The 55204-nt window shown below is 69.5% G+C and carries 59 protein-coding genes (1 of these 59 only partly in view); 36 read left to right on the top strand and 23 right to left on the bottom strand.

Translation table 11 applies throughout. The features are described 5' to 3' along the window. The first annotated feature begins 40 nt into the window (after positions 1–40). A complete protein-coding gene (locus AB0I43_RS13060) occupies positions 41–598 on the top strand; it encodes a carboxymuconolactone decarboxylase family protein (protein WP_357432036.1) in 558 nt (185 codons plus the stop codon). Here the strand turns inward: AB0I43_RS13060 and AB0I43_RS13055 are convergent. Beyond that, the gene (locus AB0I43_RS13055) at positions 581–1342 is read right to left on the bottom strand and encodes a TetR/AcrR family transcriptional regulator C-terminal domain-containing protein (RefSeq protein ID WP_357432034.1); all 762 of its coding nucleotides are present in this window, start codon (positions 1340–1342) and stop codon (positions 581–583) included. The genes AB0I43_RS13060 and AB0I43_RS13055 overlap by 18 nt on opposite strands. A gap of 115 nt (positions 1343–1457) precedes the next feature. On the opposite strand from AB0I43_RS13055, the gene AB0I43_RS13050 reads away from it, so the two are divergent. Further along, entirely contained in the window at positions 1458–1835 is a 378-nt protein-coding gene (locus AB0I43_RS13050) for a VOC family protein (protein ID WP_356980026.1), read from the top strand. A 51-nt stretch (positions 1836–1886) separates the two neighbouring features. On the opposite strand, the gene AB0I43_RS13045 is transcribed toward AB0I43_RS13050, so the two are convergent. Next, positions 1887–2738 carry an SDR family oxidoreductase gene (locus tag AB0I43_RS13045; RefSeq protein WP_357432032.1) on the bottom strand — a complete coding sequence of 284 codons (852 nt, stop codon included), beginning with the start codon at positions 2736–2738 and terminating at the stop codon, positions 1887–1889. 98 nt (positions 2739–2836) lie between these two features. On the opposite strand from AB0I43_RS13045, the gene AB0I43_RS13040 reads away from it, so the two are divergent. Beyond that, positions 2837–3235 (top strand): helix-turn-helix domain-containing protein, encoded by a 399-nt coding sequence (locus AB0I43_RS13040; protein ID WP_357432030.1) that lies wholly within the window; start codon positions 2837–2839, stop codon positions 3233–3235. Between the two features lie 39 nt (positions 3236–3274). Next, positions 3275–3691, top strand: a complete 417-nt coding sequence (locus AB0I43_RS13035; protein ID WP_357432028.1) for a PPOX class F420-dependent oxidoreductase — start codon at positions 3275–3277, stop codon at positions 3689–3691. Here AB0I43_RS13035 and AB0I43_RS13030 read toward each other — a convergent pair. Further along, a complete protein-coding gene (locus AB0I43_RS13030) occupies positions 3688–4392 on the bottom strand; it encodes a polysaccharide deacetylase family protein (protein ID WP_357432026.1) in 705 nt (234 codons plus the stop codon). The genes AB0I43_RS13035 and AB0I43_RS13030 overlap by 4 nt on opposite strands. Positions 4393–4430: 38 nt before the next feature. Here AB0I43_RS13030 and AB0I43_RS13025 point away from each other — a divergent pair, with 38 nt between their 5' ends. Together AB0I43_RS13025 and AB0I43_RS13020 are read left to right on the top strand one after the other, a co-directional pair. Next, positions 4431–5507 carry a helix-turn-helix transcriptional regulator gene (locus AB0I43_RS13025; RefSeq protein WP_357432023.1) on the top strand — a complete coding sequence of 359 codons (1077 nt, stop codon included), beginning with the start codon at positions 4431–4433 and terminating at the stop codon, positions 5505–5507. Next, on the top strand, positions 5504–5731 hold the full coding sequence (locus AB0I43_RS13020; protein WP_356980015.1) for a hypothetical protein: 228 nt from the start codon (positions 5504–5506) through the stop codon (positions 5729–5731). The genes AB0I43_RS13025 and AB0I43_RS13020 overlap by 4 nt, the downstream gene beginning before the upstream one ends. A gap of 150 nt (positions 5732–5881) precedes the next feature. Here the strand turns inward: AB0I43_RS13020 and lpdA are convergent, their stop codons facing one another. Beyond that, entirely contained in the window at positions 5882–7285 is a 1404-nt protein-coding gene (gene lpdA, locus AB0I43_RS13015) for a dihydrolipoyl dehydrogenase (RefSeq protein WP_357432021.1), read from the bottom strand. Between the two features lie 74 nt (positions 7286–7359). Here lpdA and AB0I43_RS13010 point away from each other — a divergent pair, with 74 nt between their 5' ends. Continuing rightward, the gene (locus tag AB0I43_RS13010; RefSeq protein WP_357432019.1) at positions 7360–8415 is read left to right on the top strand and encodes an AraC family transcriptional regulator ligand-binding domain-containing protein; all 1056 of its coding nucleotides are present in this window, start codon (positions 7360–7362) and stop codon (positions 8413–8415) included. 120 nt (positions 8416–8535) lie between these two features. Next, entirely contained in the window at positions 8536–9570 is a 1035-nt protein-coding gene (locus AB0I43_RS13005) for an NADP-dependent oxidoreductase (protein ID WP_357432017.1), read from the top strand. Here the strand turns inward: AB0I43_RS13005 and AB0I43_RS13000 are convergent. Next, a complete protein-coding gene (locus AB0I43_RS13000; protein WP_357432015.1) occupies positions 9567–10547 on the bottom strand; it encodes a membrane dipeptidase in 981 nt (326 codons plus the stop codon). The two genes, AB0I43_RS13005 and AB0I43_RS13000, sit on opposite strands and share 4 nt — an antisense overlap. A 172-nt stretch (positions 10548–10719) precedes the next feature. Here AB0I43_RS13000 and AB0I43_RS12995 point away from each other — a divergent pair, with 172 nt between their 5' ends. Beyond that, positions 10720–11274 (top strand): hypothetical protein, encoded by a 555-nt coding sequence (locus tag AB0I43_RS12995; protein ID WP_357432012.1) that lies wholly within the window; start codon positions 10720–10722, stop codon positions 11272–11274. 42 nt (positions 11275–11316) lie between these two features. After that, positions 11317–13359, top strand: a complete 2043-nt coding sequence (locus AB0I43_RS12990; RefSeq protein WP_357432010.1) for a prolyl oligopeptidase family serine peptidase — start codon at positions 11317–11319, stop codon at positions 13357–13359. 3 nt (positions 13360–13362) lie between these two features. Here AB0I43_RS12990 and AB0I43_RS12985 read toward each other — a convergent pair whose 3' ends face one another. Both AB0I43_RS12985 and AB0I43_RS12980 read right to left on the bottom strand, forming a co-directional pair. After that, positions 13363–14223 carry an alpha/beta fold hydrolase gene (locus AB0I43_RS12985; RefSeq protein WP_357432008.1) on the bottom strand — a complete coding sequence of 287 codons (861 nt, stop codon included), beginning with the start codon at positions 14221–14223 and terminating at the stop codon, positions 13363–13365. Between the two features lie 29 nt (positions 14224–14252). Continuing rightward, on the bottom strand, positions 14253–14885 hold the full coding sequence (locus AB0I43_RS12980) for a TetR/AcrR family transcriptional regulator (protein WP_356980005.1): 633 nt from the start codon (positions 14883–14885) through the stop codon (positions 14253–14255). A 647-nt stretch (positions 14886–15532) separates the two neighbouring features. Between AB0I43_RS12980 and AB0I43_RS12975 the strand changes: the two genes are divergently transcribed. Then, complete coding sequence (locus tag AB0I43_RS12975; protein WP_356980004.1) at positions 15533–16339, top strand: DUF6585 family protein; 807 nt, start codon at positions 15533–15535, stop codon at positions 16337–16339. On the opposite strand, the gene AB0I43_RS12970 is transcribed toward AB0I43_RS12975, so the two are convergent. After that, positions 16336–16785 (bottom strand): MarR family transcriptional regulator, encoded by a 450-nt coding sequence (locus AB0I43_RS12970; RefSeq protein ID WP_356980003.1) that lies wholly within the window; start codon positions 16783–16785, stop codon positions 16336–16338. The genes AB0I43_RS12975 and AB0I43_RS12970 overlap by 4 nt on opposite strands. Before the next feature lie 109 nt (positions 16786–16894). On the opposite strand from AB0I43_RS12970, the gene AB0I43_RS12965 reads away from it, so the two are divergent. Both AB0I43_RS12965 and AB0I43_RS12960 read left to right on the top strand, forming a co-directional pair. Further along, complete coding sequence (locus AB0I43_RS12965; RefSeq protein WP_357432006.1) at positions 16895–17890, top strand: superoxide dismutase; 996 nt, start codon at positions 16895–16897, stop codon at positions 17888–17890. Between the two features lie 94 nt (positions 17891–17984). Beyond that, positions 17985–18674 carry a ZIP family metal transporter gene (locus AB0I43_RS12960; RefSeq protein ID WP_357432004.1) on the top strand — a complete coding sequence of 230 codons (690 nt, stop codon included), beginning with the start codon at positions 17985–17987 and terminating at the stop codon, positions 18672–18674. Between the two features lie 5 nt (positions 18675–18679). Here the strand turns inward: AB0I43_RS12960 and AB0I43_RS12955 are convergent, their stop codons facing one another. Both AB0I43_RS12955 and AB0I43_RS12950 read right to left on the bottom strand, forming a co-directional pair. Continuing rightward, entirely contained in the window at positions 18680–19165 is a 486-nt protein-coding gene (locus AB0I43_RS12955; RefSeq protein ID WP_357432002.1) for a hypothetical protein, read from the bottom strand. Between the two features lie 60 nt (positions 19166–19225). Further along, a complete protein-coding gene (locus AB0I43_RS12950; protein ID WP_356979998.1) occupies positions 19226–19657 on the bottom strand; it encodes a hypothetical protein in 432 nt (143 codons plus the stop codon). Between the two features lie 177 nt (positions 19658–19834). Between AB0I43_RS12950 and AB0I43_RS12945 the strand changes: the two genes are divergently transcribed. Both AB0I43_RS12945 and AB0I43_RS12940 read left to right on the top strand, forming a co-directional pair. Continuing rightward, positions 19835–20908 carry an Rpn family recombination-promoting nuclease/putative transposase gene (locus tag AB0I43_RS12945; protein ID WP_357432000.1) on the top strand — a complete coding sequence of 358 codons (1074 nt, stop codon included), beginning with the start codon at positions 19835–19837 and terminating at the stop codon, positions 20906–20908. Positions 20909–21041: 133 nt separating this feature from the next. Further along, a complete protein-coding gene (locus AB0I43_RS12940) occupies positions 21042–21278 on the top strand; it encodes a hypothetical protein (RefSeq protein WP_357431998.1) in 237 nt (78 codons plus the stop codon). 76 nt (positions 21279–21354) lie between these two features. Here AB0I43_RS12940 and groL read toward each other — a convergent pair whose 3' ends face one another. Together groL and AB0I43_RS12930 are read right to left on the bottom strand one after the other, a co-directional pair. Next, positions 21355–22980, bottom strand: coding sequence for a chaperonin GroEL (gene groL, locus AB0I43_RS12935; RefSeq protein ID WP_356979995.1), 1626 nt, complete (start codon positions 22978–22980; stop codon positions 21355–21357). Positions 22981–23189: 209 nt separating this feature from the next. After that, complete coding sequence (locus AB0I43_RS12930) at positions 23190–23492, bottom strand: hypothetical protein (RefSeq protein ID WP_356979994.1); 303 nt, start codon at positions 23490–23492, stop codon at positions 23190–23192. 65 nt (positions 23493–23557) lie between these two features. On the opposite strand from AB0I43_RS12930, the gene AB0I43_RS12925 reads away from it, so the two are divergent. Both AB0I43_RS12925 and AB0I43_RS12920 read left to right on the top strand, forming a co-directional pair. After that, positions 23558–24235, top strand: coding sequence for a suppressor of fused domain protein (locus AB0I43_RS12925; RefSeq protein WP_356979993.1), 678 nt, complete (start codon positions 23558–23560; stop codon positions 24233–24235). Between the two features lie 44 nt (positions 24236–24279). Continuing rightward, positions 24280–26343, top strand: coding sequence for an NAD(+) synthase (locus AB0I43_RS12920; RefSeq protein ID WP_357431996.1), 2064 nt, complete (start codon positions 24280–24282; stop codon positions 26341–26343). On the opposite strand, the gene AB0I43_RS12915 is transcribed toward AB0I43_RS12920, so the two are convergent. Beyond that, positions 26248–26721, bottom strand: coding sequence for a GtrA family protein (locus AB0I43_RS12915; protein WP_357431994.1), 474 nt, complete (start codon positions 26719–26721; stop codon positions 26248–26250). The genes AB0I43_RS12920 and AB0I43_RS12915 overlap by 96 nt on opposite strands. After that, the gene (locus AB0I43_RS12910; protein WP_356979990.1) at positions 26718–27683 is read right to left on the bottom strand and encodes an SDR family NAD(P)-dependent oxidoreductase; all 966 of its coding nucleotides are present in this window, start codon (positions 27681–27683) and stop codon (positions 26718–26720) included. The genes AB0I43_RS12915 and AB0I43_RS12910 overlap by 4 nt, the downstream gene beginning before the upstream one ends. Before the next feature lie 128 nt (positions 27684–27811). On the opposite strand from AB0I43_RS12910, the gene AB0I43_RS12905 reads away from it, so the two are divergent. Both AB0I43_RS12905 and AB0I43_RS12900 read left to right on the top strand, forming a co-directional pair. Next, complete coding sequence (locus AB0I43_RS12905) at positions 27812–29731, top strand: histidine kinase (RefSeq protein ID WP_357431991.1); 1920 nt, start codon at positions 27812–27814, stop codon at positions 29729–29731. Then, the gene (locus AB0I43_RS12900) at positions 29728–30384 is read left to right on the top strand and encodes a response regulator transcription factor (protein WP_356979987.1); all 657 of its coding nucleotides are present in this window, start codon (positions 29728–29730) and stop codon (positions 30382–30384) included. Before AB0I43_RS12905 ends, AB0I43_RS12900 begins: the two co-directional genes overlap by 4 nt. A gap of 4 nt (positions 30385–30388) precedes the next feature. Here the strand turns inward: AB0I43_RS12900 and AB0I43_RS12895 are convergent, their stop codons facing one another. The 6 genes from AB0I43_RS12895 to AB0I43_RS12870 form a co-directional block, all read right to left on the bottom strand. Continuing rightward, complete coding sequence (locus tag AB0I43_RS12895; protein WP_356979985.1) at positions 30389–31186, bottom strand: class I SAM-dependent methyltransferase; 798 nt, start codon at positions 31184–31186, stop codon at positions 30389–30391. Continuing rightward, complete coding sequence (locus AB0I43_RS12890) at positions 31183–31908, bottom strand: Clp protease N-terminal domain-containing protein (protein WP_356979983.1); 726 nt, start codon at positions 31906–31908, stop codon at positions 31183–31185. The genes AB0I43_RS12895 and AB0I43_RS12890 overlap by 4 nt, the downstream gene beginning before the upstream one ends. A 67-nt stretch (positions 31909–31975) precedes the next feature. Further along, positions 31976–32857 carry a sigma factor gene (locus AB0I43_RS12885; protein ID WP_356979982.1) on the bottom strand — a complete coding sequence of 294 codons (882 nt, stop codon included), beginning with the start codon at positions 32855–32857 and terminating at the stop codon, positions 31976–31978. Between the two features lie 97 nt (positions 32858–32954). Continuing rightward, entirely contained in the window at positions 32955–33872 is a 918-nt protein-coding gene (locus AB0I43_RS12880) for a phosphatidylcholine/phosphatidylserine synthase (RefSeq protein WP_356980046.1), read from the bottom strand. Then, positions 33872–34591 carry a phosphatidylserine decarboxylase gene (locus AB0I43_RS12875; RefSeq protein ID WP_356979980.1) on the bottom strand — a complete coding sequence of 240 codons (720 nt, stop codon included), beginning with the start codon at positions 34589–34591 and terminating at the stop codon, positions 33872–33874. Before AB0I43_RS12875 ends, AB0I43_RS12880 begins: the two co-directional genes overlap by 1 nt. A gap of 110 nt (positions 34592–34701) precedes the next feature. Next, positions 34702–34974, bottom strand: a complete 273-nt coding sequence (locus AB0I43_RS12870; RefSeq protein WP_356979978.1) for a GlsB/YeaQ/YmgE family stress response membrane protein — start codon at positions 34972–34974, stop codon at positions 34702–34704. 179 nt (positions 34975–35153) lie between these two features. Between AB0I43_RS12870 and AB0I43_RS12865 the strand changes: the two genes are divergently transcribed. Beyond that, positions 35154–36182 carry a beta-ketoacyl-ACP synthase III gene (locus tag AB0I43_RS12865; RefSeq protein ID WP_356979976.1) on the top strand — a complete coding sequence of 343 codons (1029 nt, stop codon included), beginning with the start codon at positions 35154–35156 and terminating at the stop codon, positions 36180–36182. On the opposite strand, the gene AB0I43_RS12860 is transcribed toward AB0I43_RS12865, so the two are convergent. Then, positions 36183–36638 carry an SRPBCC family protein gene (locus tag AB0I43_RS12860; RefSeq protein WP_356979974.1) on the bottom strand — a complete coding sequence of 152 codons (456 nt, stop codon included), beginning with the start codon at positions 36636–36638 and terminating at the stop codon, positions 36183–36185. Positions 36639–36824: 186 nt separating this feature from the next. Here AB0I43_RS12860 and AB0I43_RS12855 point away from each other — a divergent pair, with 186 nt between their 5' ends. From AB0I43_RS12855 to mnhG, 13 genes are all read left to right on the top strand, one after another. Next, positions 36825–36992, top strand: a complete 168-nt coding sequence (locus tag AB0I43_RS12855; RefSeq protein WP_356979972.1) for a hypothetical protein — start codon at positions 36825–36827, stop codon at positions 36990–36992. A gap of 57 nt (positions 36993–37049) precedes the next feature. Beyond that, positions 37050–38720 (top strand): FAD-dependent oxidoreductase, encoded by a 1671-nt coding sequence (locus AB0I43_RS12850; protein WP_356979970.1) that lies wholly within the window; start codon positions 37050–37052, stop codon positions 38718–38720. Positions 38721–38731: 11 nt separating this feature from the next. Then, positions 38732–40207 carry an ATP-binding protein gene (locus tag AB0I43_RS12845; protein ID WP_357431989.1) on the top strand — a complete coding sequence of 492 codons (1476 nt, stop codon included), beginning with the start codon at positions 38732–38734 and terminating at the stop codon, positions 40205–40207. Beyond that, the gene (locus AB0I43_RS12840; RefSeq protein WP_356979966.1) at positions 40200–40553 is read left to right on the top strand and encodes a UBP-type zinc finger domain-containing protein; all 354 of its coding nucleotides are present in this window, start codon (positions 40200–40202) and stop codon (positions 40551–40553) included. Before AB0I43_RS12845 ends, AB0I43_RS12840 begins: the two co-directional genes overlap by 8 nt. Before the next feature lie 114 nt (positions 40554–40667). Further along, complete coding sequence (locus AB0I43_RS12835; RefSeq protein WP_356979964.1) at positions 40668–41087, top strand: hypothetical protein; 420 nt, start codon at positions 40668–40670, stop codon at positions 41085–41087. Between the two features lie 46 nt (positions 41088–41133). After that, a complete protein-coding gene (locus AB0I43_RS12830) occupies positions 41134–43365 on the top strand; it encodes an AAA family ATPase (RefSeq protein WP_357431987.1) in 2232 nt (743 codons plus the stop codon). 49 nt (positions 43366–43414) lie between these two features. Next, complete coding sequence (locus AB0I43_RS12825) at positions 43415–44740, top strand: hypothetical protein (protein ID WP_356979960.1); 1326 nt, start codon at positions 43415–43417, stop codon at positions 44738–44740. Between the two features lie 36 nt (positions 44741–44776). After that, positions 44777–47731 (top strand): Na+/H+ antiporter subunit A, encoded by a 2955-nt coding sequence (locus AB0I43_RS12820; RefSeq protein WP_356979958.1) that lies wholly within the window; start codon positions 44777–44779, stop codon positions 47729–47731. Next, the gene (locus AB0I43_RS12815; RefSeq protein ID WP_356979956.1) at positions 47728–48111 is read left to right on the top strand and encodes a Na(+)/H(+) antiporter subunit C; all 384 of its coding nucleotides are present in this window, start codon (positions 47728–47730) and stop codon (positions 48109–48111) included. The genes AB0I43_RS12820 and AB0I43_RS12815 overlap by 4 nt, the downstream gene beginning before the upstream one ends. Next, positions 48111–49712, top strand: a complete 1602-nt coding sequence (locus AB0I43_RS12810) for a Na+/H+ antiporter subunit D (protein ID WP_356980044.1) — start codon at positions 48111–48113, stop codon at positions 49710–49712. Before AB0I43_RS12815 ends, AB0I43_RS12810 begins: the two co-directional genes overlap by 1 nt. Further along, the gene (locus AB0I43_RS12805; RefSeq protein WP_356979954.1) at positions 49709–50242 is read left to right on the top strand and encodes a Na+/H+ antiporter subunit E; all 534 of its coding nucleotides are present in this window, start codon (positions 49709–49711) and stop codon (positions 50240–50242) included. Before AB0I43_RS12810 ends, AB0I43_RS12805 begins: the two co-directional genes overlap by 4 nt. Continuing rightward, positions 50239–50499, top strand: a complete 261-nt coding sequence (locus tag AB0I43_RS12800; protein WP_356979952.1) for a monovalent cation/H+ antiporter complex subunit F — start codon at positions 50239–50241, stop codon at positions 50497–50499. The genes AB0I43_RS12805 and AB0I43_RS12800 overlap by 4 nt, the downstream gene beginning before the upstream one ends. Beyond that, a complete protein-coding gene (mnhG, locus tag AB0I43_RS12795; protein ID WP_356979951.1) occupies positions 50496–50837 on the top strand; it encodes a monovalent cation/H(+) antiporter subunit G in 342 nt (113 codons plus the stop codon). Before AB0I43_RS12800 ends, mnhG begins: the two co-directional genes overlap by 4 nt. A 55-nt stretch (positions 50838–50892) precedes the next feature. On the opposite strand, the gene AB0I43_RS12790 is transcribed toward mnhG, so the two are convergent. Further along, positions 50893–51519, bottom strand: coding sequence for a TetR/AcrR family transcriptional regulator (locus AB0I43_RS12790; protein WP_356979950.1), 627 nt, complete (start codon positions 51517–51519; stop codon positions 50893–50895). Positions 51520–51663: 144 nt separating this feature from the next. On the opposite strand from AB0I43_RS12790, the gene AB0I43_RS12785 reads away from it, so the two are divergent. From AB0I43_RS12785 to AB0I43_RS12775, 3 genes are read left to right on the top strand one after another with little or no spacing between them, the layout of a single operon-like run. Then, the gene (locus tag AB0I43_RS12785; RefSeq protein ID WP_356979948.1) at positions 51664–53580 is read left to right on the top strand and encodes an acyl-CoA dehydrogenase; all 1917 of its coding nucleotides are present in this window, start codon (positions 51664–51666) and stop codon (positions 53578–53580) included. Continuing rightward, complete coding sequence (locus tag AB0I43_RS12780; RefSeq protein ID WP_356979946.1) at positions 53580–54509, top strand: oxygenase MpaB family protein; 930 nt, start codon at positions 53580–53582, stop codon at positions 54507–54509. The genes AB0I43_RS12785 and AB0I43_RS12780 overlap by 1 nt, the downstream gene beginning before the upstream one ends. A gap of 47 nt (positions 54510–54556) precedes the next feature. Further along, the gene (locus AB0I43_RS12775; RefSeq protein ID WP_356979944.1) at positions 54557–55138 is read left to right on the top strand and encodes a Uma2 family endonuclease; all 582 of its coding nucleotides are present in this window, start codon (positions 54557–54559) and stop codon (positions 55136–55138) included. Positions 55139–55148: 10 nt separating this feature from the next. On the opposite strand, the gene AB0I43_RS12770 is transcribed toward AB0I43_RS12775, so the two are convergent. Next, positions 55149–55204 carry the final stretch of a DUF5933 domain-containing protein gene (locus AB0I43_RS12770; protein ID WP_356979942.1) on the bottom strand. 1291 nt of this gene lie beyond the right edge of the window, so 56 of the gene's 1347 nt are visible here — the last part of the coding sequence; the start codon falls outside the window, past its right edge; its stop codon occupies positions 55149–55151.

The following is a 55204-nucleotide window of genomic DNA, read 5'->3' as shown; positions in this document are numbered from 1 at the left end:
GGCCCGGACGGGCAGAACACCCCACGAGAGGCGCACCGCGATGACCGAAGCACGGATCGCACCCGGGCGGGCCCGGGAACTCGGGCCCATCAATTGGGTTGTCTGGCAGGTCCTTTCCCGGGTGGCCGGCACCCGCGACGCGCAGCTGTTCAGCACGCTCGGGCGCACCGGCGGGCTGTTCCGCGGCTGGCTGCACTACTCCGGCAAGCTCATGCCCGGCGGGCGATTGCCCCGGCACGAGGCCGAGTTGGTCATCCTGCGGGTGGCCCACCTGCGCGGGTGCGACTACGAGATGGATCACCACATCCGGCTGGGCCGCAAGGCCGGCGTCACCCCGGAGATCCTGGAGCGGCTGCGCGGCGGGCCCGCCGCCGCGGGCTGGTCGGACAAGCACCGCGCCCTGCTCACCGCCGTCGATCAGATCGTGGCGACCCGCGATCTCGACGACCAGGCCTGGGCGGCGCTCGCCGCGCACTACGACGAGCGCCGCCTCATCGAAATCGTCCTGCTCACCAACCAATACGAGGGTCTGGCCTCCTCCATCACCACGCTGCGGATCCAGCGCGACGGGTTCGGCGCCTCAGCGCTGGATCAGTAGCGACTCCAGCCCGTCCAGCACCAGCCCGAGGCCGAACTGCCAGGCGTGATCGGCGCTGTAGGCCGCGTCGTAGGCCTGACCGGCGGCCGCGCCGACCCGCGCCGCGAGCGGGTACCGCTCGCTGTCGAGTACTTCCTCGAGTAGCGGCGCGGCCCGCTCCCACCACTGGCGGTCGGTCATCTGGCTGTCCGCGGCCGCGCGCTGGGTGTCGACGGCGATGCACGCGACCGAGTTGACGAACCCGAGCAGGTGGGTCAGCGCCGCGTCCATTTCCACGTCGTCGAGGCCGATGCGCTCGAATGCCCGCAGTTCGTGATCGTATTTCGCGGTCCGGCCCGGGCCGAGCGGCGGCCGGGTGGTGGGCAGATAGGCCACCCACGGATGCCGCGCCAGCAGCACCCGATTCTCCTCCGCGATCGTGGTGACCCGTTCCCGCCAGTCCATGTCGGTCAGGTCCGCACGCGGCATGGACTGGTACACGTGGTCCAGCATCAGGTCGACCAGTTCGGCCTTGCCGGGCACGTAGGTGTAGGTCGCCATCGGCGTCAGGCCCAGCTTCGCGGCGACCGCGCGCATGGTCAGCGCTTCCAGCCCGGCGGCGTCGGCGATCTCGATGGCCGCCCGGACCACGGCGTCCACGCTGCTGCGCTGCTTCGGCCCTCTGCCGGGCTTACTCGGTACCCGCCAGAGCAATTCGAGTGTGCGCACCGGATCACCCGCACTGCTGCGTTCCTTACTCGCCACATCGCCTCCTTCGCTGGAGTCCCGATCGTATCGATGTGACATGAGTCATAGTGCAGCCAGGCCGGTATTCTTCTACAAAGTACAGAGTTTCCGTTCGCCCAGCCAGAGGAGCCGCATGACCATCACCGCGTCCACCATCTCGCTCAACGTCGCCGACCCGACCGCCTCCGCGCAGTTCCTGATCGACACGCTCGGGTTCGCCGAACTCATGTCGGCCGACGGCTTCGTCTCCCTCGGGCACCCGGAGGCCGGGGTGAGCGTCGTCTACCTGGCCGTCGGCCTGAAATCGTTCAAGCCCACGGACAAGGCGGGCGCGGCGGGCGAGGGCCTGCTGCTCGCGTTCACGGTGGACAACATCGATGCCGAGTACGAGCGGCTGCGGGCCGCGGGCGTGCCGATCGTCACCGAGATCGAGACCGAGCCCTGGGGCGAGCGCTACTTCCAGATGAGCGACCCGAACGGCATCATCGTGCAGCTGGTGCAGTGGGTCTGACCGAAACCACCGCCGGGGCGCGCGTTTTCGGCGCGTCGCCCCGGCACGCGGTCAGGCCAGCGCCGCGCGGATGACTTCGAGCGCCGGGGTGGACGCGCGGCCGAGCAGTTTTCGCAGGTCGCCGGAGTCGACGTCGAGGATGCCCGCGGCGATGCCCGCGTCGGCGTCGGCCAGCGCCGCGGCGTAGGGGCCGGGCAGGCCCGCGGCCTCGAGCGCGGCGGCGTAGTCGGATTCCGGGAGATTCTCGTAGCGCACCGGCTTGCCCGCGGCCGTCGAGATCACCTGGGCGAGTTCGGCATAGGTGAGGCGCTCGTCACCGCCGAGCTCGTAGACCCGGCCCGCGTGCCCGTCCGTGCCGAGCACGACCGCGGCGGCCTCCGCGTAGTCGGCGCGGGCCGCCGCGGCCACCCGGCCCTCGCCCGCGGCGCCGTTCAGGACGCCCGTTTCGACGGCGTGCCCGAGGCCGCCGAGGTAGTTCTCCCAGTACCAGCCGTTGCGCAGCAGGACATGCGGGACAGTCGATTCCGCCAGGACGGCCTCGGTGCCGGCGTGCTCCTGCGCGAGGATCAGCGGATTTCGCGTGGCCTGCGGAATGCTGGTGTAGGCGAGCAGTTCCACGCCGGCGCGTTCCGCGGCGCGGATGACGTTCGTGTGCTGCGCGACGCGCTTGCCGAATTCGTTGCCCGAGACGAGCAGGACCCGGTCGACACCGGCGAGCGCGCGATCCAGGGCGGCCGGATCGTCGTAGGACGCCTCGCGCACCTGCGCCCCGCGCGCGGCGAGGTCGGCCAGCTTCCCCGCGTCGCGCGCGATCGCGACGACCGGCGTGGCGCCGGTGCGCAGCAGCGCTTCGGCGGTGAGACGGCCCAGCTGCCCGCTGGCTCCGGTGACTGCGACGGTCATGACTACCTCCAGGTTGGTGACTGTTCTGCAAGCACTAACTAATAGTAAGCACTATCCATTCCGGCAGCACTCTCGTCAAGTTCGGTACCATCGCATTCATGAGCACCCGGCGACTTCCGTCGACACACGTCGACGACCCCACGCTGGAAGCCGATGTTTTCGCACGAAACTGCACGTCGCGGCCGGTTCTGCAGAATGTCGCCAGCCGGTGGGGCACGCTGGCCCTGGTCGCGTTGCGCGAGGGCCCCTACCGATTCAGCGCGCTGCGCCGCCGGGTCGACGGAGTGAGCGAACGCATGCTCTCGCAGACGCTGCAGGGTTTGGAACGCGACGGCCTGGTGCACCGCGAGGTGCACGAGACCATTCCGCCGCGCGTCGAATACACCCTCACCGACCTCGGCGCCGAGGTGGCCGACCACCTGGAAGCACTGATCAAGGTGCTCGAACTCAACCTGCCCCGGATCCAGCAGGCCCAGGCCGACTACCACCGCGAGTGAAACGGGAACGTTTGCGCCGCCGCGCTGGTTGACTGTGGCATGGATCTCTCCGACGCCATCGATTTCGCGCGCACCGCACGCCGCTCCGTCCTCACCACCCTCCGCCGCAACGGCCGGCCACAGCTGTCCAATGTGCTGCACCTGGTCGGCGACGACGGCGTCATCCGGATCTCGATCACCGCCGATCGCGCCAAATACCACAATCTGCGACGGGATCCGTGGGCCGCGCTGCACGTCACGCGCGACGACTTCTTCGCCTACGCCGTGCTGGAGGGCACCGTCGAGCTGACCCCGATCGCCGAGTCGCCCGACGACGCGACAGTCGAGGAACTGGTCGACTACTACCGCCAGGCCACCGGCGAGCACCCGGATTGGAGCGAATACCGCCGGGCCATGGTCGAGGACCGGCGCGTGCTGGCGCGCTTCACGCCCGGCTCCGCCTACGGCATGCTCTAGCGCCCGAGCAGCTCCGACACGGTCGCGAATTCGTAGCCCTGCGACCGCAATTCGGCGACGAAGCGCGGAATCGCGGCCAGCGAATCACCGCCGCGCTCGCCCATCACGTGCAGCAGCACGATCGATCCGGGACGCACCTGCGCGAGGGTCTCGGCCACGATGGCGTCGGTGCTCGCGACCTTGCCGGAATCCGGCTCCACGTCCCACATCACGGTGGTGCGATCGTGCGCGGACAGATACCGGGGCAGCCCGATCAGCTTCTTGCCGTACGGCGGCCGGAACGTGATCGGCCCCTGGTAGCCGGTTTTCGCGATCTCGGCGTCGGTGCGCTCCACCTCGTCCCGGATCGTGCCCGCCGACACCAGCACCATCCGCCGATGCGAATACGTGTGGTTGCCGAGCTCGTGCCCCGCCGCCGCGATCGCCCGCCCGGCCTCGGGCCGGGCCGCCAGATCCCGGCCGTTCAGATAGAACGTGGCCCGAATCCCGCTCTCCGCCAGCACCTTCAGCACCTCGGGCGTGCGCTCGCCCGGCCCGTCGTCGAGCGTCACCGCCACCACCTTCGCGGCCGTGTCCACCCGATCCACCAACCGCCCGGCCACCTGGTACCCGCGCGCGTTCATCAGGAAATACCCGCCGACCACCACCCCGACCAACACGACAAGACTCAACGACCCACCGACCAGCAACTTCCGACGCACCCTGGCGTGTATACCAGAACGTTCACACCGAAGTTTTAATGCGACCGCATAGTCTATTTCGCCTTCACGGCATCGCGTTTCGGCAAAATGTTCTTGCATATGTAAGTGCAAATGCACGTTCAGTGCGGACTGTTCTGCTGCGGGCCATCCCGTGCCATGCTCGTCGCGTGCCAGTTGCAGATACCAAGCCGAGGCGGAGTATCGAGTTCGATATTTCGGGTAGGCCGAGCACTCTCGCAGGTCCGCTCGCTATTCGGATGATCGCGGGAGCTCGACTCCAGCGGTTGCGGGAGTTGTGCCCGATGGACCGCAAAGAAGTCGCCCAGCAGGCAAACATGTCCCAGTCCAAGCTCAGTCGGGTCGAGTCCGGCAGCGTCGGTCTGCATCTACGCGACGTGGAGGATCTCCTGCGGCTCTATGCGGCAACGCCCGCGCAGCGCAACCGGGTGCTGGACCTGGCTCGGCTCTCGAACGAACCGTCTTGGTGGCACGGCGACTGCCATTGGATCCCGAAGGGCTTCGACGCTCTCCTCGATTTGGAGCCGGCGGCGGCCTTGATCGGAGTATACGAACCACGCTTCGTTCCCGACCTACTACAAAGCGAGGACTACGCGCGCACCGTCCTGAGCCTGGCGACCAGGACGGGCGAGTCCCGCCATCAGGTCGAACGGAAAGTGCAGCTGCGGTTGCGGCGTCAGGAGATGCTGCACCGCCGGGATTCTCCGAAAGTCCGATTCGTCATCGAGGAGTCGGCGTTACGGCGCCCGCTCGGAGGACACTCGGTGTGGCGCGGGCAGCTCGAAACGATCGCGAAGCTATGCGACCTTCCGCACGTCACCGTGCAGATCCTGGCCGATACCGCAGGTGGTCCGGCCCTCGCAGAGAGCGGCTTCACCTACTTGCGGTTCCCGGATCCAGAACTGGGCCAGCTGGTGTCGACCCAGCAGATGGGTGCGACCACTTTGCTGACGAATCCGGTGGACGTCCACACCTACCTGGAATCGGCGCGCTTTCTCGCGATACGGGCCGAATCCTCCGAGCGAACATCGGAATTGATGATCAAGCTCGCAGAACACTACGTTTCGGACCTCACGCATGACGGAGCACTGACATGACCGTTGGACTCACCGAGATCGCCGGCCTGAACACGTCCTGGATGCCGCTGCTGATCGTCGCGGTCATTTGTGCCACCACCGTGCTGCTGACCGTGGTGGCACTACGCAAGAAGGGGCCGGACGGCCGGATCGTCATCCGATCTCCGTTCGCGACAATCGAACTCGACTCCGGCAACCGGACCCCTCGCGACTCTCCAGCGCGGAAGAAGCCGCGATCTCGCTGAGACCCGCTTCGGAGGCGCCGGACAGAAGTGGGCGGTGACGAGGTAGGGCCCTGGTTCCGAGTGGAACAGCCAGCCGCTGTACTCGGCGACGAAAATGGCCCGATGGCGGCGGGTTTCGCCGGCATCGGGCCATTCGCGCGGATCGGAGGATCAGAAGTTGATCATGTGGCCCGCGAGGCCGTGGATCGCTTCCTGCAGCGCCTCGCTCAACGTCGGGTGGGTGTGGACGTTGCGGGCGAGCTCGTTGACCGTGAGATCCCACTTCTGGGCCAGGGTCAGCTCGGGCAGCAGCTCGGAGACGTCGGGGCCGATGAGGTGGCCGCCGAGCAGTTCGCCGTACTTGGTGTCGGAGATCAGCTTCACGAAGCCGGTCGGGTCACCCAGGCCGTGCGCCTTGCCGTTGGCGGTGAACGGGAAGGTGGCGACCTTCACGTCGTAGCCCTCGTCGCGGGCCTGCTGCTCGGTCAGGCCGAAGCTGGCGACCTGCGGCTGGCAGAAGGTGGCGCGCGGCATCATCCGGTAATCGCCCAGCGGGACCGTCTCGGCGCCGCCGATGGTCTCGGCGGCCACCACGCCCTGCGCCTCCGCGACGTGCGCGAGCTGCAGCTTCGCGGTGACATCGCCGATGGCGTAGATGTGCGGCACGTTGGTGCGCATGTACTCGTCGATGGCGATGGCGCCGCGATCGGTCAGCTGGACGCCGGTGTTCTCCAGGCCGTAGCCCTCGACCCGGGGCGCGAAGCCGACGGCCTGCAGCACCTTGTCCACGGTGACGGTCTCGACGTTGCCGCTCTTGTTGTCCTTGATCTGGACGGTGACCTTGGCGCCGTCGTCCTCGATCGACTGCACGGCCGCACCGGTGCTGATCGTGATGCCCAGCTTCTTGTACGCCTTGGTGATCTCCTTGGAGACATCGGCGTCCTCGTTCGGCAGCGCGCGATCCAGGAACTCCACGATGCGCACGTCGACGCCGTAGTTCTTCAGGACGTAGCCGAACTCCATGCCGATCGCGCCGGCGCCGACGATGAGGATCGACCCCGGCAGATCCCGGGTCAGGATCTGCTCCTCGTAGGTGACGACGTTGTCGCTGAGCTGGGTGCCCGGCAGCAGCTTGGTGACGGTGCCCGCGGCGATGATCGCGTTGTCGAACGTGATGGTCTCGCTGCCGCCCTTGGTCAGCTCGACCGAGAGGGTGTTGGCGTCGACGAAACTGCCCTTGCCGTCGTACTCGTCGATCTTGTTCTTCTTCATCAGGAAGTGGACGCCCTTGACGCGGCCGTCCGCGACCTTGCGGCTGCGATCGAAGGCCACGCCGAAATCGAACGAGGCCTCCCCGCTGATGCCGAAGGTATTGGCCTCCTTGGTGAAGATATGGGCCAGCTCGGCGTTACGCAGCAGTGCCTTGGACGGGATGCAGCCCACGTTCAGGCACACGCCACCCCAGTATTTCTGCTCGACAATCGCTGTTCGCAGGCCGAGTTGAGCGGCACGGATCGCGGCGACATATCCGCCGGGACCAGCGCCGAGAACGACGACATCGTAGTGGGAAGTCACGCCCCCGAGCCTAACTCCGCCGCCGGAGGTTGGCCCACCCGTCCCCCGCAAATAACCGTGAATAGGCTGACGGGGTGGGATCGGATCGGCCGGACGGCGGCAGAAAGCTGGCACTGGATCCGACCGATACCACCGCTTCCACGCAGTTGATCCGGTTGGTGCGCGACGCCGCCCGCGCCGCGGGCGTCGCACCGGAACGGATCGCCGCCGTGCGCGGCACCGACGACGCGACGCTCGCCGGTGAACTGACCCGAATCCCGCTGACCTCGCTGATCCAGCTGTGGGAAGCCATCGCGACCGCCCGGCCGGGCCCGGGTGCGGGGCTCGCGGTGGCGGCGGCCGCCCCGCTGGGGACGCTGACCACCTGGGATTACCTCATCACCAACGGGCCGACGCTGGCCGACGCATTGCGCGCCGCCCAGCCCTACCACCGCCTGGTGACCGCCGCCGCCGAGGGATTCGACCTGCACCACGACGGCGAGCTGACCATCGGCTACCGCACCTCGGCGGGCGACCCTGCCGTGGTGTCCGTGGTCAACGAATACGTGCTCGCCTATTACCTGCGGCGGGCCCGCGAGGCCACGGGCCGCGCCCTGGTCCCGGTCCGCGTCACCTTCGGTCAGCCCGCGCCGCGCGAGCACCGCACGCTGATCGACGCGTTCGGCACCGCCGCACTGGAATTCGACGCGCCCGCGGACAGCATCACCTTCGCGGCCGCCGACGCCGCCGCTCCGCTGCCCCGCGCCGACCCGATGCTGGCCGGCCTGCTGCGCAGCCACGCGGATCTGGTGCTGGCCTCGGCCCGCCCGCTGCCCAGCCCGCTGGAGGCCTTCCGCATCGCCCTGGCCGCGGCGATCGAGGCGGGCGACCCGACCCTGGCGGGCGTCGCGCGCCGGCTGGCGATGAGTCCGCGCAGCGTGCAGCGGCACCTGGCCGAGCACGACACCACCTGGCGGCACGAATACGACTCGGTCCGGTACGAACAGGCGAAAGCCCTGCTGGCCACGGGCGATCTGACCACCGCGACGATCGCCGACCGCCTCGGCTTCACCGATGATCGCGCCCTGCGCAAAGCGTTCCGCCGCTGGTCGGGCGCGTCCATGTCGGAGCTGCGCGCGGGCTCCGGATAACCTGGCGCGTCCGGACCGGTCCGTGTCGCGCGCGGACCTCGGAACGGACGCCGCTGCCTCATAACGTCATTCGTGCCGGATCGAACGCTCCGGCCCGGACCACGAAGAAGAGGCAGTGCCATGCAGAACCAGGCCACCCAGACCGCCACCCTCCTCCCCACCACCTCGCGGGAGATCCAGCTGGCCGCGCGCCCGACCGGCGTGCCGACCGCCGAGCACTTCGCCCTGGTGGAGCGCGCGCTGCCGGAACTGACCGCAGGCCAGATCCTGGTGCGCAACACCTGGATGTCGGTCGATCCCTACATGCGCGGCCGGATGGACGACCGCCCGTCCTACATTCCGCCGTTCCAGCTCGGCGCCGCACTGGAAGGCTCGGCGATCGGTGTGGTGATCGCCTCGCGGTCCGCCGAGATCGCGGTCGGCGCAACGGTTTCGCACTTCGCCGGCTGGCGGGAGTACGCGGTGCTCGAGGCCGCGACCGCCACCCCGGTGGACCCGGAACTCGCCGCGCCCCAGGACTACCTGAGCGCCCTGGGCACCACCGGGTTGACCGCCTACGCGGCCCTGACCGACGTCGCGCCGGTGCGCCCGGGCGACACCGTGTTCATCTCCGCCGCGGCAGGCGCGGTCGGCAGTGTGGCCGGGCAGATCGCGAAGGCGCTGGGCGCGAAGCGGGTCATCGGTTCCGCCGGCGGACCGGTGAAGAACGCCCTGCTGCTGGCGGAATTCGGCTTCGACGCCGCCGTCGACTACCGCGCGGGCGATCTGGCCGGTCAGCTCGCGGCCGCCGCGCCGGAGGGCATCGACGTCTACCTGGACAGCGTCGGCGGCGAACACCTGCGCGTCGCGGTCGAGGCGCTGCGGCCGCGCGGCCGGGTGGCGCTGGTCGGCGCGATCAGCGGCTACAACGGCGGGGCGGAGGCGGGCCCCGACCTGTACAAGGCGGCCACGAAGGAGGCGAGCCTGCGCGGCATGCTGGTGAACAGCTACTTCCCGATCTTCGGCGAGTACATCGCCAAGGCCGCGGGCTGGCTGGCCGACGGCACGCTGCGCACCCGCGAGACGGTGTACGAGGGCCTGGAGCAGGCCCCGGCCGCGTTGCTGGGCGTGCTGTCCGGCGCGAACACCGGCAAGATGCTGGTGCGGCTCGGCTAGTCGGCCCAGACTTCGGCCGCGACGCGGGCGAAGTTGCCGCCGAAGACGGCGGCGCGGTCGGACTCGGAGAAACCCCGGTCGGCGAGTACCTCGTCCAGGCCGGGGACTTCGGCGTAACCGAGCAGGTCCTCCGGCGGAGTCCATTGCAGCGGGCCGTATTTCGTATAGTCCGCGGAAAAGTTCTCCGGGTGCGCCAGGATTTCCTCGTTGAATTCGGCGTTGTCGAACGAATAATCCGACCCGATTCCGATGTGCTCGATTCCCAGGAGTTCCGCGCCGTATTCGATATGCCGCGCCATCGCCGCCACCCGTTCGGCCCGTTCGGATTCGGCGTTGTGCCCCAGAAAGATTCCGACACCGTTGATGCCGACCACGCCACCGGTCGCCGCGCAGGCCCGCGCCTGATCGTCGGTGATATTGCGCGGATGCGCCCACAGCGCGGCGAAATTGGAGTGACTGTAGATCATCGGCGCGTCCGTGAGCTCGGCCATCTCCAGGCCGCTGCGGCGCGAGCAGTGCGAACCGTCGACGAACATCCCGACCGTGTTCAGGGTGCGCACGATATCGCGCCCGTAGCCGGTGAGCCCGGTGTCCTCGGTGTCCAGGCAGCCGCAGCCCGCGGCGTTGGCGTGGTTGTAGGTGGTGGCCAGCGAGCGCACGCCCAGCTCGTAGAACATCGCGATGTTGTCGAGGCGGCCGCCCAGCGGCCCGGAATCCTCGAGATCGAAGGCCAGCGCGCGCGATTCACCGGCGCAGCCCGCGATGTCGCGATGCCGCTGCACCAGCCGGAACCGGCCGTCGTCGAGCGCGTCCTTGCGCAACAGCTCGGCCATCGCCACCGCGTCGGCCGTGCTGTGCGGCGCGTAGCCGATATTCACCGACAGGTACGACCCCACCGGGAAGCGCGCCAGCTCGGCCACCCGGGCCGACGGCAGCAGCGGCAGACAGCAATGTTGCTCCCAGACGAAGGGCGGCACTCGGACTCCTGTTTCCTCGCGAACTACAGGTTTCAACGAAATCTCCCGGCGCGGGAGTTCCTGGCTCGTTTCGAGACGAACCCGCGACCCTACCGTGCCTAACGACGCGTCCGATTAGCCCGATTATTCGGGTATCTGATCACCTGCGAAATCTGATGAAGGCTGGTGCGGCATGCGTCGCATATTCTCCGTTCTCGTCGCGCTGTCCGCGCTCGCCACGATGCTGACCCTGGTGGTCACCGCGGCGCCCGCTGGATCGACGCCCTCCTACTGCGGGCTGGTGTGGGGCTCGCTGCCCGAATCGAATCCGGTCGGCACCACCGCCGCGCTGACCGACATCCGGTCCGGCCGCCACGAATGCTTCGACCGTCTCGTCTTCGACCTGTCGGGCCCGGTCTCGGGCTACCACGTCGGCTACGTCGACCGGGTGACGATGGACGGCTCCGGCGCCCCGGTCCCGCTGCGCGGCGGCGCGTTCCTGAGCGTCGCGGTCTACGCCCCCGCCTACGACAGCGCGGGCAACAGCACCTACCACCCCGCCGACCGCGCGGAACTGACCGGCGTCACCGGGTACAGCACCTTCCGCCAGGTCGCGTGGGCCGGTTCGTTCGAGGGCCAGACCACCGTCGGCCTGGGCGTGCGCGCCCGGCTCCCGTTCCGGGTGTTCACCCTCGACGGCCCCGGCAGCGGATCCCGGGTCGTGCTGGATGTCGCTCACTATTGGTGACCCGGGCGGCCATGACGCGACATCCAAGCGACAATGTGAGCTATGAGCGATCCTTACCTCTGGCTAGAAGAGGTGACCGACGAACGGGCGCTGGACTGGGCCCGTGCCCATAACGACGTGGTCGTGCGGCGGTTCGCCGCCGCCGACCGATTCAGCGAGCTCGAGCGCCGCATCCTGGACATGCTCGACGACGACACCAAGGTGGCCTATCCGGGCCGCCGCGGGAAGTGGCTGTACAACTTCTGGCGCGACGCCGAGCATCCCAAGGGCCTGTGGCGGCGCACCACCTTCGCGGAGTACGCCAAGGAATCCCCGGCGTGGGACGTGCTCATCGACGTCGACGCGCTGGCCGCCGCCGAGGACGAGAACTGGGTCTGGGCCGGGGCCAACGTCCTGCGCCCCGCCCAGGATCGCGCGCTGATCAGCCTGTCCCGCGGCGGGGCCGATGCCAAGGTGGTCCGCGAATTCGATCTCGGCACCCGCGAATTCATCGATCCCGCGGACGGCGGGTACTACCTGCCCGAGGCCAAGTCGCGGATCGGCTGGATCGACCTGGACTCGGTCTACGTGGGCACCGATTTCGGTCCCGGCTCGCTCACCGAGTCGGGCTACCCCCGGATCGCCAAGCGCTGGCGGCGCGGCACCGAATTGGCCGAGGCCGAAACGGTTTTCGAGGGCGAGCCGGGTGACGTCTCGGTGGGCGCCGGATACGACCGCACGCCCGGCTACGAGCGCCATTTCGTCGCCCGGGCCTCGGACTTCTTCAACGAGGAGGTCGCCCTGCTGGAGCCGGACGGCACGCTGCGCCCGCTGGAGGTGCCCTCCGACGCCAGCGAGTCCTGGTACAAGGATTGGCTGACCGTTCTGCTGAAGTCGCCCTGGCAGGTGGGCGGGCAGACGTACCCGGCGGGTGCGCTGCTGGCCATCGATTTCGAGAAGTTCCTCTCCGGCGCACGGGAATTCGAGGTGCTGTTCACCCCGGACGCGCACACCGCGCTGCACGGCTACGGCTGGACCGAGAACCACCTGATCCTGAGCACCCTGGAGGACGTGCAGACCAAGCTCTACGTCCTCACCCCGGGCGCCGAGGGCTGGAGCCGCCGCCCGCTGACCGACACCCCGCCGATGGCCAGCACCGGGGTCACGAATCTGGACCCGCTCGAGGGCGGCGACGAATTCATGCTGGTGACAAGCGGTTTCACTACACCGACCACGCTGCTGGCCAGCTCGGTGGGCGGCGAGACCACCCAGCTGCGCCAGGAGACGGAGTATTTCGACGCCGAGGGCATCGAGACCGAGCAGTTCTTCGCACGCTCCGACGACGGCACCATGGTGCCCTACTTCGTGCTGCGGCACCGTGATCGCAAGGGCACCCCGAATCCGACCGTGATGTCGGGCTACGGCGGCTTCGAGGTCTCGCGCACGCCCGCCTACAGCGGCGTCTCCGGGATGGGCTGGCTGGAACGCGGCGGTACCTGGGTGATGACGAATATCCGCGGCGGCGGCGAGTACGGGCCCGAATGGCACACCCAGGTGCAGAAGGCCAACCGGTACAAGGCTTTCCAGGATTTCGCCGCGATCGCGCGGGACCTGGTGGCGCGCGGCATCACCACCCCGGAACAGCTGGGCGCGGTGGGCGGCAGCAACGGCGGCCTGCTCATGGGCGTGATGCTGACCCGGTACCCGGAACTGTTCGGCGCCATCGTCTGCCAGGTGCCGCTGCTGGACATGCGGCGCTACCACCTGCTGCTCGCGGGCGCCTCCTGGATCGCCGAGTACGGCGACCCGGACAAGCCGGAGGAGTGGGAGTACATCGGCAAGTACTCCCCGTACCAGAACGTCAGCGCCACGGCGCAATACCCGCCGATCCTGCTCACCACCTCCACCCGCGACGACCGCGTGCACCCCGGCCACGCCCGCAAGATGGCCGCGCTGCTGGAGGAGCAGGGCCACACCTTCTGGTACCACGAGAACATCGAGGGCGGGCACGGCGGCGCGGCCGACAACAAGCAGTCGGCGTTCCAGGCCGCGCTGATCTACGAGTTCTTCACCCAGATGTTGTTCGAGGGCAAGAAGACTCGCTGACGGCTACCGATCCCGCAGCCACTTCTCGATCCGGTCGAGGGTGCTCGCGGGATCGGTGATCCAGCCGTTGTGCCCGAGCCGCTCCGGCTGATGCCAGGTGCTCACCTCGGCGTCCGGCAGCTTGGACAGCAGGTGCTCGGCCGCGCCCGGCGGGGTGAAGTCGTCGCCTTCGGCGGTGATCGACAGGACCGGGAGCTTCAGCCTGCCGATGCGCTCCTCGTAGTCGATGTCGGCGCCGACCGGGCGGAAGCGGCCGGTGCGGGCCAGCCGCGCCCAGTCCGCGATCAGCACCTTGGACTGACGGCCGAAGCCGCCCACCGTGATTCGGTCGCCGGGCCAGAAACCGGTGAGGTTCGCGGTCAGGGCGGCGGCGGTGGTGCCGAACAGGATGCCGGGCCCGTGCACGCCCGGATAGCCGCGGTGGTACGGGGTTCCAGAGGCGACGAGGATCAGGCCGCCGAGCCGCCCGCGCACGCGCGCGGCGTACATCACCGCGAACTGGCCGCCCATGCTGTGCCCGAGCAGGTAGGGCGTGCTGGCCGGGAACCGGTTGCGCACCACCTGGAAGATGGCCGGGAAATCGACCGAGACCAGTTCGTGGTAGCCGTAGGCGCTGCGCGCGCTCGGGCGCGGCCGGCTGTCGCCGTTGCCGCGCAGTTCGCCGATCGCGGCGTCGAAACCGCGCTTGGCCAACTGCGCCGCGAAGTACTCGTAATACCCGCCGGGCACGCCCAATCCGGGCATCAGCACCACCACGGGGCGCGGCGCGTCCGGCGTCACCGGATGCTTGTGCGCACCCTCGGCCGGGAACAGGCGCACCGGGATCGTGCTGCCGTCCGGAACCTGGATGGGAACGGTCTCCATGCGGCCCAAGGCTACCCAGGCGGGCGGGCCTACGCGCCGACCGCGCCCATGATCACGCGGCTGAGCACCCGGATGACATCGTCGAGCGGCGGTCGCGGGTCGGCGCCGCTCCACGAATCGACCACGTAGTTCACCGCGCCGATGATGGCCAGCACGCGCATTTCGTAGTCGCCCGTGGGTATCTCGCCGTGCATGGCGGCGTCCTCGGCGGCGCTGGCGAGCAGCGAGCCCCAGACCCGGCGCAGCTCCAACCGGAACTTCTCCACCTTCGGTCCGGCCCCGACCACCTCGACCAGCGCGACCCGGGCCTTGCGCGGATCGGCGCCGATGGACTCGACGTAGGCGCGCACCGCCGCGTCGATGATCTCCAGGGCGCTCGAATCGGCCTTCTTGTCCAGTGCGGCGGTGACCGCGTCGCGCGATTCCCGGTCGATCTGTTCGTACAGCTCGAGTAGGAGCGATTCGCGGCCGGTGAACTCCTCGTAGAACTGGCGCGAGGAGAGCCCGGCGTCCTTACAGATGGCGCCCACCGAACTATTGGCGTAGCCGTCGCGTGCGAAGACCGTGAGGCCCGACTCCAGAAAACGCGCACGCCGCTGACGTTGCCGGTCCTCTACGGGTTGCCCGGCATACATTCGTCCCGTATTCGCATCCTGTGACATTGGGGCAGACAATACCGAAGGCCCCGATCCCCTCGTCATGGATCGGGGCCTTCGCTTCGACCTCCAGCTGACCGCGCGTTAGCCGGAAGTTGGCGGGAAAACACCTGCCATACAACGACTCCGATCTAACGGCCGCCACTCCGCTGTCACTGGCTGTTTGCCGAAACGGACGATACCGAGGACGGCCGGTACTGTGTGCGATTTTGAAGGGAAAACGTAGAACTTTTTGTGGACGGACCGGTCCCCTCGCTCCGCGAAGTTTGCCGGGTTCATGCCGGGCCCGGATCGCCACGCGGCCACCGCCTCCCGAGGCGCGCGCGCACCGCCGGCGCGAACGCGCGCCGGGAGCAGCGGCACCGGCCGAGGGAATCCCGATGCGCGCGAGCCACTTCCATTACTCGCGAGTACAACACCACTCCGCGGACGGTGAATTCGAATCCCGGTAGCTCGTTACCGGCCTCCTGAACATTGTGCGCCACAGCGACTTTGACCGATGAATTCCAGGCGGAGGGAGAAATCCCGATAATCGGAAGATTGCCCACGCCCTGACTTTCGCCGCCAACTACGGCGCGTCGCCCGGGGTCGCGGTGGCGGGTCGGGCCCGCGTGACATACGCTTCGCGCGGAAAACCGCCTCGTGGAGGGACTATGGCCACTCCGAACACCCTGGAGCAGGAGACGGGCGAGACCGACGACGGACGTACGGTACCGCTCTCACAGCTGATCCACCTGATGTCCGAGTACCAGAAACTCGGCGCCCACCGCCAGACCTACCTGCCCACCCCCGCCGGCGACACCTTCGTCCGCGGCTGCGGCATCGTGGTCGGCTGCTGCGTGGTGCTCGGCGTCATCTGCGTGGCGGTCGGCGCGCCCGCCGGCGGTGCGGCCGCCGGGCTGCTGGCCCTGATCCCCGCCATCCCCGCGGCCTGGCGGGCCCGCAGCAACCGGCAGCACCGCTCCGCCCGGCTGGACCTGTTCGACTTCGGCATGACCGTCTACCGCGCCGGTGAGCGCATCGCCGGCTTCCGGTGGGAAACCGCGCAGGTCAAGCAGCGGGTGATCCCGTTCCAGACCTCGGCGGTCCCCGAGTATGCCTTCGAGATGACCGGCCCCGGCGCGCACGCGACCTTCGACGACACCCTGTTCAGCAACGGGCGCGAGTGGGGCAAGGCGATCCAGTCCGCGATCACCGCCACCCAGTTGCCGAACGCGGTCACCGCCATCGACAACGGCGAGACCATGCACTTCGGCGACATCGCGCTGAACCTCGAGACGCTCACTTTCCGCGGCGAGAGCTACCCGTGGGAAGAGATCCAGCTGATCGATGCCCGCAGCGGGCTGGTCCGGATCAAGGTGGACCGGCGCTGGGTCTCGCTGGCCGCCGTGGCCACCATTCCGAACTTCTACATCTTCAACGAACTCGCGGAACGGCTCCGGGTCACCGACCCGGTCTAGCCTTCCGCCGGGCGGATCGCGTCGAAGCGGTCCGCGCATCGGGTCAGCAACTCGCGCAGCGCTTCCATTTCCGGCGCCGTGAACTCCGCCGCCACCGTGCGCTCCACGTGGATGGCGCGCCGGTCGGCGTCCCGCATGACCGCCGCACCCCGCTCGGTGAGGCGGGTTTCCAGCACGTTCTTGTGCCAGGCGTGCGGGGTGCGCTCGACCAGCCCGCGGTCCTGCAGGTTGCTCAGCACCGTGTTCATCGTGGGTGGCGTGACGCCGCACAGCCGCGCCAAGGCCGCCGCCGAGATGCCCGGGTGCTCATCGAGGTGCAGCAGCGCCGAGTACTGCGGCACCGTCACACCGGCCGGCTTCAGAGCCGCCGCCTTCGCCGCGGCCATGGCCTGCTCCGCGCGCTTCAGGAATGAACCGAGTCGCTCGGCGGCGGGCATCGACGTCATGCACGCATCGTATCCGTCCGTCCCATCATTAGACTCTTGACGATCATTAGAGTTCTAATCTAACTTCGTCTTCGTTCTTTGATGTGACTACGTTCGATTGAGGCTCGACATGACTCTTCCGCGTTCCTTCGCCGCGACCACCGTGTTCGCCGCCGCCGCGCTGCTGACTGCCTGCGGCGCCGACTCGAACCCGCCGAGCGCCGCCCCCGCGCCCCGGATCAGCACGGCTTACGAACTGCCCGGTGAGCGCGTCTACCCCGAGGGCATCGCCCTCGACTCGCGCACCGGCACGACCTACGTCGGCTCGTACAGCACCGGGGCCGTCTACCGGGCCGAACCCGGGGCGGCGCGCGCCGAGGTCTTTCTGCCCGAAGGCGCCGACGGGCGGCGGACCACCAACGGGCTGCGCGTCGACCCGGCCGGGCGACTCTGGGTGATCGACTCCACCAGGGGAGTCGCGGTGTACGACACCGGAACCCGCGCGCTGATCGCCACCTTCACCGCGCCCGGGCCCGATCCGCGTATGGTCAACGACCTGGCCATCACACCCGACGGGACGGCCTACCTGACCGATTCGCTGCGCGCGGTGGTCTACCGGGTCACACCGGATCAGCTCGCCGGGGGCGGAACAGCCGAGCTGACAACGGCTTTCGATCTGCACGGGGCCATCGCGCCGCGCGCGGCCGGCGAATTCGGCCTGAACGGCATCGCCGCCGACCCCACCGGAAAATACCTGCTGGTCGTCGACATGCCCACCGGCGAGCTGTATCGCATTGCCACCGCACCGAATTCATCCCCAGCCATCCACAAGGTGACCCTGCACGGCGGTGACCTGACCAACGGCGACGGCCTCGACCTGACCGGCGGCCTGCTGCGCGTCGTCCACAACCGCGACAACACCCTGAGCCGCTGGACCCTGTCCGAGGACTACACCACCGCCACCCGGCAGGCCACCGTCACCGACCCCGCCCTGTCCATCCCCACCACGATGGTCTTCGTCGACGGCAAAGCCCTGGTCGTGGCCTCGCAATTCGACAAGGGCGGCCCCATGGCACCCGGCACCCCGACCACCCCGTTCGCGGTCCTCGCGGTCGAGGGCATCTGAATCCGGCAGTTCCGAGAGCACTGCCTTTGATGGCGACGGGCCGGTCTTCTCGCGCTCACGGTTCGCCTCCGACGGTGCCCCTAGGGTGTTGCCCATGGTGAAAGCGCTGCTCTACGGACTCGGGACGGCGGTGCCGCTGGTGCTCGGGGCGGCCATCGGCTTGCGCTGGACGCTGCCGAAACAGGTGCTCGCCTCGCTGATGGCGTTCGGCTCCGGGACCATGATCGCGGCGGCGTCCTCGGAACTGTTCGAGCCCGCGTTCCACGAGGCCGGCGTGTGGATCGCGGCCGCGGCACTGTTCGCGGGGGCCGGAATCTATGTCGTGGCCAACCATTTCATCGAGGCCAGGCTGGGCGCCGCCGCCATCGGCTGGGCCCTGATGCTCGGCACCATTCTCGACGGCGTCCCCGAGAACACCGCGCTCGGCGTCTCGCTCACCTCCGGCGGCGGACTGGTCCTGCTGGTCGCCGTCGCCGTCGGCAACGTCCCCGAAGCCATCAGCGGTGCCACCCTGATGCGCGACAAACACAACTTCTCCGTCGCGCGCTCGTTCTGGCTGTGGGCCGTCACCGGATCGGCCCTGGTCGCGGTCACCGTCATCGGATACACCCTGTCCGACAACCTCTCCCCCACCCACATCAGCGCCGTCCAAGCCTTCGCCGGCGGCGCCACCATCGCCGTCCTGGCCGACTCCCTCATGCCCGAGGCCTACCGCGAAGGCGGCTGGTGGGTCGGCCTCGCCACCGCCGCCGGCTTCCTCGTCGCCTTCGTCCTCGCCGGGTGAGCGACTTATCGCCCCATCGCCGCGACCCACTGGCGAGTGGACGGCACCGCGGCCAAGACCGCCGGCAGCAGCGGCCACACCGCGAACAGCAGAGTGAGCAAGGTGGCGAAGACTCGTTCGGTGGCGTTCATGTGCTCGTTGTCGAGCGAATCGATCAGCTGCACAACGGCATACAGGACGGTGGTGAGCCCACCCGCGCCCCCGCCGAGCATGACCAGGAACCGACCGGCGACCGTGCGGCACAGCAGCGCGATCGAGCCGATGAACAGCAGCACAGCGGACACGCCGAGACCGAGCCACAACAGGACGGCGCCGAGCTCCATCGGCGCATCGAGGTCACGGCGCGCGCCGAACCCGCCGAGCACCAACCCGCCGTAGGCGAGTGCGACCAGCAATCCGAAGACGGCCGCCAGGATTCCCGCCGTGCTCGCATCCGATTTCGGCTGCGCGGGCGGTGGATACGGTGCGTAACCGGATGATCGAGGATGCATGGAACTCCCCCTTCCCCTCGGCAAACCCTACCCCGCATCCACCGGCCGCGCGGCGTGGACTCAGGCGTCGACTCTTCGGGTGGCGACGGTTCTGATGAAGCGGACGAGATCCTCGGTGTGGTAGCCGAGGAGTTCGGTGCGTTCCACCGACATCAGGGCGAGCTGGCCGAGAACCTTTGCGCCCCAGCCGTCCAGGCCGTCCGAGGACCACTCGTCGACGTCCTCGATACCGAGGTCGTACATCGCGAGGCCGTAGCGTTCGCGGATGTGGGCGCAGGTGGTGGCGATGGCGTCGAGCAGGGTCGGGGCGGCCCGCTCGCAGTCCAGGGCGAAGTAGCGGCCGATCTCGGTCACCTTGCAGCCGCGCGGTGGGTCCCGCTTGATCGCCGCGTACCTCGGATCCTCGAACTTGATGTCCCACCACCCGATCGGGCAGTGGAACAGGGTGAACTGGTGGAACCCCGGCACCGGATATCTGTCGTGCCACTCCATTGATCCTCCTCCCAGGAGCGAAGCGGCATCGGGCAGCTCCGCATCGGGACACTCGCTGGTAGCCATGCGCTATATGTTCCCCTGTCCGGACCAAGTTCGTGACCGAAACGCAATATTGCAAACGCACTTTTGCGTTCATGGCGTGTCGCCGGTCGGTCGCGCGTAGCGTCCCGCGCCATGGCAGTCACGCCTTCGAACCCCCACGACGCCCTGTTCCGCCGAGTGCTGGGCCAACCAGCCAACGCCACCTCGCAATTGCGGCAAGTCCTACCGGAAGCCGTTGCGGCACGGATGGATTGGAAACGACTAGAGCTGATGTCGTGCAGCTTCGTCAGCGAGGAGCTGCGTTCCAGCTACTGCGACCTGGCCTTCCGGACCACCTGCGACGGCCGCGACGCCTTCGTCTACCTGCTGGTCGAGCACCAGAGCTGCCCGGACCGACTGATGCCGCTGCGCATGCTCGGCTACATCACCGGGCTCTGGAATCACTACCGGGCGAAGAATCCGAAAGCCATGACACTACCGCTGGTCGTTCCGATCGTGGTGCACGCCAACAGCACCGGGCGACCATGGTCGTCGCCCACGGAGATCGCGGATCTCTACGACGCCGACCCGGAGGTCCGCCAGATCTTGGAGCCGCACTTGCCGCGGTTCCAATTCCTGCTCGACGATGTCGCGGCCGTCGACTTCCCGACCTTGCAAGCCCGCAAACTGGCCCAGCCGGTGCAGATGATGTTCTACCTGCTCAAAACCGACCTGAGAGACGCCGACCTCGAGACCGTCGTCCAGAAACTGAAACCACTGGAGGAAGCGATCAGAACCACGGCATCCGCGCCCGACGGAGTCGACGCCCTGATTCCGTATCTGACGTACATTTTGTTGACGAGCGAAGTATCCGTCCGAGATCTCGGCCCCTACCTCGAACGGATCACCCCTCGAGCCAAGGAGGCATTGATGACCACCGGCGAACGAATGCGCGCCAGCGCCTATAGCGAGGGTCGAGCGGAAGGCCATTCGGAAGGCCATGCAGAAGGCAGAGCCGAGGGGCGAGCAGAAGGCCAGGCAAGCGGCATCGCCATAGGCGAAGCGAATGCACGAGCACAAGACTTGACCGACTTGCTGACGGTTAAATTTGGTCCGCTGCCAGCTCACATCCTGGGCATCATCCATGTAGGCACCACCACCGAGCAGAAGGCTTGGATGCAGCGGCTGCTCACCGCGACCACCCTCGACGAAGTATTCGCGGACTAGTTCGCCGACCACCGAGGTCCGGCACACCAGGTGGCGGGCCGGACCTCGGTTGCGTAACTGGTCGCCCTACTTCGGAATTCGACCTCGTGCGCGGTGCACCGAGCGCGCCCAAAATCCCGAGCAAGGAGCGTTGATGACCACGAGCGACAGGCTGCGCGCCGAGGGTTATGCCGAGGGGCGAGCGCGCGGAATCGTGATCGGCCAGGCCAGGGCACGGGCCGAATGCTTGACCGAGCAGCTGACATTCAAGTTCGGTCCGCTGTCTCCGCACGTGCTGGCCACCATCCGCGCCGGCACCGCCGACGAGCAACAGGCATGGATGCAGCGGCTGCTCACCGCGACCACCCTCGACCAGGTATTCGCCGAATAGTTCCGCAACGCCGAAGGCCGGCCCACCCACGGTGGACCGGCCTTCGGTTGTGAAACTGGTTGCCCGGGGGCAGGACTCAGAAGTCCATGCCGCCCATGCCGCCGGTCGGGTCGCCGGCGGGAGCGGCGGCCTTCTCCGGCTTGTCGGCGACGACAGCCTCGGTGGTGAGGAAGAGCGCCGCGATGGAGGCGGCGTTCTGCAGGGCGGAACGGGTGACCTTGACCGGGTCGGCGACGCCGGCGGCCAGCAGGTCCTCGTAGTCGCCCGAGTCGGCGTTCAGGCCGTGGCCGGCGGGAAGGTTGGAGACCTTCTCGGCGACGACGCCCGGCTCCAGGCCGGCGTTGAACGCGATCTGCTTCAGCGGGGCCGACAGCGCGACGCGCACGATGTTGGCGCCGGTGGCCTCGTCACCGGTCAGGGTGAGCTCGTCCAGAGCCGGAGCCGACTGCAGCAGGGCCACGCCGCCACCGGCGACGATGCCCTCTTCGACGGCGGCCTTGGCGTTGCGCACGGCATCTTCGATGCGGTGCTTGCGCTCCTTGAGCTCGACCTCGGTCGCCGCGCCGGCCTTGATCACCGCGACGCCGCCGGCCAGCTTGGCCAGACGCTCCTGCAGCTTCTCACGGTCGTAGTCGGAGTCCGAGTTCTCGATCTCGGTGCGGATCTGCGCCACGCGGCCCTTGATGGCCTCCGCGTCGCCCGCGCCCTCGACGATGGTGGTCTCGTCCTTGGAGATGACGACCTTGCGCGCCTGGCCGAGCAGCTCGATGCCGGCGGTCTCCAGGGAGAGGCCGACCTCTTCGCTGATGACCTCGCCACCGGTGAGGATGGCGATGTCGGCGAGCTGCGCCTTGCGGCGGTCACCGAAGCCCGGGGCCTTGACGGCGACGGACTTGAAGGTGCCACGGATCTTGTTGACCACCAGGGTGGACAGGGCTTCGCCCTCGACGTCCTCGGCGATGATCAGCAGCGGCTTGCCGGCCTGGATGACCTTCTCCAGCAGCGGCAGCAGGTCCTTGACGGTGGAGATCTTCGAGCCGACGAGCAGCAGGTACGGATCCTCGAGGACCGCTTCCTGACGCTCCGGGTCGGTGACGAAGTAACCGGAGATGTAGCCCTTGTCGAAGCGCATGCCCTCGGTCAGCTCCAGCTGGAGCCCGAAGGTGTTGCTCTCCTCGACGGTGATGACACCTTCCTTGCCGACCTTGTCCATGGCCTCGGCGATGAGCTCACCGATGGACGCGTCGCCGGCCGAGATACCGGCGGTGGCGGCGATCTGCTCCTTGGTCTCGACCTCCTTGGCGGTGTCGAGCAGCTTGGCGGTGACGGCCTCGACGGCCTTCTCGATGCCGCGCTTCAGGCCGAGCGGGTTGGCGCCGGCGGCGACGTTGCGCAGACCTTCACGCACGAGGGCCTGGGCCAGAACGGTGGCGGTGGTGGTGCCGTCGCCCGCGACGTCGTCGGTCTTCTTGGCGACTTCCTTGACCAGCTCGGCGCCGATCTTCTCGTACGGGTCCTCCAGGTCGATCTCCTTGGCGATGGACACACCATCGTTGGTGATCGTGGGGGCGCCCCACTTCTTCTCCAGGACGACGTTGCGACCCTTCGGGCCCAGCGTCACCTTGACCGCGTCAGCGAGGGCGTTCAGGCCCCGCTCGAGACCCCGGCGGGCCTCTTCGTCGTACGCAATAGTCTTAGCCATGGCGTTGTTGAGATCCTCCACGTAGATGGCTGACACGCAAGGCGACCTCAATGGCGGGATCGCCCCAAGTACGTGGCCAGGCTCGGTGCCCGCGACGGACGACCGAGGGTGTCGTTGAACCCGGCCTCACCGTCCCGACCTGGCACTCACAGCTAGAGAGTGCCAAAGCCATTTCTAGCACTCGGGTGTGGCGAGTGCAAGGTCGCGGGCTAAGGGCGATCGTCGATCCGCAGCACCAGCGCGACGAAGGCGTCGGTACGCCGCTCGTCCGGGGTGCGCGGTTCCTCGTTGTCGACCGTGACCAGCTCCGCGTCGTGCAGCAACAGCTCGGCTTCCACCCGCATGATCGCGCGGATGAACGGCGGCGCCACCTCCGGCGGCAGGTCCCCGTTCACGATGTATTCGCCGTCCGGCCCATAGTCCGTCGACACGTACGACAACGCGCGCAGGAGGTCCGAACGACGCTCTCCCGCGACTAGGTCGGAATCCGTTTCTTCCGTTTCATCCGCCATCGCTATAGCTTAACTGGCGACCTCCGATCGGCCGGGTCCGGACGTGCGGACCTAGTGTTGGGCGGGTGAGTGGTAGACCCGGGTGGGATGCGATCGAGGGGGTTCTGGCCGAGCTATACGGCGGCGTCGAGCCGAGACGATGGCGCGCGGAGGACCCGTGGGCGGCCGGGGGCACCGAACCACTGGACGGGGTGAACGCCTACTCCCGCGGCGGCCCGGTGCCGCACTGGCACTACGTCAGCTTCGGGATGAGCGAGCTGTACGAGAAGGAATGGGACAACCCCGCGGAGTCGGGGTGGGGGTTCGAGTTCAGCTTCCGGCTGCTGCGCCAGGAGGGCGAGCTGCGCGCGCCGCAGTGGCCCGTGACTTTCCTGCAGAACCTGGCGCGCTACGTGTACCAGTCGGGGAAGCGCTTCGAGGTGGGGCACACGATCAAATCCAGCGGCCCGATCGCCGACGACCGCCCGGATTCGCTGATCCACGCGGTGGGGTTCGTGCAGGATCCGGAGCTGGGGGTACTGCAGGCCCCGTTCGGCCGGGTGGAGTTCCGGCAAATGATCGGACTCACCATGACCGAGTACCGGGCCGCGCTGGGCGGAAAGCTGCTCGGCCTGCTCGGCGGCCTGTCCGATCAGCTGCTGCCGCTGCACGTCACCGACATGAGCCGGCGCTCGCTGATTCCGGAGCCGAAACCGCAGGCGAGCTGGCCGCGCTGGGGCGGCGGATTGCGCGGGCGGGCGTAGATTCGGCGGCAGACCATGATCATCTCCGGACAGGAGCCCGCCGCATGCAGGTGCCGTTCGAATCGCTGTATCGACACGGATTCGCCCGCGTGGCGGTGGCGGTGCCGCGGGTGCGGGTCGCCGATCCGGCCTACAACGTGGCGCAGACGCTGGAGCTGGCCCGCCGCGCCGCCGACGCGGGCGCGGTGCTGACGGTCTTCCCGGAGCTCGGCCTCTCCGCCTACACCGCCGACGACCTGTTCCACCAGGACGCCCTGGACGACGCGGTCGAGCTGGCGCTGCGCCGGCTGGTGGCCGAGAGCATGCGCATCGACACCGTGCTGGTGGTCGGCGCGCCGGTGCGCACCCAGGGCCGCCTGTTCAACTGCGCGATCGCGGTGTCCAAGGGCCGGGTGCTCGGCGTGGCGCCCAAGAGCTATCTGCCGAACTACCGCGAGTTCTACGAGAAGCGGCAGTTCGCCGCCGCGCGAGAGTCGCTGCGCGGGGAGATCGTGATCGACGGGCAGCAGGCGCCGTTCGGTGCGGACCTGCTGTTCACCGCGACCAACCTGGCGGGCTTCACCTTTCACCTCGAGGTGTGCGAGGACGGCTGGGTGCCGTTGCCGCCCAGCGGTTACGCGGCGCTGGCGGGGGCGAGCGTGCTGGTGAATCTGTCGGCCAGCAATATCGTGATCGGGAAGGCGGACTACCGGCGGGCGCTGTGCACGTCGCATTCGGCGCGCTATCTCGCCGCGTACCTGTATTCGGCTGCCGGACACGGCGAGTCGACCACCGATCTGGCCTGGGACGGCCAGGCGCTGATCTGCGAGAACGGCGATCTGCTCGCCGAGGGCGAGCGCTTCGGCGACCACCCGCGCCTGGTGCTGGCCGATCTCGATCTGCAACGGCTGGCGGCGGACCGCCTGCGCGCCACCAGTTTCGCCGACACCGTGCACGATCACCGCGAGCGCCTGGCGCGGATGCGCTGGATCGAGGTCGGCCTGCCGATTCCCACCGGCGCGGTGCCGCTGCGCCGCGAGATCCCGCGCTTCCCTTATGTTCCCAGCGATCCGGCGGCGCTGAACGAGCGCTGCGCCGAGGTGCATCACATCCAGGTCGAGGGCCTGAGCACCCGGATGCGCGCGACCGGCATCGAGCGCCTGGTGATCGGCGTCTCCGGCGGCCTGGACTCCACCCAGGCGCTGATCGTGGCGGTCGAGACGATGGACAAACTGGGCCTGCCCCGCACCAACGTGCTGGCGTACACCATGCCCGGATTCGGAACCAGTACCCGCACCCGCACCGACGCGCACCGCCTGATGGCCGCGCTGGGGGTGACGGCCACCGAGATCGACATCAAGCCGTCGGCCACCCAGATGCTGCGAGATTTGAATCATCCCGCCGCGCAGGGCATTCCGCAGTACGACACCACCTACGAGAACGTGCAGGCGGGCGAGCGCACCTCGCATCTGTTCCGGCTGGCCAACCAGCACAACGCGCTCGTGGTCGGCACGGGCGACCTCAGCGAACTCGCCCTGGGCTGGTGCACGTTCGGCGTCGGCGACCACATGGCGCACTACAGCGTGAACGCCTCGGTTCCGAAGACGCTGATCAAATATCTGATCGCCTGGGCCGCCGAGACCGGGCGCCTCGGCGCCGACGCCGCCGAGGTGCTGAATTCCGTTCTGCTGACCGAGATCTCGCCGGAACTCGTCCCGAACGCCGATGACAGCGCGCCCGGGCAGAGCTCCGAGGCCACCGTCGGCCCCTACGAACTCCAGGATTTCCACCTCTACCATCTGCTGCGCTTCGGCGACCGGCCCAGCCGCATCGCCTATCTGGCGCTGCACGCCTGGTCCGATCCGGCGCGCGGCAGCTGGCCCGAGCTGATCCCGGCCGAGCAGCGCAACGCCTACGACCTGCCGACGATCAAGCACTGGCTCGGCGAATTCCTGCGCCGGTTCATCCAGACCAGCCAGTTCAAACGCTCCACGCTGCCCAACGCCCCGAAGGTCGGCTCCGGCGGATCGCTCTCACCACGCGGTGACTGGCGCGCGCCCAGCGACGCCTCCGCCGCCGCCTGGCTGGACGAACTCGCCCGCAACGTCCCGGAAGACCCAGTGGCGTAAGGAAAGAAAGCGCAGACCCCCGACAATCGCGGAGACCGTCAGCACCGCGGCCGCCGCGGCCGGGCCGCTCAGCTCCGGGGCCGTGTGATCCAGCACCGCCAGCGTGGCGGCGCTCGCGACGAACGCGGCGAGCGCGGTGCCGCCGCCTTTGAGCTGCGCGGTCAACCGGCCCACCCGGGCGGAGCGGAACGTCAGCCGCCGGTGCAGTTCGCTGGCCAGCGCGGTGCTCACGACCGAGCCCACGGCATTGGCCACCTGGGTTCCATTGCCGTGCAGGGCCAGGAACGGCAGCAGGTATCCGAGGTTGGCGATGCCACCCACCGTCGCGAAGCGCAGCAATTGCGCCAGTACGTGGTCGCTCAGCACGAATCCCCTCATGCGTGCGCGGTCTTCCCGCCGTCGATGACCAGTTGCGCACCGGTCAGGTAGGGGTGTTCCGGAGAGGCGAGCGTCAGCGCGAACGCGGCGATCTCCTCGGCGGTGGCGAGCCGGCCCAGCCCGGGCACATTGGATTTCGCCCACTGCTTCATGAACACCTGGTAGACGTCGTCGGGGACGGCCGCCATGCCCGCCGCCCGGCGTACCAGCTCGGTGTCGGTGGTGCCGGGGACGAGGGTGTTGATCCGGATGCCGTCGGCCGCGTAGTCCAGCGCCGCCGACTGCACCAGGCCGACCAGCCCGCGCTTGGCCGCGGTGTAGGCGGCTCGGCCGGCGTCGGTGGCCAGCGCGTTGCTCGACGAGGTCACCACGATGGTGCCGCCGCCCGCCCGAATCAGATGCGGCACCTGGTATTTCATCGCGAGGAACACTCCGCGCACATTGGTGCCGAGCACCCGGTCGAATTCCTCGGCGCTGTACTCGTGCAGTTTCTTCTGGATGGTGATGCCCGCGTTGTTGAAGGCGACGTGCAGTCCGCCATAGCGCTGTGCGGCGGCGTCCACGAAATCCCGCACCTCGCTCTCGATCAGCACGTCGGCGCGGAAGTACGCGGCTTCGCCGCCCGCGGCCCGGATCTCGCGTTCCACGGCCTGCCCGCGATCCACGCGCCGCCCGCAGAACGCGACCCGCGCGCCCTCGGCGGCGAACTGGCGAGCCGCGGCCGCGCCGATCCCTGAGGTGCCGCCGGTGATCAGCACCACTTTGCCGTCGAACCGGCGGCGGCCGCCGTACTGCGCGTGCGGCGGATTCGAGTCCGCGCCGAGCGCGATTCCGCCGGCCACGCCGGCTGCCGCGCCCGCCGCCAAGCCGGCGGCGGTCAGGCCGAAAAGTCTGCGGCGGTTGGGTTTCGGTGCAGTGTCGCCGGGTGGCGCGGTGTCGAAGGTGTCCTGCTCATCCGTCATGCTTCGACTCTGGCCGGGCGGCGCGCCGAGCGGATCCGACCCGGAGGCTCGAATTCCGGCCCCCGGGTGGAGTCGTCTCCGCCCTTGGTAGGAGCCGCGCGCCCGGGCCGGGCGGGCATCATGGGGACGTGGCGGAGTCGAGCGGAGTGGACCGCGGCGTGGAGTGGCTGCTGGATGTCAGGTCGCTGCCGATCCGCATGGCGGTCCTGGTCGCTCTCGGCGTCGGCTGCAATCTGTGGATCGTCAACGCACCCACGGGGCGGGATTGGACCATCGCCGCCCTGTCACTGCTCGCCGTCGCGGGCGCGGGCCGCCTGCCGCTGGCCACAGCGCTCGGCAGCGCGGCGTTACTGCTGATCGGCTTCGAGTTCGGGATTGCCGGACCGGCCGTCTCCAAGGTCGCTGCGGCCGTCGCGCTCACCGAACTCGCTGCGCGCCAAGGTGGTTGGCGGCCGTGGGCGGGGGCGGCCGCACTCGCGAGCGCGTATCTGGCGCATCCAGCGGGCGGCCTGGCCGCCACCGGCTATCGGGCGGTCGTCATGGCCGTGGCTCCGCTGTTGCTCGGCATGCTGCTGCGGGCCGCGCGGGAGAACGCGGAACGCGCCCGGCACGAAGCCCGCCGGATCGCCCGGAGTCGGGAGACGGAGATCGCCGCCGCACGGGCGACGGAGCGCACCGCCATCGCCCGGGAACTACACGACCTGATCGCCCACCATGTCTCCTCGACGGTGCTGCGGGTCGGGGTGGCCCGGCACGCGGTGCCGGACGCGCCGCCCGCACTGCTGGCGGTGCTCGACGACATCCACGCCAGCGGCAAAGCCACACTGACCGATCTGCGGAAACTGGTGACTATCCTGCGCGATCCGCGCGACGGCGGCACCGCCTTCGTCGCACCGGCCGACCTGCCCGACGCCCTCGCCACGGTCGTGGACCGGGCGCAGCGCCTGGGCCTGCGCGTCGACGCGACGATCGATGCCCGGCTCCCCGAGGTGGAGGCGACCGCCGGACTCACCCTGCTGCGCCTGACCCAGGAGGGCCTGGCCAACACCGCCAAACACGCGGGCACCGACGCCGAAGCCCAGCTGACCATCGCCATGACTCGCACGGGCGTCGATTTCCTGTTGCGCGACAACGGCTCCCGACCGGCCGCGCCGCCCGCCGACGGCGCACACGGCCTGGGCCTGATCGGGCTACAGGAGCGAGTCGCGCTACTCGGCGGCACCTTCACCGCCGGACCCGCCGCGAACGGCTGGCACCTAACAGCTCACCTACCCACGGCCGCAACCGAATCCACGGCCACGAACACCAGAACCGCCGACAAAGCAAGCCCCGAGCAGCTTCACACCGGCACCGACCACGGTGACGGTGCGCCGGGCCCGCGCCATCCCCACAGCACGGCCACCACCGCTGCCGCCACAGCGACCAGCACGATCGCCACCACAGCCACCGACGTCACGGCAAACAGGGAGACGAAAGCGAAGCGGGCGACCGCCACGGCACCGGCGACCACGGCCATGGCGACGACGGCAGCGGCAGCGGCAGCGGCGAAGGCGAGATCGAAGGCAGCGGCAAAGACGACAGCCGCAGCGGCGAAGGCAGTAGCGCCGACAACGGTGGCGGCGACAACGGTGGCGGCGGAGACGACGGCGACGGCAACGGCAACGGCAACGGCAGTAGAGGCGGCGGAAACGAAAGTAGAGGCGGCGGAAACGAAAGTGAGGCGGGCGACCGCCACGGCACCAGCGACCGCGACGACGGCCGGCGGCGACGACGGCAGCGGCGAAGGCGGCAGCGGCGAAGGCGGCAGCGGCGAAGGCGGCAGCGGCGAAGGCGATGGCGAAGGCAGCCGCAAAGGCGAGATCGAAGGCAGCGGCAAAGACGACAGCCGCGGCGGCGGTGGCAGTAGCGCCGACAGCAGCAGCGGCGACAACGGTGGAGGCGGAGACGACGGCGACGGCAACGTCGGTGGAGGCGGTGGAGGTGGAGGTGGAGGCGTGCCAGCGATCGCGGCTATGAACGAGACCACGGCGAAAGCGGGGACGGCGTGACCGTGCGGGTGCTGATCGTGGACGACCAGCAGCTGGTGCGGGCGGGGCTGCGGATGCTGTGTGAGACGGCGGGCGATCTCGAGGTGGTCGGGGAAGCCGCGAACGGTGGTGACGCGGTGCGGCTGGCCGAGCAGGTGCGGCCCGATGTCGTGCTGATGGATCTGCGCATGCCCGGGATGGACGGGATCCGGTCTACGACAGCGATTCTCGCGGCCCGTCCGGCCACCAGGGTGCTCGTCCTGACCACCTTCGACGACGACGATCACCTGTATCCGGCGCTCGCCGCCGGAGCGTGCGGGTTCCTGGTCAAGGATGCCGCGCCCGCCGATCTGCTCGACGGCATCCGCCGGGCCGCGGCCGGAGCGCACCCGTTCTCACCCGAGGTTCTGCAACGCGTGGTCGACACGGCGGTCACCGCGCGCTCCCGGACTGTTGCCGAAACCACCGACCCCGCAGCGGCTTTCGGACTCACCCAGCGCGAGTCCGAGGTCCTGACGCTGGTCGCGGAGGGCCGCTCCAACGCGGAGATCGCGTCGAGCCTGCACGTCGGCGTCAGCACCGTCAAAACCCATATCACCAACTTGATGGCGAAAACCGGTGCCGGCAACCGGGTTCGGCTGGCATCCCTCGCCCGGCCCGGTCCGCCGCGCTGACCGCTCAGGCGGCGCGTGCCGCCACTACGGCCAAGGTGCTGTACCGCATGGTGAAGCCGCCGATCCGGTCGACGGCGGCGCCGACCTCGTCGAGCACCTGGGCCAGTTGGCCGGGCGGCAGCTGGGTGAGTGCGCCGGTGGTGGGCGCCAGGTCCAGCCACGCGTCGCGGTCGTAGTGCTGCTCCCAGTCGAACCGCCAGTGCTCCGGTTCGCCGAATCCGCCCGCCTGGCGGATCCCGTCCGCGGCCGCGTCGAACATGGCCTGGTAGACCTGCAACGCGGTGCCGGTCGGCTGCGTGTTCTGCCGATTCAACGGTGCGTCGGGCGCGACCCGCCGATAGACGTCGGCGAACGCCGCCGCCACCTCGGGCGGCGGCGCGAAGACGTGGCCGAACACGGCCAGCCGCCCGCCGGGCCGCAGCACCCGTGCCGCCTTGGCGGCCCCGGCGACCGGGTCCACCCAGTGCCAGGCCTGGCCCGCGACGATCGCGTCGAAGGTCCGGCCTGCACTGTCCCAGTCCTCGAAGGTCGACACGGCCACCTCGACGCCGGTGCCGCGCGCGAATTCGGCCATGCGCGAGTCGGGTTCGACGCCGAGCACCGTGGCCCCGCGCGCCTGGAACTGCCGGGCGACGATGCCGGTGCCGCAGCCGACATCGAGGACCTCCCGGCCGGGGGCGACGCCGAGCACCCGCGCCACCAGAGCCTCCGGGTAGCGCGGCCGGGCCCGGTCGTAGCGTTCGGCGTCGACGCCGAACGATTCGGCCATGGCCCGGTGCCGGTGCGCCGCAGGCTCGTTCATTGCTGTTTCTGCTGTAGATACACCGACAGCAGTTCCTGCAGATGGGCTTCGGACTTGGCCTTGTCCACGCCCAGGCCGGTGAGCAGGCCCGCGCCGTTCTCCAGCTCGAGCAGGGCGAGCAGCATGTGCTCGGTGCCGATGTAGTTGTGGCCCAGGCGAAGTGCTTCCCGGAAGGTGAGTTCGAGGACCTTGCGCGCTTCGGCGTCGAAGGGAATCATCGCCGGGATCTCGCCGCCGTCGGGGGCGGGCAGCGCGGCCTGCGCCGCCGCCCGCACCGCGTCCAGAGTGACGCCGTTGGCGACGATCTCGGCGGTGCCGAGGCTTTCGGGTTCGGTGAGCAGGGCGAGCACCAGGTGCGCGGTGGTGATCTGACTGTTGCCCGCGGTGCGGGCTTCCTCCTGGGCCGCGACCACGACCTGCCGCGCGCGGGGAGTGAACTTGGCGAAGCCGGCGTTGGGATCCATCGCCGCCGCGTCGGCGGGAGTCTTTGTCACGAAACGCTTTTGCGCGGCCTGCTTGCTGACGCCCATGCTCTCACCGATCGCCGTCCAGGAGGCCCCGGAGCGGCGGGCCTGGTCGACGAAGTGGCCGATCAGGTGGTCGGCGAGTTCGCCGAGGTGGTTGCCCGCCACCACGGCGTCGGACAGCTGGTCCAGAGGGTTGTCGGGGCGGGCTTTCTTGATGCCGGAGATCAGGTCGTCCAGCCGGAAGGAAGAGGTCATATCGTCAACGATAGGTTGACGAACCCGCATCGTCAACCATCAGTTGACGATCTCGCTTCGAGAGGAATCAGCAGGTCAAGCGGCGGAAATAGGCCAGTTTTCCGGCATCGCTGACCACACGAACAGAGGTCACGAGTGCCTCCCGCACCGCGACATCGATGATCAGCATCGGATTCCCGGCCAACCGCGCCACCGCCGCCGGGCCGCCGTTGACCTCCTCGAGCGCGATCTCCAGCTCGGGCCGCTCGGCCGGGAACAGTCCGGCCAGATAGCGGGCGACGAGCTCGGCCCCGACCAGCGGGCGCAGCGCCGCGCGATCCCGGCCGCCGCTGTCCACCGTCAGCACGACCTCGGCGGCCAGCAGCCGCTCCAGCTCCTCGTCCGCACCGGCGCGGGCCGCCTTCAGCAGGCTTTCGAGCAGCGCGCGACCCGCGTCGCGCGCGAGCGGCGCGCGATCCGGGCCCGCGGGCAACCGCGCACCGGCCGCGCGATAGGTCTGCACCGCCGCCGCCTCGGACAGCGCAAGCAGGTCGGCGATCTCGCGGTGCGCATAGCCGAAACCCTCGCGCAGCACGAAGACCGCGCGCTCCACCGGCTCCAGGCGCTCCAGCGCCGCGAGCAGCGCGAGCGACACCAGGCCGCGCTCCTCGGCCGATTCCAGCGGGCCGAGCTCACCTCGCGCGGTCGGCACCGGTTCGGGCAGCCACGGCCCGGCATACCCGGCCCGGCGCACGCGGGCCGTGACCAGCCGGGCCCGGCACAGGTTCACGACCGTGCCGGTCAGCCACGTCTCGGCGGAGCGAATCGTGCTGCGCCCCGTGCCGTTCCAGCGCAGCCGGGCCTCGCGCACCGCGTCCTCGGCCTCGCGCGCGGAACCCAGCATGCGATAGGCGAGGGCGAACAGGCGCGGGTGATGCGCCCGGAATTCCCGCGAGCCGTCGGACTCCACCGCCACCTTCTCCCGCGCTCGTCACCGGATGCGGCCGATTGTCAGGTGTGACAGTACCTTTCGGGGCTTGCGGAATTCTCCGGGAAAGTCGTGCGCGCTAGGCGTCCTCGTCGGAGGGCCGCTTGGCGCCGGGACGGCGCAGCCGCAACCGGGCACTGGAACCGCGAATCACCGGGCGGCGCAGCGCCGGTCGGCGACGCTGCGCGCGCCGCTGGGCCCGGCGCTCGGCCGGTTTGTGCTCCCAGGTCTCCGGGCGCGCGGCCACCCAGCGCTGGGAATGCCAGGCGAAGGGAATGTGCCCCAGATACAGCGCCACCAGAATCAGCAGCAGCACAATCGGATACGTCACCAGCAGCGCGGCGGCGACCGCCACCAGCACCAGCAGCGCGGCGGCGGCCTGCGGGGCCACCGACACCGACTTCATGGCCAGCGTGGGAATGGTGCTGACCGCCAGCGCGGCGGCGAACACCGTCCAGGCCGCGACCGCCCAGAACTTGATCCACCAGGGATCGTCGAACTGCACGTACAGCGCGATCGGCACCAGCGCGATCAGCGCCGCGGCGGGCGCGGGCACGCCGACGAAGTACTCCCGCGACCACTCCGGCCGGGTGTCGTCGTCGAGCAGGGTGTTGAACCGGGCCAGGCGCAGCACCAGACTCACCGCGTAGAGCAGCGCGATGATCCAGCCGGCGCTGCTCTCGTCCAGCAGCGTGATGTAGAGGACCAGCGCCGGAGCCACACCGAAGGAGATGGCGTCGGAGAGCGAATCCAGCTCCGCGCCGATCTTGGTGGTGGCGTCCAGCATGCGGGCCAGCCGCCCGTCCAGCGTGTCCAATACGGCGGCCGCGCCGATCATGGCCAGGGAGATGTCGAGCCGGCCGTCGAGGGCGAACTTCACCGCCGACAACCCGGCGCACAGCGCCAGAATGGTGACGACGCTGGGCAGCAGCCGGATCGAACGGCGGCGCTGCTTGGGCGCGGCGGAACGCTGGGCGCTGGACAGGGCGGCCTCCATCATGAACCGGCCAGCACGGCCAGGACGGTTTCGCCCCCGATCGTGCGCTGCCCCGGCTGCACGAGCAGCTCGGTGCCGGCCGGGAAGTAGGTGTCGACCCGCGATCCGAAGCGGATCAGGCCGTAGGTGTCGCCGATGGTGAGCACGTCGCCCTTCTGGGCGTCGCAGACGATGCGGCGGGCCAGCAGGCCGGCGATCTGCACGACGACCAGCTGCTGCCCGGACGGGGTTTCGAGGACCATGCTGGTGCGCTCGTTGACGGCGCTCGCGTCGGCCAGATCCGCGGACTTGAACTGCCCGGGCTGGTGCAGCACCTCGCGCACCGTGCCCGAGACCGGCACCCGCTGCACGTGCACGTCCAGCACGGACAGGAAGACGCTGACCCGGGGTACCGGCTGCTCGCCCAGGCCGAGTTCGGCGGGCGGGACGGCGGTGTCGACGAGCGCGATCTCGCCGTCGGCGGGCGCCACGACGACGCCGGCGCGGTTCGGCGGCACGCGATGCGGATGCCGGAAGAAGCCGGCGATCGCGGCGGCGCTCAGCAGGCCGGTGCGGCGGACCCACTTGCGTTTGCCGCCGAGCACCGCGACCGCGAGCGGAACCGCGACGAACGGCAGCCCGGCGGGATGCAGCGGGGGAATCGCGGACCGAACCAGGTCGACCACGTGGCCGACGGCGGTGGTATCGGGCGTGCCGGGCGGGGTGGGACGGCGTGCCACAGGCTCCTCTTTCGTGCTCGGTGCAGAAGGGTTGCGCACCCTCGACAATAGGGTCGGCGCAAGCGATCACACCTTACGGGAACGGAGCCTGTGGCACGCGGTCGACGGCGTCAGCGCACCGGCCGGCGCCCGGTCACCAGCTTCACCAGGAACAGCAGGATCGCCGCTCCACCCAGGCAGGTCAGGAAGCTGAAGATGAGCCCGCCGCCTTCGACGTCCACACCCAGCACCTTCAGCAGGAACCCGCCGAGCAGACCGCCGACGATACCGACCACGATATTGAGGACGATGCCCTGTTGCGCATCGGTCCCCATGAACTTGCTCGCGATCCAACCGGCAAGTCCGCCGATGATGATCCATCCGATAATCCCTAGACCCAGCATGGCAACCTCGCATCCATTAGTAGGGCGCACGTCCTCAGCAAATGACGTGCTGAGCTCGCTATACCCGGACATTGCGGAAATACGCACTTCCGCCGCGCGGATCCCGAGCTAATATGAGGGGGCCTCATGTCTGCACAGGGGCAACTGATGAGGCAGCGCCAGGTGTATAGGAGACGCTTATGTCTGCTCGTTTCGCCCAGACCACGGGAGCAGAGCACACCGCCATCCTCGGGCTCGGCGTATATCGCCCCGCCCGGGTCGTGACCAATGAGGAGGTGGCCGGGCCGATCAACTCGAGCGACGAGTGGATCCGCACCCGGTCGGGCATCAAGACCAGGCGTTTCGCCGACGACACCGAAACCATCCAGTCCATGAGCGTCGCCGCCGCCCGCGACGCCATCGAGGCCGCCGAGATCGAGGTCGATCAGATCGACTGCGTCATCGTGGCGACCTCCACCCATCTCTTACTCACCCCCGCGGCCGCGCCGCGGATCGCCACCGACCTCGGGATGAACGGGGCGGCGGCCTTCGACATCTCGGCCGGCTGCGCCGGTTTCTGTCACGCGCTGGCGCTCGCCTCGGACCTGGTCCGCGGCGGCACCGCGAAGAACGTGCTGGTCATCGGCGTCGAGAAGCTCACCGACACGATCAACCCGGCCGATCGCTCGACGGCGTTCCTGTTCGCCGACGGTGCGGGCGCCGTGGTGGTCGGTCCCGCCGAGGAGCCGGGCATTGGCCCCACGGTGTGGGGTTCGGACGGCACCCAGCACCACGCGATCCGCCAGGACAAGGATTGGATCGAGTTCTTCACCGAGATCGAGGAGAAGGGCCCGGACGCGGTCCGCCCCTACCTGGCGATGGAGGGCACCGCGGTCTTCCGCTGGGCCGCGCATTCGCTGGAGAAGGTGTGCCGCGACGCCATCGACCGGGCGGGCCTGTCCACCGACGACATGGAGGCGATGATCCCGCACCAGGCCAACGGCCGGATCATCGAGATCATGGCGCGGGTGCTGAAGCTGCCCGAGCACTGCGCGCTGGCCAACGACATCGAGGAGACCGGCAATACGTCGGCCGCCTCGATCCCGCTGGCGATGGAGGCGATGCTGCGCAAGGGCGAGGCGAAGCCGGGCGCCACGGCGCTGCTGATCGCGTTCGGCGCGGGCCTGTCCTACGCGGCGCAGGTCGTCACGCTGCCGAACTGGAAGTAGCTAGCGGCCCGCTTCGACGGCGGCCTTGATGCCCTGCAGCGTCTGGTTCATGCCCTGCACCAGGACGCCGTCGAAGCGGTCGTAACCGCCCATGCCGAGTTCGATGGCCTTGCGGGAGAAGGTGGTCGTCCCGTTCGAAGCGTCGCGCCGCTGGATCAGCCGCGTTCCGGTGGCGGTGGGCTCCAGCGTGAAGCTCCAGACCATGCGGTTCTCCAGGACCCGGAAGGCGAAGGCCGAGTTCGGTTCCATCCGCACGACCCGGGCGGTGGTCGGCCAGAACAGCTTGCCGTCGCGGTTCACGCTGACGGCGAAGGTGCCGACCTTGACCTTGCCGAGCGGGATGGTGCGCACGGTCTGCGGGCTGAACTCCGGGATGCGCTTCAGATCGGAGACCACGCGCCAGACCTGCTCGGGGGGCGCCGCGATGTCGATGGTCGCTTCGAGATTCTTCGGCAACGTTGCCTCCGTGATGTGAGTGACGAGATGTCACACATAATAGTCAGAGCCAATTGGAATACAACCGGGTCACATTTTGGCTCTCGGGTGACCACGCGCTGTAATACCGGGCGCAGAATGGCGGATACACGAAGCACCAACAGACGCACTGCCACCAAATTCCCATCCAGTGTGAGGTGATCGGCTGTGAAACTGCGCTCGTTCCTACCCCGCCGCCGTAACCAGGATCTTCCGCTGCTGCCCTCGATCGAACCCGACGACGGCCGGCCGGTGAAGACCGATACGACAGAGGAGAAGCTCGAACGACTGCTCACGCCGACCGAACTCGATCTGGTCATCCACCATCAAGTCTGAGCGCGTGGCCCCGAGACGGGCAGGACACGTGATCGCCCGGCGCGGGATAATCGTCGGGTGACTGCTCCAACTGCTGCTTCCAAGCCGGCCATCCTCAGCGTGGACGACGACCCGGGTGTCTCCCGCGCGGTCGTGCGTGATCTGCGCCGCCGCTATGGCGCCGACTACCGGATCCTGCGGGCGGAGTCGGGCGCCGACGCCCTCGACGCGCTGCGCGAGATGAAATTGCGCGGCCAGCCCGTCGCCGTCCTGATCGCCGACTACCGGATGCCCGGCATGGACGGCATCGAATTCCTCGAGCAGGCCATGGACCTGCACCCCTACGCCCGGCGCGTGCTGCTCACCGCCTACGCCGACACCTCCGCCGCGATCGACGCGATCAACGTCGTCGACCTGGACCACTACCTGCTCAAGCCCTGGGATCCGCCGGAGGAGAAGCTGTATCCGGTACTGGACAACCTGCTCGAAGCCTGGCGCGGCAGCGACAACCGGCCCGTCACCGAGACCCAGGTGGTCGGCAACCGCTGGTCGCCGCGCTGTTCGCAGGTGCGAGAGTTCCTCGCCCGCAACCAACTCCCCTACCGCTGGTACCTGGCCGAGGAGGCCGAGGGCAACCGCCTGCTCGAAGCCGCGGGCGTCGGCGCCGACCGCTGCCCGGTGGTGATCACCTCCGACGGGCAGGCCCTGATCGAGCCGACCGACAGCGAGCTGGCCGAGCACGTCGGGCTCACGGTGAATCCGGCCGGCGACTTCTACGATCTCATCGTGGTCGGCGGCGGCCCCGCAGGTCTGGGCGCGGCGGTCTACGGCGCGTCCGAGGGCCTGCGGACGGTGCTGGTGGAGCGCACCGCGACCGGCGGCCAGGCCGGGCAGAGCTCCCGGATCGAGAACTACCTCGGCTTCCCGGACGGACTGTCCGGCGCCCAGCTGGCCGATCGCGCCCGGCGGCAGGCCGCGAAGTTCGGGGCCGAGGTCATCACCACCCGCGAGGTGGTGGGGCTGGAGGCGAACGGCTCGGCCCGCACCGTGCGCTTCGCCGACGGCGGGCGGCTGTGCGCGCACACCGTGATCATCGCGACCGGCGTCGACTACCGCCGCCACCCCGCGCCCGGCGTGGACGAATTCACCGGCCGCGGCGTGTATTACGGCTCGGCGATGACCGAGGCGGCCGAATGCGCCGACCACGACGTGTACATCGTCGGCGGCGCGAACTCCGCCGGGCAGGCGGCGGTGTTCCTGTCCCGCAAGGCCAAGACGGTGCACCTGGTGGTGCGGGCCGACGCGCTGGACAAATCCATGTCGCACTACCTGGTGCAGCAGATCGCGCAGATCCCGAATATCCAGGTGCACACCGAGACCGAGGTGGTGGGCGCGGACGGCGAAGACCACCTGCAGTGGATCATGCTGCGCGACAACGCGACCGGCGTCGAGGAGAAAGCCGAGGCCGAGCGGCTGTTCCTGTTCATCGGCGCCGCGCCGCAGACCGACTGGCTCGACGGCGTCGTCAAGCGGGACGCGGGCGGCTACGTGCTGGCCGGGCCGGATCTGCAACTCGACGGCGCGCGCCCGGCGGGCTGGGAATTGCCCAGGTCGCCACACCATCTGGAGACCAGCGTGCCCGGCGTCTTCGTGGCCGGCGACGTGCACGCCGAGTCGGCCAAGCGGGTGGCGTCCGCGGTCGGCGAGGGCGCCATGGCCGTCATGTTCGTGCACCGGTATCTCGCGTAGGAGCAACTGAAATGACCGAAGACATCGCGACGCGCGCCTCCCACGGGGTCTGCGACCCCGACGAACTGCGCACCCTGTTCCTGTTCGAGAAGCTGGACGACGAGCAGCTGGCCTGGCTGTGCGCGGACGGCAAGATCGAATACCTGGAGCCCGGACCGGTGTTCCACGAAGGCGATCCGGCCACCTGCTTCTACGTGCTGATGGACGGCGAGGTGCGCATCACCAAGCTGTCCGGCGGCACCGAGATCGAGGTGAACCGGACCGATCACAAGGGCGTCTACTCCGGCGCCTGGACGGCCTATCTCGGCGACGCGGTCGAGCAGAACTACACCGGCTCGATGTATGTCACCCGCAGCTCGCGCTTCTTCGTGCTGGACGCGGGCACCTTCGCGCGGATGATGCGCGAGTGGTTCCCGATGGCGGTGCACCTGCTGGAGGGCGCGTTCTACGGCAACCGCACCACCAATCAGCGCCTGGCCGAACGGGAACGGCTGCTGGCGCTGGGTTCGCTGTCGGCGGGCCTGACGCACGAGCTGAACAATCCCGCGGCGGCCGCGGTCCGGGCGACCTCCGGGCTGCGTGAGCGGGTCGCGGGCATGCGGCACAAGCTGGCGATGATGGCGCAGGGCAAGTTCTCCCCGGAGGTGCTGCTCACGCTCGTGCGCCTGCAGGAGGAAGCCGCCGAGAAGGTGGCCAAGGCCCCGGAATTGACCACGATGGAGGCCAGCGACCGGGAGGAGACCCTCGGCGAGTGGTTCGAGGATCACGACATCTCCGGCGGCTGGGATCTCGCCCCCAATTTCGTGCAGGCGGGCATCGACGTCGACTGGCTGGAGACGGTGCACGGCACCCTGGAGGGCTGCGCGGACAAGACCTTCGAGGGCGCGATCCGCTGGCTCAACTACACCATCGAGACCGAGTTGCTGATGAACGAGATCGCCGACTCGACCACGCGCATCTCCACGCTGGTCGGGGCGGCCAAGCAGTACTCGCAGATGGACCGGGCGCCGTTCCAGGTGGTGGATCTGCACGAACTGCTGGACAGCACCCTGGTGATGATGGGCCGCAAGATCGGCGACGAGATCAAGGTGGTCAAGGACTACGACCGTGACCTGCCCCAGATTCCCTGCTACGCGGCGGAATTGAACCAGGTGTGGACCAATCTGATCGACAACGCGGTCTACGCCATGAACGGCAAGGGCACGCTCACCGTCCGCACGTATCAGGAAAGCGACTGCGCGGCCATCGAAATCGGCGACACCGGTCCCGGTGTGCCCGACGAGGTGCTGCGCCGTATCTTCGAACCGTTCTTCACCACCAAACCGGTCGGCGAAGGCACCGGCCTGGGTCTGGACATCTCGTTCCGGATCGTGGTCAACAAGCACAACGGCGACATCCGCGTCGAATCCGAGCCGGGCAACACCCGATTCATCGTCCGGCTGCCCCTGCACCGCGAGAACCCCACACCGGAGGAAACCCATGCCTGAGGCCATCGAAGGAATCGATCCCGCGGTCGCGCCCAGCGGTCCGGGGTGTGTGGAGTGCGAAGCGAACCAGGGCTGGTGGGTGCATCTGCGGCGCTGCGCGCAGTGCGGCCACGTCGGCTGCTGCGACTCCTCCCCGGCCCAGCACGCGTCCAAGCACGCCGCGGCCGACGGCCACCCGTTCATCCAGAGCTACGAGCCCGGCGAGGACTGGTTCTGGAATTACCAGACCGAGGAAATGTACGGCGACGGGCCCGAATTGGCCCCGCCGCACAGCCACCCGGCCGACCAGGGTGTCCCCGGCCCGCGCGGGCGGGTGCCCGCGGACTGGCAGTCGCACGTGCACTGACGCCGACACCCGGCGAGTGATGAGCACCGCCCCCGGGTCCGCGGGCGGTGCACCCGGTACGCTGCACCGAGCGCCGGAGGTTCCGGCGCCCGGAGGCACCGGGGAAAGCACTACATGAAGCGAATTTCCGTCATGGTCCTGGCCGCCGGCGCGGTGGCCCTGACACTGACCGCCTGCGGCGGTTCCGACGATTCCAGCGACGCCAGCGGCCTGCGCAAGGGCGGCTCGCTGACCTCCGCGTCCAGCGCCAGCCCGGCGAGTTCGCCGACCAGCACGGCGAGCGCGGCGGCGAGCACCAGCGCGGTCGACACCTCCAAGCTGGGCACCGCCTCGCGTACCAGCTGCGGCGACTTCAAGGCGCTCGACGCCAACGCGCAGAAGAGCCTGATCGAGGAGATTCTGGCGGAGAACCCGGAGAGCACGTTCGCGGGCAGCCCGAACGTCGCCCTGGGCACCGCGAAGCTGGTCTGCCTGGCGGGCAGCAACGCGAGCAAGCCGGTCGCGATCGCCGCGAACATCGTCACCCCGAAGTAAGGCGAAGTCCTCGGCACACCGGGGGCGGCGCGGGCAGAATGGCACGGTGGCCGAACTTCCGCTCACCGCCCGCCTGAATCCGTCCGCCGCCGACGCCAGGCGCGGGGTGGTGCGGTTGCATCCGGAGGCGCTGGCCGCGCTCGGGTTGCGGGAGTGGGACGGCATCGCCCTGTTCGGCGCGCGCCGCACCGCGGCCGTGGCCGGGATCGCGCCCACCGGCACCCCGGCCGGCGTCGCCCTGCTCGACGACGTGACGCTGTCCAACGCCGGGCTGCGGGAGAACAGCACCGTGGTGGTCTCCCCCGCCACCGTCTATGGCGCCAAACAGATCTCGGTGAGCGGCTCGGCGCACGCCACCGGCAGTATTCCGGCGGCGACGCTGCGCCAGGCGCTGCTGGGCAAGGTCGTCACGGTCGGCGACACGGTCTCGCTGCTGCCCCGCGATCTGGGCCCGGACATTCCGTCCTCGGCGGCCAGCCAGGCGCTTTCGCGCACCTTCGGGATCGCCTGGACCACCGAGTTGCTCACCGTCACCGCCACCGATCCGGGGCCGGGCCCGGTGAGCGTGCAGCCCAACACCGCGGTGGTGTGGGGCGCGGGGGCGGCCTCCCGGCTCGACATCGCCGACCTCGGCACCCCGATTCCGGCCGCCGCCGCGGGCTCGATCGCCACCACCGACGGCGGGACCCTGGGCCGCACCGCGACCAGCGGCTCGATCGCGCCGGTCGCGCTGGAGGATCTGGCCGGGGTGCACACCCAGGCCGCCAAGCTCGGCGAGTGGCTCAGTCTCGCACTGGACGAGCCCGAACTGCTGAAAACCCTAGGCGCCACACCACATCTCGGCGTGCTGATCACCGGCCCCGCGGGCGTCGGCAAGACGACGCTGGCCCGGGCGGTGGCCGCGCCGCGGCGCGTGGTCGAGCTGGACGGCCCGACCGTCGGCGCCGAGGAGGGCGGCAATCGGCTGCGCCACGTCGCCGCCGCGGTGGCCGAGGTGGGTTCCGGGCAGGGCGGGATCCTGCTGATCACCGATATCGACGCGCTGCTGCCCGCGCAGGCCGAGCCGGTGGCCACGCTCATTCTCGATCAGTTGCGCGCGGCGGTGGTGTCCCCGTGCATCGCTTTCCTGGCCACCACGGCGCATCCGAGCCGGGTGGACGCCCGGCTGCGCGCGCCCGACCTGTGCGACCGGGAACTCGCGCTCAGCCTGCCCGGGGCGGCGGTGCGCAAGGCGCTGCTCGAGCAGCTGCTGCGCCGGGTGCCGACCGGCCCGCTGCAGCTCGACGAGATCGCGGCCCGGACACCGGGTTTCGTGGTGGCGGATCTGGCGGCGCTGTGCCGGGAGGCGGCGCTGCGCGCGGCCTCGCGCAGCACCAAGGAGCAGACCCCACCCCAGCTGGAACAGGACGACCTGCTCGGCGCGCTGAAAGTCATTCGCCCGCTCTCGCGTTCGGGCATGGAGGAACTGGCGATCGGCAGCCTCGGGCTCGACGACGTCGGCGACATGGCCGAAACCAAGCAGGCCCTGACGGAGTCGGTGCTGTGGCCGCTGCGTCACCCGGATTCCTTCGCCCGCCTGGGCGTCGAGCCGCCGCGCGGCGTGCTGCTCTACGGGCCGCCGGGGTGCGGCAAGACCTTCCTGGTGCGCGCGCTCGCGGGCAGTGGCCAGCTCAGCGTGCACGCGGTCAAGGGCGCCGAGCTGATGGACAAGTGGGTCGGCTCCTCGGAGCGGGCGGTCCGTGAATTGTTCCAGCGCGCCCGGGATTCGGCGCCGTCGCTGATCTTCCTGGACGAGGTGGACGCGCTCGCGCCGCGCCGTGGGCAGAGCAGCGATTCCGGCGTGGGCGACCGGGTGGTGGCCGCGCTGCTCACCGAGCTCGACGGTGTCGAGCCGCTGCGCGACGTGGTGGTGCTGGCCGCGACGAACCGGCCGGAGCTGATCGATCCGGCGCTGCTGCGGCCGGGCCGGCTGGAACGTTCGATCTTCGTGCCGCCGCCGGACGGCGCCGCGCGGCTGGAGATCCTGCGCACGGCCGGTCGATCGGTGCCGCTGGCCGCCGAGGTCGACCTGCCCACGCTGGCCAAGGATTTGGACGGCTACTCCGCCGCGGATTGCGCGGCGCTGTTGCGCGAGGCCGCGCTGGCGGCGATGCGCCGGGATGTGGCGGCGGCCGATGTGACCGCCGCGGATGTCGCGGCGGCGCGCGCGGCGGTGCGCCCGTCGCTGGATCCGGTCCAGGTGGAAGCGCTTCGCCGCTACGCCGACACCATTAGCTAATCAATAGCAATCCCAGATTGACTGGGTAACCCGAGGTAAGTTCGGCTGCGTGCAACGGCGCAGCGAACTATTCGACGCGATCACGGCCTATCTCGGGGCCGGGGTCGCGGGCGTGACGCTGTTCCTGCCGATCACCTTCAGCTGGACCTTGAACAGCACGCCCTACCGAATCGCCAGTCTGGTCAACAGCGTGCCGCGCGGCGCCGCGATCGGCGTCATCGTGGCCGTGGCCGTCGCCGTGCTGATGCGCACCTTCGCCGGCCCGGCCGCGGCCTGGTGGTGGGCCTTCGCCGCCGCGCTCGCCCAGCTCGTGAACCACATTGTCGGTCAGCGAGTTTCCGCGCCGGAATTGCTGACCACGCAGAACTACGTGGATTCGGTGTGCGGCGGCGTGCTGCTGGGCGCCCTCGGCGCGGCCGCGCTGCGCTGCTGGCAATCCGGCCGCCAGGGCCCCGGTTTCGGGTTCGCGCTGGGCGGCGCGGGCACCTTCGTGATCGGCGACCTGGCCGACGTGCTCGACATTCGAGGCCACGACCCCTACGCCGTGCTGGAGACACCGCCGCGCACCCTGATCGCGATCGCCATCGTGTTCCTGTTCCTCAGCGCGATGCGCCATCGCACCGGGATCGGCCGGCCGCCGCCACCGGGCATCGCGGTGGAACTGCCGATCACCCCGATCCTCGGCGCGACCGTGCTCGCGCTGGGGATCCTCGCCATGTCCGAGTGGCTCTCACGGCAGTACACCGACAATCCGAGCGAGGGCGGGCACGGCGGCGAGATCGGCCTGGCGATCGCCGTGGTCGCGGTGGCCGCCCTGGCCGCGGCCCTGCTGCTGCCGGGACGCGACGGCATCGGTGTCCTGCTGGCCGTGCCGCTGGTCGCGGCCGCCGACACGCTCGGTGACACGCCGAGACCCTGGTGGCTGGTGCTGATCCTGCTCGCCGTGACCGCGGCGGGCATCGTGCTGGGCGCCCGCGGGCCCTCGGTCGCCGCGGCCGTGCTGGCGATCCTGGCGCTCGCGGCGTTCGGCATGGTCAACGCCGGGCACGAGACCGTGTGGAAGTACGGAATCGGCAGTGTCGCACTGGCGCTGATCGCCGGGTACTGCTGCGGCGTCGCGCGGCCGCACTACCCGCCCAGCGGCGTGCTCGCGGTCGCGGCGCTGTTCCTGCCGTCCCTGGTCACCGCGCTGCCGCAGCCGGATCGGATGTGGCCGGGCCGCCCGAGCATCCCCGAGGCGACCACGCCCGGCCGGGTGGCGGTGTTCTTGGCGATGTGCTGCGCGGCCGGTCTGCTGGTGCTGCACCGCGCCCGGCCCCGGCACAGACACGACGCGGCCGCGCCGGATCCGGCGTCGGCCGCCGAGGACCTCTGACATCCGCATTCTCTTCGACGACACGGAGCGCCCGGCTTGCTAGCCATCCTGATCGCACACGCTCTCGCCGCACTGGCGGCGCCGGCGTGCGTCCGGATGCTGGGCCGCAACGCTTTTCTCCTGCTCGCGGTGATCCCGTTCGGCTCGCTGCTGTGGGTGCTCGCGAATTGGGGCACGACCCAGCCGGTCCGGGTGACCTGGGCGCCCGCGATCGAGATGAACATCGATCTGCGCCTGGACACGCTGTCCACGATCATGGCCGCGCTGGTGCTCGGCATCGGCGCGCTGGTATTGCTGTACTGCGCACGGTATTTCGAGGACGACGAGGCCCGCCTCGGGGTCTTCGCCGCCCAGCTGGTGGCCTTCGCGGGCGCCATGTTCGGGCTGGTGTGCAGCGATAACATGCTGCTGCTCTACACCTTCTGGGAAACCACGACCGTGCTGTCGTTCCTGCTGGTCGGCCACCACGGCGCGCAGCCGGTGAGCCGGCGCGCGGCGATCCAGGCGCTGCTGGTGACCGGGGCGGGCGGGCTGGCCATGCTGGTCGGGATCGTGATCCTGGGGCAGCGCACCGGGTCCTACCTGCTCTCGGATCTGCTGGCCGCCGAACAGCCGCCGTCGGGCGTCGCGGTGCAGGTGGCGGTGGTGCTGATCCTGATCGGCGCGCTGAGCAAGTCGGCCATTGTGCCGCTGCACTTCTGGTTGCCCGGCGCGATGGCCGCGCCCACCCCGGTCAGCGCATACCTGCACGCCGCGGCGATGGTGAAGGCCGGGGTGTATCTGGTGGCGCGGCTGGCGCCGGTGTTCGCGACGAATCCGGTGTGGCATCCGATCGTGCTCACCCTCGGGCTGCTGTCGATGCTGCTGGCCGGGTGGCGAGCGCTCCAGGTGACGGACCTGAAGTTGCTGCTGGCCTTCGGCACGGTGAGCCAGCTCGGTTTCCTGGTCCTGCTGGTCGGGCTGGGCACGCCGGACGCCGCGCTGGCCGGGCTGGCGCTGCTGATCGCGCACGCGCTGTTCAAAGGCTGCCTGTTCATGGTGGTCGGCATCGTCGATCACTGTGCCGGGACCCGGGATCTGCGCCGGCTCTCCGGTCTCGGCCGCAAGGCCCCGCTGCTGGCCGGTGTCGCGGGACTCGCGGCGGCCAGCATGGCGGGATTGCCGCCACTGCTCGGTTTCGCCGGAAAGGAGAGCGCGCTCAGCGCGATCCTGGACGCGGAATCGCTGTCCACCTGGACGCGCAACACCCTGCTCGCCGGGGTGGTCGCCGCGTCCGCGCTGACCGTCGCCTACAGCATCCGGTTCGTCTGGGGCGCGTTCGGCGAGAAGCCCTGGCGGCCGACCCAGTCCTACGACGACGCCGAACCGGTGCGCTGGCACCCGGTCGACCCCTCCCGCACGCTCGGCGAATATCAGGAGCCGCGGCGCGCCCGGGTGCGCGCGCCGGATCCCGAGCGCGACGACACCCGGACCGGCGTGCGCTGGCACGAACCGGATCCGCTGTTCGTCACCTCGCCCGCCGTGCTGGCCGCGGGCGGGCTGCTCGGCGGACTGGCCACGCCGTGGCTGGGTCACGTGATCGAGCCGTACACGCTGACCCTGCCGGGATACGCCTACGGCAGCCTGGCGCTGTGGCACGGTGCCAACCTCGAATTGGTGCTCACCGCCATGGTTTTCCTGGTCGGCGCGACGCTGTTCGCCTACCGCTACGAGATCGCCGGCGCGGCGCACCACCGCCTCGGCAACGCCGACCGCGCCTACGACGCGACGCTGCGCGCGATGGACCGGCTCTCGCGCCGGATGACCGGCGCGGTGCAGCGCGGCTCACTTCCCCTGAGCCAGGCCACCATTCTGGGCACGCTGGTCGTGCTGCCGCTCGCGATGCTGCTGCTGGGCGCCCGGGACACGGTGCGGCTGCGCTGGTGGGACAGCCCGGGACAGCTGGCGGTCGGGGCGATCATGATGGCGATGGCGCTGGGCGCCACCGTCCTGCGTAACCGGCTGGCCAGCGTGCTGGTCGTCGGAGTGACCGGGTACGGGTGCGGCGTGCTGTTCGCGCTGCACGGCGCACCGGATCTGGCGCTCACCCAATTCCTGGTCGAGACGCTGACACTGGTCATCTTCGTGCTGGTGCTGCGCGCCTTCCCGGCCGAGATCGAGGACAGCCGCACCGCCGCCTACCGGCCGCACCGGATCGCCCTGGCGGTCCTGGTCGGCGTGACCGTGACGGTGCTCGCGGCCTTCGCCGCCGCCGGGCGCGCCACCGAACCGATCTGGCATCTGATCCCGGACGCCGCCTACCATCTCGGCGGCGGCAAGAACGCGGTCAACGTGCTGCTGGTGGATATTCGCGCCTGGGACACCCTGGGCGAGATCTCGGTGCTGATCGTCGCCGCCACCGGCGTCGCGTCGCTGGTGTTCCGGACCCGCCGATTCGGCAGCGCGCCGCGCGCGGTGGACGCGCCCGACTACGACCCGGACGCGGTGGCCTGGCTGCCCGCCGGGCGCCTGGTGGACCGCCGGGAACGGTCGATGGTCTTGCAGATCACCACCCGGCTGGTGTTCCCGACCATCATGGTGCTGTCGGTGTACTTCTTCTTCGCCGGGCACAACGCGCCCGGCGGCGGCTTCGCGGGCGGGCTCACCGCCGGGCTCGCGCTGACCCTGCGCTACCTGGCCGGTGGGCCCTACGAACTCGGTGAGGCGCTGCCGGTGGACGCGGGCCACGTCCTGGGCGCGGGCCTCACCCTGGCCGCGGGCACCGCCGCGACCTCGCTGGCCCTGGGCGCGCCGCCGCTGTCCTCGGCGATCCTGGAGTTCACGCTGCCGGTGGTCGGCCACGTGAAGCTGGTCACCGCGCTGTTCTTCGATCTCGGCGTCTATCTGATCGTGGTCGGCCTGGTGCTGGATGTGCTGCGCAGCCTGGGCGCGCGCCTGGACAAGGAACTCGGCGCGGACGAAACCACCACGGCGAAGGGCGGTCCGGCATGAGCGCCGATGTCACCCTGCTGCTGCTGATCGGCGTGCTGGTGGCGTGCGGGGTGTACCTGATCCTGGAGCGGGCCGTGTCCAAGATGCTGCTCGGCATGATCCTGTTCGGCAACGCCGTCAACCTGCTGATCATCACCGCGGGCGGACCGGACGGCGCGCCGCCGATCGTGGACTCCCCCGATGTCGTGCACACGGAGATGGCCGATCCGCTGGCGCAGGCCATGGTGCTCACCGCGATCGTGATCACCATGGGCCTGGCCGCTTTCGTGCTCGCGCTGGCCTACCGCTCCTACATCCTGACCACCTCCGAAGAGGTGGACAACGACCCCGAGGACGTCCAGGTGAGCCGGCGCCGCGAGGCCGAGGAGCCGGAAGAATGATCGCACTGTCCCCCGGCCTGCTGCCGATTCTCATTCCGCTGCCGGTGCTGATTCCGCTGCTCGGCGCGGCGGTGACGCTGGTCTTCGGGCAGCAGCGGATGATCCAGCGCTACATCACGCTGCTCGCGCTGGCCGCGGGCGTCGCGATCAGCGGCTGCATGCTGTACCTGACCGATCGGGACGGCACCGCGGTGGTGCAGGTCGGCGGGTGGGACACACCCATCGGCATCAGCCTGGTGGCCGACCGGCTCTCGGCGGCGATGCTGCTGGTCTCCTCCGTGGTGCTGCTGTGCGTCTCGGCCTACGGCTCCGGCCAGAACATCCGCGACGGCGACGACAAACAGCCCACCTCGATCTTCCGGCCCACGTATCTGGTTCTGACGGCGGGGGTTTCGGCGGCGTTCCTGGCCGGGGACCTGTTCAATCTGTTCGTCGGCTTCGAGATCCTGCTGGCCGCCTCGTTCGTGCTGCTGACCATCGGCGCGACCGCGGAACGGATCCGGGCCGGGGTGGCCTATGTGATGGTCTCGATGCTGTCGTCGCTGATCTTCCTGACCGGCATCGCGCTGGCCTACGCCTGCACCGGCACACTGAATCTCGCGCAGTTGGCGGTGCGGCTGGGCGATGCCCCGGACGGCATCCGCACCGCGGTCTACGCGGTGCTGCTGGTGGCGTTCGGGATCAAGGCCGCGGTGTTCCCGCTGTCGAACTGGCTGCCCGACTCCTACCCCACCGCGCCCGCGCCGGTGACCGCGGTGTTCGCCGGCCTGCTCACCAAAGTCGGTGTGTACGCGATCATCCGGACGCACGCGCTGCTCGCGCCGGACGGCCGCTTCGACACGGTGCTGCTGGTCTGCGGCCTGCTCACCATGCTGATCGGCATCTTCGGCGCGGTCGCGCAGAGCGACATCCGGCGACTGCTGTCCTTCACGCTGGTCAGTCACATCGGCTACATGGTGTTCGGCATCGGGCTGGCCACGGTGGCCGGGCTCGCGGGCGCGGTGTTCTATGTGGCGCACCACATTCTGGTACAGACCACGCTGTTCCTGACCGTCGGCCTGATCGAGCGGCAGGCCGGGTCGACCTCGCTGCGCCGCCTCGGCGGGCTGGCCGCGGCGAGTCCGTTGCTGGCCGTGCTGTTCCTGGTCCCCGCGTTGAATCTGGCTGGTATTCCGCCTTTTTCGGGCTTTATCGGCAAGGTGGCGCTGCTGCAAGCCGGTGCGATGGACGGCAGCGTGCTGGCCTGGATTCTGGTCGGTGGCGCGGTGCTCACCAGCCTGCTGACCCTGTACGTGGTCGCCGTGGTCTGGGCGAAAGCGTTCTGGCGGAACCGATCCGACGCTCCCGAGGGACACCTCGCCGCCGCCGGTGTGCCGACCCTGGTGGAGGAGAACGACGACGTGCTCTACGACGAGCGCACCGACCCCGGACGCGTACCGGCGCTGATGGTGCTGCCGACCGCGGCGCTGGCGCTGGCCGGGCTCGCGCTCACCGTCTTCGCCGGGCCGATCCTCGGCATCGCCGACCGCGCGGCCGCCGACCTGCACGATTCGGCCACCTACATCGTCGCGGTGCTGGGCGATCCGGGAGATTACCGATGAGCACCGATCGGGCCTTCGGCGTGCCGAAGTCGAGCATCCTGCGCGGCGGGCTGCTGATCTGGCTGGCGCTGGTCTACACCGCGCTCTGGGGCGATCTGAGCGTGGCCAACCTGCTCGCCGGACTCGTGATCGGCGCGGTCGTCATCTTCGCGCTGCCGCTGCCGCGCATGCCGGTGTTCGGCCGGCTGCATCTGCCCTCGCTGCTCCAATTGGCGGTCGCGAGTGTGTATTACGCGCTGGAATCGAGTTTCCAGGTGGCCTGGTTCGCGATCCGGCCCGCACCGCCGCCGGTGTCGGGGGTGCTGCGGGTCAACCTGAGCACCCGGTCGGATCTGGTGCTGGTGCTGTGCACCGATCTGCTGAACCTGATCCCCGGCACCATGGTGCTGGAGATCGATCGGCGGCGCTGCGCGGTGTACGTACACGTGCTCGACGTCAGCAGCGACGCGGCGGTGCAGAAGTTCTACCTGATCACCCGGCGGCTGGAACGGCTGCTGATCTCGGCCTTCGAACGGACGGTGGCCCGATGACGATCTTCGCCGTGATCGCGAGCGTGCTGCTGATCGCGGCCGCCGGGATCACCAGTTTCCGCATTCTGGCGGGCCCGAGCACGCTGGACCGGGTCGTCGGGATCGACTCGCTGATGGCCGTGGCCGCCTCGGGACTCGCGGTGTGGGCCGCCTACTCCCGCGACACCACCACGGTGCCCGCCATCGTCGCGCTGGCGCTGGTCGGCTTCCTCGGGTCGGCCGCGGTGACCCGCTTCCGAGTGCGGGACGACCGATGAACCTCGTCTTCGACATCGTCTCCGGGCTGCTCATCCTGACCGGCGCGCTGCTCGCCTTCACCGCGGCCATCGCCATCGTGCGCTTCCCGGACACCCTGACCCGCATGCACGCCGCCACCAAACCGCAGGTGATCGGCCTGATCCTGATCCTGATCGGCACCGCCATCCAGATCCGCGGCGACGGCCAGGCCTGGATGCTCGCACTCACCGGACTGTTCACCATGCTGACCGCGCCGGTCATCGCGCACCTGCTCGGGCGGACCGCCTACCGTGAGCAGGGCGACCGCGACGGCATGCTGCGCATCAACGAGCTGGGCGACGAGATCGAGCGGCTCTGAACCGACGCGGCCGTCAGCGCGAAGCCGCTGGGCGCCGGGCGAATCGAGCGATCGGTCAGGCTTGACGCAGCGCCCGGTAGACCGCGGCACCGACGAACGCGCCGAGCGTCCGCGGTGTCCACGCGCCGTCGTCGGCCAGTTGTGTGCGCACCGCGCCCTCGCCCGCCGAGACCCAGAGTTCCACCAGGACAGGCAATTTGCGCTCGGCGTCGGCGGTGCCCCAGGCGCGCAGCGTCGGGCGCAGCAGTTCGGTGCAGCGCGTGACGGCCAGCCGCCGGCCACGGCCGAACGAATCCGCCACGGCCGGATCGGGATTGCCGTACAGCAGCCGCCAGGAATCCGGGCGGGCGGCGGCGATCTCCAGCAGCATCTGGAAGCCCTCGACGAACACCGTCTCCCCGGCGTCGACCGCGCGCCGCGGCGTCGCCTCGAGCAGACCGCTGATCAGGTGCTCCTCCTCGCGGGCGATCAGTTCCTGGATCAGCTCCACGCGGTCGGCGAAGCAGGCGTAGACGACCGGGCGGGTCACCTGCATGGCCTCGGCGACCGCGGCGATGGTGACCGCGGCGATGCCGTGCTCGACCGCGATCGCGAGGGCGGTGTCGAGCACCTGCGGGCGGCGCCGCTGCGGCCCCAGATGCTGCGCCCGCTGCCGCGGCGCCACGGCCTGATCGCTACCCATGCGAACCAACATAGCAGCGTCGCGGGCGGGTTCTCGCAGGTCCAGCCGCCTACGGCAACATTTCCTACATTGATGAACAATAATGCTACAGTCGCGAATGAAGTCGCTCGTGCCCGCGGCTGGACCACGCGCTAGGAGTCACCGATGACCTTGTTCAACCCGAAGACCTGTGAGTTCGCCGAATTCGACGCGGAGACCCGCCGCCTGCTGCGCGCCACCGTCGACTGGTTCGAGACCCGCGGCAAGGCCGCGCTCAAGCACGACGACCGGGAACGAATCTGGTACGCGGACTTCCTGGATTTCGTGAAGCGGGAGCGGGTGTTCGCCACCTTCCTCACCCCGGCCGCGCAGGCCGGCGGCGATCCGAACAAGCGCTGGGACACCGGCCGCATCGCCATGATGAGCAAGATCCTCGGCTTCTACGGCATGTCCTACTGGTACGTCTGGCAGGTCACCATCCTCGGGCTGGGCCCGATCTGGCAGAGCGACAACGCCACGGCGAAGGCCAAGGCGGCGGCGCTGCTGGACTCCGGCGAGATCTTCGCCTTCGGCCTCTCCGAGAAGGAGCACGGCGCCGACGTCTACTCCACCGACATGGTCCTCGAACCCGCGCCCGGCGGCGGCTACACCGCGACCGGCAGCAAGCATTACATCGGCAACGGCAACCTGGCCGCCATGGTCTCGGTGTTCGGCCGGCGCGCCGACAAGCCGATCATCGACAGCGCCACGGCACTGGAAAGCAAACCGACACAGGACGATTACGAGGGGTATCTGTTCTTCGTCGCCGACAGCCGGCACCCGGACTACCAGCTGCGGCGCAATGTCGTCGACAGCCAGATGTATGTCGCCGCTTTCGATCTGGAGCGGTACCCGGTGGCCGAGGAGGACATCCTGCACCGGGGCGAGGCCGCGTTCCACGCCGCGATGAACACCGTCAACGTCGGCAAGTTCAACCTCGGCTTCGGCGCGATCGGCGCCTGCGAGCACGCCTTCCACGAGGCCATCAACCACGCCGACAACCGAATCCTGTTCGGGCACCGGGTCACCGAGTTCCCCCAGGTGCAGGCGCTGGTCACCGATTCCTACGCGCGCCTGATCGCGATGAAACTCTACAGCGAGCGCGCCATCGACTACCTGCGCACGGCCTCCCCCGAAGACCGGCGCTACCTGCTGTTCAACGCGATCGAGAAGATGAGCGTCACCCGGCAGGGGCAGCGCGTCATCGAGGACCTCGCCGACGTGATCGCCGCGCGCGGTTTCGAGAACGACATGTACTTCCCGATGGCGATGCTCGGCCTGTTCGGCCTGCCGCGGCTGGAGGGCACGGTGCACGTCAACATGGCGCTGTCGCTGAAGTTCATGGCCAACTACATGTTCCACCCCAGCGACGCCGGGCTCGCCGCGCTGCGCTACCTGCCCGGTGCGGGCGCGGCGCCCAAGGGCGCGGTGCGCGCGGTGTCCGGCGCGCTGAGCTGGTCCAGCCGCAAGCTCACGCCGCGCGCGAGTAGCGCTGTGCCGCAGCTGCGTTCGGAGTTCGCGAGCGCGCGGCACCCCTGGGTGCCGACCCGGCGCGACGCGGCCGACGACGAATTCCTGTTCCGGCAGGGCCCGAGTTCGGGGCTGGGGCGGATCCGATTCCGGGACTGGCGGCCGGTGTTCGAGAAGTTCGCCCACGTGCCGAATGTGGCGGTGTTCACCGAGCAGGCGCGCGCCTTCCAGGCGCTGCTGGCCGCCGCCGCGCCGACGGCCGCGCAGCAGCGCGACGTCGATTTCCTGTTCGCGCTGGGCGAGCTGTTCACCGCGCTGCCCTACGCGCAGCTGGTGCTGGAGCAGGCCGAGATCGAGGGCACCGAGGTCGCGGTACTGGACCAGATCTTCGACGGCTTCGTGCGCGAGTTCGCCAAGAACGCGCTCACCCTGCACACCAAGCCCGCCGCGACCAAGGCCCAGCAGACCCGCGCGCTGGATCTGGTGCGCCGGCCGGTGGCCGACCGCACCCGCTTCGAGCAGGTCTTCGCGCGCGCTCGCGCCGAGGCCGGCGCCTACGAAATGAACCCGTGATGACTCGCCCACAATTCGACGCACCCGCCCGCACCATCCGCGAGGTCGACTACGGGTTCTTCGGGCCGGAATCGCCCACCTGGAAGGTGTGGACGGCGCCGACCGCGGTGATCGGTTTCCAGCGCGCCGTGGTGCTCGAGCACTTCGACCCCGATCTGACCGCCGCCGTCGCCGACGTGCAGGGCATCTACAAGGATCCGAAGGGCCGCCTCGACCACACCTTCGCCTACTTCCTGATCGCGGCCGTCGCCGACAGCCGGATGGCGATCGAGGCGTCCGAGCATCTGATGCGGGTGCACGCGCAGGCCACCGGGATCGAGCCGATCAGCGGCAAGCGCTACAGCGCCAACAATCCCGCCTCGCAGCTGTGGATCCATGTCACCGGCTGGCATTCGGTGCTCAAGTGCTACGAGGTCTACGGGCCCGGCCCGCTGAGTCCCGAAGAGGAACAGCGGTATTGGGCCGAGTGCGTCGTCGCGGCCGAATTGCAGACCTGCAAACCGGCCGACGTCCCGGCCTCGCGCGCCCAGGTGCGCGAGTACTTCGCCGCGGTGCGCCCGAAGCTGTGCAGTTCCGAGCGCGCCCACCGCGGCATGCACTACCTGCTGCACACCCCGCGCGACCGCGGCTTCAAACTCTGGGCGGGCAGCCGCCTGGTCGCCCCCGCCGCCATCGCCACCCTCCCCGCCTGGATGCGCGTCACCGGCGGCTTCGACCACCCCGCCCTCGTCGACCGCGCCTACCGCCCCGCGGTCCGCGCCGCCGTCAAAGCCCTCGCCAACGAATCCGCCAAACAGGCCGTCCTCGGCAACTTCCTGGGCCCCATGACCGCCCGCCTCTACGCCGAACACCTAGCAGCCCCCACCCCCGCCAACCCGACCACCATCACCCCCGCCGAAGCCCGCACCCGCTACGGCCGCACCGGCTGAAACCCGATTCGAACGCGGCCCGTCCAGGCCGTTGATACCGTGCGGACATGACCGCGGCGCACGAAAGGCTAATGACGACAGGCGAGTTCGAGGCCCTCGCTCGCGCCGCGGACCATATCGGTGAAGGCGTCGAACTGGAATTCATCGGAGGGCAGCTCGCGGCGAAGGCCCGGCCGGACGGGAACCACAGCCGCATCATCCAATGGTTGATCCGTATGTTCCTCTCGGATCGGCCAGAGGTGTTCCTGACGCCCCGAGTGGGAATACAGGTCGGCAGCAGCCGAACTGATCGCGCGCGGCCGGATGCCGTGCTGGCAGCCTCCCACGCCTTCGCCGGTCAAGGCGAATGGTCCGATCCCAGTCCGGTTCTGCTGGCGGTCGAGATCACCTCGAATGATCAGAACACTGAATATCGGGACCACCGGGACAAGCCGCACGCCTACGCGGCGACCGGCATCCCCGTCTACCTGCTGATTGATCGCCGGCTCGGTGAGATGACGACCTTCAGTGAACCGACGCCGCGCCGCTACGGCAGAAGGGTGACGGTCCCGATCGGGTGCACGCTTACACTGCCCGATCCGGTCGATGTCGAAATGGACACCGAACCTCTGAAGAACTGGGTGCGCTAGCCGACTCGGCTCAGGCGGCGACCGGGGCGGGGGTGTCGCGGTGGGCGAACCAGGTGGCGTGGAAGG

It is taken from the genome of Nocardia sp. NPDC050435, from assembly GCF_040655395.1.
Classification (GTDB): domain Bacteria; phylum Actinomycetota; class Actinomycetes; order Mycobacteriales; family Mycobacteriaceae; genus Nocardia.
This window is presented reverse-complemented; position numbering and strand designations above follow the sequence as displayed.

Coding starts and splice junctions, on each gene's coding strand:
- AB0I43_RS12930 (WP_356979994.1), bottom strand. CDS start 23,492: ATGGCGGATGAAACGGAAGAAACGGATTCCGACCTAGTCGCGGGAGAG.
- mnhG (WP_356979951.1), top strand. CDS start 50,496: ATGAACCTCGTCTTCGACATCGTCTCCGGGCTGCTCATCCTGACCGGC.
- AB0I43_RS12940 (WP_357431998.1), top strand. CDS start 21,042: ATGACCACGAGCGACAGGCTGCGCGCCGAGGGTTATGCCGAGGGGCGA.
- AB0I43_RS12805 (WP_356979954.1), top strand. CDS start 49,709: ATGAGCACCGATCGGGCCTTCGGCGTGCCGAAGTCGAGCATCCTGCGC.
- AB0I43_RS12785 (WP_356979948.1), top strand. CDS start 51,664: ATGACCTTGTTCAACCCGAAGACCTGTGAGTTCGCCGAATTCGACGCG.
- AB0I43_RS13045 (WP_357432032.1), bottom strand. CDS start 2,738: ATGACCGTCGCAGTCACCGGAGCCAGCGGGCAGCTGGGCCGTCTCACC.
- AB0I43_RS12975 (WP_356980004.1), top strand. CDS start 15,533: ATGGCCACTCCGAACACCCTGGAGCAGGAGACGGGCGAGACCGACGAC.
- AB0I43_RS12840 (WP_356979966.1), top strand. CDS start 40,200: ATGCCTGAGGCCATCGAAGGAATCGATCCCGCGGTCGCGCCCAGCGGT.
- AB0I43_RS12960 (WP_357432004.1), top strand. CDS start 17,985: ATGGTGAAAGCGCTGCTCTACGGACTCGGGACGGCGGTGCCGCTGGTG.
- AB0I43_RS13035 (WP_357432028.1), top strand. CDS start 3,275: ATGGATCTCTCCGACGCCATCGATTTCGCGCGCACCGCACGCCGCTCC.
- AB0I43_RS12815 (WP_356979956.1), top strand. CDS start 47,728: ATGAGCGCCGATGTCACCCTGCTGCTGCTGATCGGCGTGCTGGTGGCG.
- AB0I43_RS12915 (WP_357431994.1), bottom strand. CDS start 26,721: ATGAGGGGATTCGTGCTGAGCGACCACGTACTGGCGCAATTGCTGCGC.
- AB0I43_RS12990 (WP_357432010.1), top strand. CDS start 11,317: ATGAGCGATCCTTACCTCTGGCTAGAAGAGGTGACCGACGAACGGGCG.
- AB0I43_RS13040 (WP_357432030.1), top strand. CDS start 2,837: ATGAGCACCCGGCGACTTCCGTCGACACACGTCGACGACCCCACGCTG.
- AB0I43_RS12890 (WP_356979983.1), bottom strand. CDS start 31,908: ATGACCTCTTCCTTCCGGCTGGACGACCTGATCTCCGGCATCAAGAAA.
- AB0I43_RS12945 (WP_357432000.1), top strand. CDS start 19,835: ATGGCAGTCACGCCTTCGAACCCCCACGACGCCCTGTTCCGCCGAGTG.
- AB0I43_RS12870 (WP_356979978.1), bottom strand. CDS start 34,974: ATGCTGGGTCTAGGGATTATCGGATGGATCATCATCGGCGGACTTGCC.
- AB0I43_RS12955 (WP_357432002.1), bottom strand. CDS start 19,165: ATGCATCCTCGATCATCCGGTTACGCACCGTATCCACCGCCCGCGCAG.
- AB0I43_RS13050 (WP_356980026.1), top strand. CDS start 1,458: ATGACCATCACCGCGTCCACCATCTCGCTCAACGTCGCCGACCCGACC.
- AB0I43_RS13025 (WP_357432023.1), top strand. CDS start 4,431: ATGCGACCGCATAGTCTATTTCGCCTTCACGGCATCGCGTTTCGGCAA.
- AB0I43_RS12895 (WP_356979985.1), bottom strand. CDS start 31,186: ATGAACGAGCCTGCGGCGCACCGGCACCGGGCCATGGCCGAATCGTTC.
- AB0I43_RS12980 (WP_356980005.1), bottom strand. CDS start 14,885: ATGTCACAGGATGCGAATACGGGACGAATGTATGCCGGGCAACCCGTA.
- AB0I43_RS12865 (WP_356979976.1), top strand. CDS start 35,154: ATGTCTGCTCGTTTCGCCCAGACCACGGGAGCAGAGCACACCGCCATC.
- AB0I43_RS12965 (WP_357432006.1), top strand. CDS start 16,895: ATGACTCTTCCGCGTTCCTTCGCCGCGACCACCGTGTTCGCCGCCGCC.
- AB0I43_RS13060 (WP_357432036.1), top strand. CDS start 41: ATGACCGAAGCACGGATCGCACCCGGGCGGGCCCGGGAACTCGGGCCC.
- AB0I43_RS12970 (WP_356980003.1), bottom strand. CDS start 16,785: ATGACGTCGATGCCCGCCGCCGAGCGACTCGGTTCATTCCTGAAGCGC.
- AB0I43_RS12775 (WP_356979944.1), top strand. CDS start 54,557: ATGACCGCGGCGCACGAAAGGCTAATGACGACAGGCGAGTTCGAGGCC.
- AB0I43_RS12920 (WP_357431996.1), top strand. CDS start 24,280: ATGCAGGTGCCGTTCGAATCGCTGTATCGACACGGATTCGCCCGCGTG.
- AB0I43_RS13005 (WP_357432017.1), top strand. CDS start 8,536: ATGCAGAACCAGGCCACCCAGACCGCCACCCTCCTCCCCACCACCTCG.
- groL (WP_356979995.1), bottom strand. CDS start 22,980: ATGGCTAAGACTATTGCGTACGACGAAGAGGCCCGCCGGGGTCTCGAG.
- AB0I43_RS12995 (WP_357432012.1), top strand. CDS start 10,720: ATGCGTCGCATATTCTCCGTTCTCGTCGCGCTGTCCGCGCTCGCCACG.
- AB0I43_RS12800 (WP_356979952.1), top strand. CDS start 50,239: ATGACGATCTTCGCCGTGATCGCGAGCGTGCTGCTGATCGCGGCCGCC.
- AB0I43_RS13020 (WP_356980015.1), top strand. CDS start 5,504: ATGACCGTTGGACTCACCGAGATCGCCGGCCTGAACACGTCCTGGATG.
- AB0I43_RS12910 (WP_356979990.1), bottom strand. CDS start 27,683: ATGACGGATGAGCAGGACACCTTCGACACCGCGCCACCCGGCGACACT.
- AB0I43_RS12950 (WP_356979998.1), bottom strand. CDS start 19,657: ATGGAGTGGCACGACAGATATCCGGTGCCGGGGTTCCACCAGTTCACC.
- AB0I43_RS12845 (WP_357431989.1), top strand. CDS start 38,732: ATGACCGAAGACATCGCGACGCGCGCCTCCCACGGGGTCTGCGACCCC.
- AB0I43_RS12835 (WP_356979964.1), top strand. CDS start 40,668: ATGAAGCGAATTTCCGTCATGGTCCTGGCCGCCGGCGCGGTGGCCCTG.
- AB0I43_RS12790 (WP_356979950.1), bottom strand. CDS start 51,519: ATGGGTAGCGATCAGGCCGTGGCGCCGCGGCAGCGGGCGCAGCATCTG.
- AB0I43_RS12985 (WP_357432008.1), bottom strand. CDS start 14,223: ATGGAGACCGTTCCCATCCAGGTTCCGGACGGCAGCACGATCCCGGTG.
- AB0I43_RS12780 (WP_356979946.1), top strand. CDS start 53,580: ATGACTCGCCCACAATTCGACGCACCCGCCCGCACCATCCGCGAGGTC.
- AB0I43_RS12880 (WP_356980046.1), bottom strand. CDS start 33,872: ATGGAGGCCGCCCTGTCCAGCGCCCAGCGTTCCGCCGCGCCCAAGCAG.